Origin of the sequence: Staphylococcus sp. HMSC62D11, from assembly GCF_001839145.1 — a bacterium.
In the GTDB taxonomy this organism is placed as follows: Bacteria; Bacillota; Bacilli; order Staphylococcales; family Staphylococcaceae; genus Staphylococcus; species Staphylococcus lugdunensis.
The window spans coordinates 17,223-74,893 of record NZ_KV840176.1; the positions used below are offsets into that span (position 1 = coordinate 17,223).

50 protein-coding genes, 3 pseudogenes and 1 riboswitch (1 of these 54 only partly in view) are annotated in these 57,671 nt (G+C 33.6%); of the genes and pseudogenes, 26 read left to right on the forward strand and 27 right to left on the reverse strand.

Annotated elements, in window-relative coordinates:
• Positions 1 to 196: 196 nt before the first annotated feature.
• From HMPREF3267_RS00455 to HMPREF3267_RS00485, 7 genes are read right to left on the reverse strand one after another with little or no spacing between them, the layout of a single operon-like run.
• Positions 197 to 1,054, reverse strand: a complete 858-nt coding sequence (locus HMPREF3267_RS00455; RefSeq protein WP_002478723.1) for an urease accessory protein UreD — start codon at positions 1,052 to 1,054, stop codon at positions 197 to 199.
• Entirely contained in the window at positions 1,054 to 1,668 is a 615-nt protein-coding gene (gene ureG / locus HMPREF3267_RS00460) for an urease accessory protein UreG (protein ID WP_002478724.1), read from the reverse strand. Before ureG ends, HMPREF3267_RS00455 begins: the two co-directional genes overlap by 1 nt.
• 13 nt (positions 1,669 to 1,681) lie before the next feature.
• The gene (locus HMPREF3267_RS00465; protein ID WP_062078021.1) at positions 1,682 to 2,371 is read right to left on the reverse strand and encodes an urease accessory protein UreF; all 690 of its coding nucleotides are present in this window, start codon (positions 2,369 to 2,371) and stop codon (positions 1,682 to 1,684) included.
• Positions 2,364 to 2,816 (reverse strand): urease accessory protein UreE, encoded by a 453-nt coding sequence (ureE, locus tag HMPREF3267_RS00470; RefSeq protein ID WP_002460241.1) that lies wholly within the window; start codon positions 2,814 to 2,816, stop codon positions 2,364 to 2,366. The genes HMPREF3267_RS00465 and ureE overlap by 8 nt, the downstream gene beginning before the upstream one ends.
• 12 nt (positions 2,817 to 2,828) lie before the next feature.
• The gene (gene ureC, locus HMPREF3267_RS00475) at positions 2,829 to 4,544 is read right to left on the reverse strand and encodes an urease subunit alpha (RefSeq protein WP_070823816.1); all 1,716 of its coding nucleotides are present in this window, start codon (positions 4,542 to 4,544) and stop codon (positions 2,829 to 2,831) included.
• Positions 4,544 to 4,951 carry an urease subunit beta gene (locus HMPREF3267_RS00480; protein WP_002478727.1) on the reverse strand — a complete coding sequence of 136 codons (408 nt, stop codon included), beginning with the start codon at positions 4,949 to 4,951 and terminating at the stop codon, positions 4,544 to 4,546. Before HMPREF3267_RS00480 ends, ureC begins: the two co-directional genes overlap by 1 nt.
• A 12-nt stretch (positions 4,952 to 4,963) precedes the next feature.
• Positions 4,964 to 5,266 carry an urease subunit gamma gene (locus HMPREF3267_RS00485; protein ID WP_002492818.1) on the reverse strand — a complete coding sequence of 101 codons (303 nt, stop codon included), beginning with the start codon at positions 5,264 to 5,266 and terminating at the stop codon, positions 4,964 to 4,966.
• Positions 5,267 to 5,474: 208 nt separating this feature from the next.
• Here HMPREF3267_RS00485 and yut point away from each other — a divergent pair, with 208 nt between their 5' ends.
• Complete coding sequence (yut, locus tag HMPREF3267_RS00490; protein WP_062078017.1) at positions 5,475 to 6,371, forward strand: urea transporter; 897 nt, start codon at positions 5,475 to 5,477, stop codon at positions 6,369 to 6,371.
• 219 nt (positions 6,372 to 6,590) lie between these two features.
• Here yut and HMPREF3267_RS00495 read toward each other — a convergent pair whose 3' ends face one another.
• The gene (locus tag HMPREF3267_RS00495) at positions 6,591 to 7,178 is read right to left on the reverse strand and encodes a TetR/AcrR family transcriptional regulator (RefSeq protein ID WP_002478730.1); all 588 of its coding nucleotides are present in this window, start codon (positions 7,176 to 7,178) and stop codon (positions 6,591 to 6,593) included.
• A gap of 203 nt (positions 7,179 to 7,381) precedes the next feature.
• Here HMPREF3267_RS00495 and HMPREF3267_RS00500 point away from each other — a divergent pair, with 203 nt between their 5' ends.
• From HMPREF3267_RS00500 to abc-f, 6 genes are all read left to right on the forward strand, one after another.
• Entirely contained in the window at positions 7,382 to 9,157 is a 1,776-nt protein-coding gene (locus tag HMPREF3267_RS00500; protein WP_062078015.1) for an oleate hydratase, read from the forward strand.
• Between the two features lie 304 nt (positions 9,158 to 9,461).
• Positions 9,462 to 9,563: riboswitch (TPP riboswitch) on the forward strand.
• A gap of 311 nt (positions 9,564 to 9,874) precedes the next feature.
• The gene (gene thiC, locus HMPREF3267_RS00505) at positions 9,875 to 11,611 is read left to right on the forward strand and encodes a phosphomethylpyrimidine synthase ThiC (RefSeq protein WP_002460231.1); all 1,737 of its coding nucleotides are present in this window, start codon (positions 9,875 to 9,877) and stop codon (positions 11,609 to 11,611) included.
• A gap of 554 nt (positions 11,612 to 12,165) precedes the next feature.
• Positions 12,166 to 13,071, forward strand: coding sequence for an EamA family transporter RarD (gene rarD, locus HMPREF3267_RS00515; RefSeq protein WP_002478732.1), 906 nt, complete (start codon positions 12,166 to 12,168; stop codon positions 13,069 to 13,071).
• A gap of 230 nt (positions 13,072 to 13,301) precedes the next feature.
• Positions 13,302 to 13,946, forward strand: coding sequence for a DUF443 domain-containing protein (locus tag HMPREF3267_RS00520; RefSeq protein WP_002478733.1), 645 nt, complete (start codon positions 13,302 to 13,304; stop codon positions 13,944 to 13,946).
• Positions 13,947 to 14,411: 465 nt separating this feature from the next.
• The gene (locus HMPREF3267_RS00525; protein WP_081095646.1) at positions 14,412 to 15,044 is read left to right on the forward strand and encodes a stage II sporulation protein M; all 633 of its coding nucleotides are present in this window, start codon (positions 14,412 to 14,414) and stop codon (positions 15,042 to 15,044) included.
• Between the two features lie 327 nt (positions 15,045 to 15,371).
• Positions 15,372 to 16,985, forward strand: a complete 1,614-nt coding sequence (gene abc-f, locus HMPREF3267_RS00530) for a ribosomal protection-like ABC-F family protein (protein WP_070823815.1) — start codon at positions 15,372 to 15,374, stop codon at positions 16,983 to 16,985.
• Positions 16,986 to 17,185: 200 nt separating this feature from the next.
• On the opposite strand, the gene HMPREF3267_RS00535 is transcribed toward abc-f, so the two are convergent.
• Positions 17,186 to 17,563 (reverse strand): hypothetical protein, encoded by a 378-nt coding sequence (locus tag HMPREF3267_RS00535; protein WP_002492831.1) that lies wholly within the window; start codon positions 17,561 to 17,563, stop codon positions 17,186 to 17,188.
• 17 nt (positions 17,564 to 17,580) lie between these two features.
• Complete coding sequence (locus HMPREF3267_RS00540; RefSeq protein ID WP_002478737.1) at positions 17,581 to 17,793, reverse strand: hypothetical protein; 213 nt, start codon at positions 17,791 to 17,793, stop codon at positions 17,581 to 17,583.
• A gap of 982 nt (positions 17,794 to 18,775) precedes the next feature.
• Here HMPREF3267_RS00540 and HMPREF3267_RS00545 point away from each other — a divergent pair.
• Both HMPREF3267_RS00545 and HMPREF3267_RS00550 read left to right on the forward strand, forming a co-directional pair.
• Positions 18,776 to 19,410, forward strand: a pseudogene (locus HMPREF3267_RS00545) (DUF443 family protein).
• Between the two features lies 1 nt (position 19,411).
• Positions 19,412 to 19,528 (forward strand): annotated as a pseudogene (locus HMPREF3267_RS00550) (DUF4176 domain-containing protein); the annotation flags it as partial.
• A gap of 89 nt (positions 19,529 to 19,617) precedes the next feature.
• Here HMPREF3267_RS00550 and HMPREF3267_RS00555 read toward each other — a convergent pair.
• Entirely contained in the window at positions 19,618 to 20,763 is a 1,146-nt protein-coding gene (locus HMPREF3267_RS00555; protein WP_062078008.1) for an MFS transporter, read from the reverse strand.
• A 142-nt stretch (positions 20,764 to 20,905) separates the two neighbouring features.
• Between HMPREF3267_RS00555 and HMPREF3267_RS00560 the strand changes: the two genes are divergently transcribed.
• The gene (locus tag HMPREF3267_RS00560; RefSeq protein WP_062078006.1) at positions 20,906 to 21,757 is read left to right on the forward strand and encodes a LysR family transcriptional regulator; all 852 of its coding nucleotides are present in this window, start codon (positions 20,906 to 20,908) and stop codon (positions 21,755 to 21,757) included.
• A gap of 49 nt (positions 21,758 to 21,806) precedes the next feature.
• Positions 21,807 to 22,337 carry a GNAT family N-acetyltransferase gene (locus tag HMPREF3267_RS00565; protein ID WP_062078004.1) on the forward strand — a complete coding sequence of 177 codons (531 nt, stop codon included), beginning with the start codon at positions 21,807 to 21,809 and terminating at the stop codon, positions 22,335 to 22,337.
• Between the two features lie 426 nt (positions 22,338 to 22,763).
• On the opposite strand, the gene HMPREF3267_RS00570 is transcribed toward HMPREF3267_RS00565, so the two are convergent.
• Entirely contained in the window at positions 22,764 to 23,375 is a 612-nt protein-coding gene (locus HMPREF3267_RS00570) for a helix-turn-helix domain-containing protein (protein ID WP_062078002.1), read from the reverse strand.
• Between the two features lie 366 nt (positions 23,376 to 23,741).
• On the opposite strand from HMPREF3267_RS00570, the pseudogene HMPREF3267_RS12185 reads away from it, so the two are divergent.
• Positions 23,742 to 24,058, forward strand: a pseudogene (locus HMPREF3267_RS12185) (helix-turn-helix domain-containing protein); the annotation flags it as partial.
• A 152-nt stretch (positions 24,059 to 24,210) separates the two neighbouring features.
• Here the strand turns inward: HMPREF3267_RS12185 and HMPREF3267_RS00575 are convergent.
• From HMPREF3267_RS00575 to HMPREF3267_RS00600, 5 genes are all read right to left on the reverse strand, one after another.
• On the reverse strand, positions 24,211 to 24,996 hold the full coding sequence (locus HMPREF3267_RS00575; protein WP_062078001.1) for a hypothetical protein: 786 nt from the start codon (positions 24,994 to 24,996) through the stop codon (positions 24,211 to 24,213).
• 300 nt (positions 24,997 to 25,296) lie between these two features.
• A complete protein-coding gene (locus HMPREF3267_RS00580) occupies positions 25,297 to 26,109 on the reverse strand; it encodes a CPBP family intramembrane glutamic endopeptidase (protein ID WP_002478744.1) in 813 nt (270 codons plus the stop codon).
• A 755-nt stretch (positions 26,110 to 26,864) separates the two neighbouring features.
• Positions 26,865 to 28,049, reverse strand: coding sequence for a restriction endonuclease subunit S (locus tag HMPREF3267_RS00590; RefSeq protein WP_062077999.1), 1,185 nt, complete (start codon positions 28,047 to 28,049; stop codon positions 26,865 to 26,867).
• Positions 28,042 to 29,598: a type I restriction-modification system subunit M gene (locus HMPREF3267_RS00595; protein WP_062077997.1), complete on the reverse strand. Its 1,557-nt coding sequence runs from the start codon at positions 29,596 to 29,598 to the stop codon at positions 28,042 to 28,044. Before HMPREF3267_RS00595 ends, HMPREF3267_RS00590 begins: the two co-directional genes overlap by 8 nt.
• 98 nt (positions 29,599 to 29,696) lie before the next feature.
• Positions 29,697 to 32,483 (reverse strand): type I restriction endonuclease subunit R, encoded by a 2,787-nt coding sequence (locus tag HMPREF3267_RS00600; protein ID WP_062077995.1) that lies wholly within the window; start codon positions 32,481 to 32,483, stop codon positions 29,697 to 29,699.
• A 464-nt stretch (positions 32,484 to 32,947) separates the two neighbouring features.
• Between HMPREF3267_RS00600 and HMPREF3267_RS00605 the strand changes: the two genes are divergently transcribed.
• The 5 genes from HMPREF3267_RS00605 (at position 32,948) to HMPREF3267_RS00625 (ending at position 36,463) form a co-directional block, all read left to right on the forward strand.
• Complete coding sequence (locus HMPREF3267_RS00605; RefSeq protein WP_062077993.1) at positions 32,948 to 33,286, forward strand: helix-turn-helix domain-containing protein; 339 nt, start codon at positions 32,948 to 32,950, stop codon at positions 33,284 to 33,286.
• Between the two features lie 37 nt (positions 33,287 to 33,323).
• A complete protein-coding gene (locus tag HMPREF3267_RS00610) occupies positions 33,324 to 34,148 on the forward strand; it encodes a CPBP family intramembrane glutamic endopeptidase (protein ID WP_002492283.1) in 825 nt (274 codons plus the stop codon).
• A 145-nt stretch (positions 34,149 to 34,293) separates the two neighbouring features.
• Positions 34,294 to 34,698, forward strand: coding sequence for an NINE protein (locus HMPREF3267_RS12195; protein ID WP_002492278.1), 405 nt, complete (start codon positions 34,294 to 34,296; stop codon positions 34,696 to 34,698).
• A 312-nt stretch (positions 34,699 to 35,010) separates the two neighbouring features.
• Complete coding sequence (locus tag HMPREF3267_RS00620; protein ID WP_002478752.1) at positions 35,011 to 36,042, forward strand: NAD(P)/FAD-dependent oxidoreductase; 1,032 nt, start codon at positions 35,011 to 35,013, stop codon at positions 36,040 to 36,042.
• Between the two features lie 19 nt (positions 36,043 to 36,061).
• Positions 36,062 to 36,463 (forward strand): GNAT family N-acetyltransferase, encoded by a 402-nt coding sequence (locus HMPREF3267_RS00625; protein WP_002460201.1) that lies wholly within the window; start codon positions 36,062 to 36,064, stop codon positions 36,461 to 36,463.
• Between the two features lie 296 nt (positions 36,464 to 36,759).
• Here HMPREF3267_RS00625 and HMPREF3267_RS00630 read toward each other — a convergent pair whose 3' ends face one another.
• Positions 36,760 to 37,752: an acrylyl-CoA reductase family protein gene (locus tag HMPREF3267_RS00630; RefSeq protein ID WP_062077991.1), complete on the reverse strand. Its 993-nt coding sequence runs from the start codon at positions 37,750 to 37,752 to the stop codon at positions 36,760 to 36,762.
• Between the two features lie 342 nt (positions 37,753 to 38,094).
• Between HMPREF3267_RS00630 and efeO the strand changes: the two genes are divergently transcribed.
• The 3 genes from efeO to HMPREF3267_RS00645 are packed head-to-tail and all read left to right on the forward strand — an operon-like array spanning position 38,095 to position 41,886.
• Entirely contained in the window at positions 38,095 to 38,949 is an 855-nt protein-coding gene (gene efeO / locus HMPREF3267_RS00635) for an iron uptake system protein EfeO (RefSeq protein WP_002478755.1), read from the forward strand.
• A complete protein-coding gene (gene efeB / locus HMPREF3267_RS00640; protein ID WP_037545176.1) occupies positions 38,946 to 40,175 on the forward strand; it encodes an iron uptake transporter deferrochelatase/peroxidase subunit in 1,230 nt (409 codons plus the stop codon). The genes efeO and efeB overlap by 4 nt, the downstream gene beginning before the upstream one ends.
• Complete coding sequence (locus HMPREF3267_RS00645) at positions 40,156 to 41,886, forward strand: FTR1 family protein (protein ID WP_062077989.1); 1,731 nt, start codon at positions 40,156 to 40,158, stop codon at positions 41,884 to 41,886. The genes efeB and HMPREF3267_RS00645 overlap by 20 nt, the downstream gene beginning before the upstream one ends.
• Before the next feature lie 297 nt (positions 41,887 to 42,183).
• Here HMPREF3267_RS00645 and tatC read toward each other — a convergent pair whose 3' ends face one another.
• On the reverse strand, positions 42,184 to 42,870 hold the full coding sequence (tatC, locus tag HMPREF3267_RS00650) for a twin-arginine translocase subunit TatC (protein WP_172952959.1): 687 nt from the start codon (positions 42,868 to 42,870) through the stop codon (positions 42,184 to 42,186).
• 10 nt (positions 42,871 to 42,880) lie between these two features.
• Positions 42,881 to 43,105 carry a twin-arginine translocase TatA/TatE family subunit gene (gene tatA / locus HMPREF3267_RS00655; RefSeq protein WP_002460193.1) on the reverse strand — a complete coding sequence of 75 codons (225 nt, stop codon included), beginning with the start codon at positions 43,103 to 43,105 and terminating at the stop codon, positions 42,881 to 42,883.
• A 143-nt stretch (positions 43,106 to 43,248) separates the two neighbouring features.
• Here tatA and HMPREF3267_RS00660 point away from each other — a divergent pair, with 143 nt between their 5' ends.
• Together HMPREF3267_RS00660 and HMPREF3267_RS00665 are read left to right on the forward strand one after the other, a co-directional pair.
• Positions 43,249 to 43,776 (forward strand): GNAT family N-acetyltransferase, encoded by a 528-nt coding sequence (locus HMPREF3267_RS00660; RefSeq protein WP_002460192.1) that lies wholly within the window; start codon positions 43,249 to 43,251, stop codon positions 43,774 to 43,776.
• Positions 43,777 to 44,068: 292 nt separating this feature from the next.
• A complete protein-coding gene (locus HMPREF3267_RS00665; protein WP_002478761.1) occupies positions 44,069 to 44,710 on the forward strand; it encodes a hypothetical protein in 642 nt (213 codons plus the stop codon).
• A 44-nt stretch (positions 44,711 to 44,754) separates the two neighbouring features.
• Here HMPREF3267_RS00665 and HMPREF3267_RS00670 read toward each other — a convergent pair whose 3' ends face one another.
• Positions 44,755 to 46,455 carry a CDP-glycerol glycerophosphotransferase family protein gene (locus HMPREF3267_RS00670; protein WP_062077985.1) on the reverse strand — a complete coding sequence of 567 codons (1,701 nt, stop codon included), beginning with the start codon at positions 46,453 to 46,455 and terminating at the stop codon, positions 44,755 to 44,757.
• Positions 46,456 to 46,747: 292 nt separating this feature from the next.
• Here HMPREF3267_RS00670 and HMPREF3267_RS00675 point away from each other — a divergent pair, with 292 nt between their 5' ends.
• The gene (locus tag HMPREF3267_RS00675; protein ID WP_002478763.1) at positions 46,748 to 48,349 is read left to right on the forward strand and encodes an L-lactate permease; all 1,602 of its coding nucleotides are present in this window, start codon (positions 46,748 to 46,750) and stop codon (positions 48,347 to 48,349) included.
• A 207-nt stretch (positions 48,350 to 48,556) separates the two neighbouring features.
• Here HMPREF3267_RS00675 and HMPREF3267_RS00680 read toward each other — a convergent pair whose 3' ends face one another.
• On the reverse strand, positions 48,557 to 49,705 hold the full coding sequence (locus HMPREF3267_RS00680; RefSeq protein ID WP_002478764.1) for a glycosyltransferase family 4 protein: 1,149 nt from the start codon (positions 49,703 to 49,705) through the stop codon (positions 48,557 to 48,559).
• A gap of 299 nt (positions 49,706 to 50,004) precedes the next feature.
• On the opposite strand from HMPREF3267_RS00680, the gene mqo reads away from it, so the two are divergent.
• On the forward strand, positions 50,005 to 51,483 hold the full coding sequence (gene mqo, locus HMPREF3267_RS00685) for a malate dehydrogenase (quinone) (RefSeq protein ID WP_002460186.1): 1,479 nt from the start codon (positions 50,005 to 50,007) through the stop codon (positions 51,481 to 51,483).
• A 96-nt stretch (positions 51,484 to 51,579) separates the two neighbouring features.
• Here mqo and HMPREF3267_RS00690 read toward each other — a convergent pair whose 3' ends face one another.
• The 4 genes from HMPREF3267_RS00690 to HMPREF3267_RS00705 form a co-directional block, all read right to left on the reverse strand.
• On the reverse strand, positions 51,580 to 52,038 hold the full coding sequence (locus HMPREF3267_RS00690) for a DUF3021 domain-containing protein (RefSeq protein ID WP_062077983.1): 459 nt from the start codon (positions 52,036 to 52,038) through the stop codon (positions 51,580 to 51,582).
• On the reverse strand, positions 52,035 to 52,475 hold the full coding sequence (locus HMPREF3267_RS00695; RefSeq protein WP_002460182.1) for a LytTR family DNA-binding domain-containing protein: 441 nt from the start codon (positions 52,473 to 52,475) through the stop codon (positions 52,035 to 52,037). Before HMPREF3267_RS00695 ends, HMPREF3267_RS00690 begins: the two co-directional genes overlap by 4 nt.
• Positions 52,476 to 52,762: 287 nt before the next feature.
• Positions 52,763 to 54,133 carry a sensor histidine kinase gene (locus HMPREF3267_RS00700; RefSeq protein WP_062077981.1) on the reverse strand — a complete coding sequence of 457 codons (1,371 nt, stop codon included), beginning with the start codon at positions 54,131 to 54,133 and terminating at the stop codon, positions 52,763 to 52,765.
• Positions 54,126 to 54,800: a response regulator transcription factor gene (locus HMPREF3267_RS00705; RefSeq protein WP_002460180.1), complete on the reverse strand. Its 675-nt coding sequence runs from the start codon at positions 54,798 to 54,800 to the stop codon at positions 54,126 to 54,128. Before HMPREF3267_RS00705 ends, HMPREF3267_RS00700 begins: the two co-directional genes overlap by 8 nt.
• Before the next feature lie 130 nt (positions 54,801 to 54,930).
• Here HMPREF3267_RS00705 and HMPREF3267_RS00710 point away from each other — a divergent pair, with 130 nt between their 5' ends.
• Both HMPREF3267_RS00710 and HMPREF3267_RS00715 read left to right on the forward strand, forming a co-directional pair.
• Positions 54,931 to 55,989, forward strand: coding sequence for an ABC transporter permease (locus tag HMPREF3267_RS00710; protein WP_062078791.1), 1,059 nt, complete (start codon positions 54,931 to 54,933; stop codon positions 55,987 to 55,989).
• The gene (locus tag HMPREF3267_RS00715; RefSeq protein ID WP_002492256.1) at positions 55,986 to 56,654 is read left to right on the forward strand and encodes an ABC transporter ATP-binding protein; all 669 of its coding nucleotides are present in this window, start codon (positions 55,986 to 55,988) and stop codon (positions 56,652 to 56,654) included. The genes HMPREF3267_RS00710 and HMPREF3267_RS00715 overlap by 4 nt, the downstream gene beginning before the upstream one ends.
• Positions 56,655 to 56,744: 90 nt before the next feature.
• Here HMPREF3267_RS00715 and HMPREF3267_RS00720 read toward each other — a convergent pair whose 3' ends face one another.
• A protein-coding gene (locus HMPREF3267_RS00720) for a YdcF family protein (RefSeq protein ID WP_002460176.1) crosses the window boundary here: on the reverse strand, positions 56,745 to 57,671 show its 3' portion. Its footprint extends 27 nt past the window's final position; only the last 927 of its 954 coding nucleotides appear in the window; the start codon falls outside the window, past its right edge — the gene reads right to left on this strand; its stop codon occupies positions 56,745 to 56,747.

The following is a 57,671-nucleotide window of genomic DNA, read 5'->3' on the forward strand; positions in this document are numbered from 1 at the left end:
GCGTATTTTCAATCCAGTCAACTACTGCCAATATCAGAGTCTAAAATATAATGATGTCCTAGACTCACGCTTATTTTAAATTGTTAAAAAGTTTATATCGCAAACATAAGCTGAAAATTATAAATCATCGCCATTCATAAAATCAAGCACCTTATTGTTAGAAATAATATCAACGATAAGGTGCTTGTTCTTGAGTTTAATATTTTCTTAAGAAATCTAGCTTACGATGATATAATTTATCTGCGATATAAGCTTGAACGTTATATAGAATTGTCTCAATGTCTTGAGTCATGTTTGAGAGCACGCGAACGGTAAAACCGTGTGTTGGCAATTGTGTAATACCAAGTCGACAATCATACGTTTGTGTAAAATCTTTAATCTGGGCATAGACCTCATCGATAAGCTTTTGTGTTATATTCGGGTGAATACAATAAGCTGACCCTATATGCGTATAGTGCTCCATATAACCAATTGAATTCATATTGGTTTTGTTTGGATCCATGAGTAAATTATCATAAGTGACTAATGCTTCATCTATATAGATTTCATTAATTAAATGCATATAATGATACGTAAAGTTCTTGTCAGTTGTTGAATAACCAGGTGTTAATATATCTGTATAAAACATAGAGGCATTATCTTTTAAGTTAAATACGTTATGTTGGAAAAACTTCGCATTTTCATAAGCGATAATAGGATCTGCAACGTATTCCATGTAGCCATCTTGCGCAATGTTAAACGTTTGATACTGTTCAACGCGATCGCTTAATGTTTTATATATTTTCGTGGCACCTTGTGATGTAAGCGTGACTGCTGCCCCGTTATCAATATTAATATTCATACGATAGCGATCGCCATCTAGATAGCCGCCACCCACATTAACAATATAGAACGTGGGAATTTTAGATTGATTTAAATAGACAGGGCGCATCACTTTTAATGCCTTTTCAAAGAAGATATTGCGTGCAACCGAACGCTTGCCATTATGAAAGACAGTTAAATCGAGCTGACCTGTCCAAGATGGTTCGATGTCTTGCTTTGCTTTATCAGCCATCAAGCTAATCCTTTAAGTAATACATCACGTTCAATCCATTCAATCACATCATCTAAACCATTATCGGTTTTAAGATTTGTAAAGGTAAAAGGTCGATTACCACGAAATGTTTTTGTATCTTCGGCCATTTGATCTAAAGACGCACCAACAAATTCAGCTAAATCTGTTTTATTAATTACAAAGTAGTCAGATTTAATCATACCTTGTCCACCTTTACGTGGAATCTTTTCACCTTGGGCCACATCAATAATGTAAATAGAAAAATCAACGAGTTCAGGACTAAATGTTGCTGCTAAATTATCGCCGCCAGATTCGATGAAGATTAGCTCGATATCCTCATTGCGTTCTAACAACTCATCAATGGCTGCAAAGTTCATTGAAGCATCTTCACGGATGGCTGTATGTGGACAACCGCCTGTTTCAACACCAATAATTCTATCTTCAGCTAATACGCCAGTATTCACTAATATTTTTTGGTCTTCTTTCGTATAAATGTCATTAGTAATAACCCCGATACTTAAATCTTTAGACAGGCGGCGCACTATTTTTTCAACTAATTGTGTTTTACCTGCACCAACAGGACCGCCAATACCAATTTTAATTGGATTTGCCATAACTTATAACCTCCTAAGAAATAAAAATTCTCACATTAACATTTTCATGCTCCATTTGGTTCAACTCTAGACCCGGTGCTGTAATACCGAAATCTTCCTCATTTAATGTGAAAATATGTTGTCGCGTATGTTCGATATAAGGAATCAAGTCTTTCACAACTTGTTGACCCGTTGTTTGGCCAAGTGGAATGGCACGGACTGCATTTTGAGTCAAACTGGAAACATTTTGATAAAGATAATAATCAATAATTGTTTCGATATTTACACCTAAATAATGTCCTAATATGGTGAAACAGATAGCTGGATGCAACTTAGCTTGCTTCTCAGCCATTTGCTTAAGATACCAAGCCATCCATTCACTGTCATAAAGCTCATTGGCTAATTTCGCCATGCGCGTACCCATTTGTTTGGCGCCTACGCGTGTTTCGCGAGGGAGACTTTGTACAAAGATTAAGCGATCGACTTTTAATAGTTTCTCGGTATCTCCATCTTCCAAAGCTTGATAAACGAGGCGCATAGCTAAGCCATCTGAATAAGTCAATTGTTCATCTAAGAATAATTGTAACCATGCTTTAAATGTTGCAGCATCTTTAACTGCATCGCGTTGAATATAAGTTTCAAGCCCAAATGAATGACTGAACGCACCTGTTGGAAACTGTGAATCACAAAACTGGAATAGTCTTAAATGTGAATGATCAATCATGCGAATGTCCTATATGTCTAAATGCTTTATTTACTTTTCGATCTTCATGACTATAGGGGATACCTAATGTTTTAAGTAAGTCTTCTACTAAATAGTCATATTGGACAAGCATTTCAGTTTCAGTAAATTGTGCTGGTAGGTGACGATTACCGAGTTGATGCGCAATGTCTCCCATTTCTTGTAATGTGCGTGGTTGAATAACAAGTAAGTCTTCCGAGTTAACATCTACGACAATCATATTCGTCTCATCTTGATATAAAATATCGCCATATTGTAGATCGATAGGCTGTCTTAAACGAATACCAAGTTCAGTGCCATGATCTGTTGTCACGCGTTGAATACGTTTAACCAAGTCTGAATTTTCAAGGTACACTTTTTCAATATGTTTACTTTTTTCTTCTGCAGTAAGATTAGCAATATTGCCTTGTATTTCTTCAATAATCATTAACATATCCTCCTAGAATAAGAAGTATCTTTGAGTTAGTGGTAATTCAGTCGCAGCTTCACTTGTAATTTTTTCACCGTCAACAAATACTTCGTATGTTTGTGGATCTACGTCTAATTTTGGTGTTGCGTGGTTATGCTTCATATCTTTTTTGGATAAGTTACGTATACCATGTACTGGACGTACCATACGTTTCAAGTTAAGCAGATTATAAATACCATTTTCATAAGCCGTGGTAGAAACAAATGTAATGGCTGTATGTTGCATGTTTGTACCATATTGGCCATACATTTTACGATATTTTTGAGGTTCTGATGTTGGTATAGAACCATTGGCATCACCGTTGACAGCAGAATTGATTAAACCACCTTTAACTACAAGCTCAGGTTTAACGCCAAAGAAGATAGGATCCCACATGACTAAATCAGCTAATTTTCCACTTTCGATTGAACCCACATAATCAGAAATACCATGTGTAATGGCAGGGTTAATTGTGTATTTTGCGATATAACGTTTAATACGATGATTGTCGTTATATTCTGTATCGCCTTCTAAAACACCGCGTTGTTCTTTCATACGATGTGCGACTTGCCAAGTTCGTATAATCACTTCGCCCACACGTCCCATCGCTTGAGAATCAGAGCTAATCATACTGAAGACACCCATGTCTTGAAGGACATCTTCGGCAGCAATGGTTTCTTTTCTAATACGGGAATCAGCAAATGCAATGTCTTCTGGAATTGAAGCGTTCAAATGATGTGTAATCATGACCATGTCTAAATGTTCATCAACTGTATTTTGTGTATATGGTAATGTAGGATTCGTAGAGGACGGTAAAATATTTGGATATGATGCGGATTTGATTAAGTCGGGTGCATGTCCACCACCAGCGCCTTCAGTATGGTACATATGAAGTACACGATCTTTTACGGCTGCCATTGTATCTTCCATGAAGCCAGCTTCATTTAAGGTGTCAGCATGTAAAGCAATTTGTACATCAAATTCATCTGCAACATCTAATGCGTGACGCAATGCTGAAGGTGTTGCTCCCCAGTCTTCATGTACTTTGAGGCCAATGGCACCAGCATGTATTTGTTCAATTAAAGCTGTATGATTGACTGCTTGACCTTTGCCAGTGAACCCGACATTAATTGGTAGCGCTTCAGCTACTTCTAACATGCGATGGATATGCCAAGGACCTGGTGTCACTGTTGTTGCTTTCGTTCCTTCAGAAGCACCTGTGCCACCACCAATGTGTGTTGTAATACCACTTTCAAGTGCAACTTCAGCTTGTTCAGGATTAATAAAGTGCACGTGTGTATCAATGCCACCTGCAGTTACGATTTTACCTTCAGCAGCGATGATATCTGTGGTTGCACCAATAATAATGTCTACATTGTCCATAATATCAGGGTTACCGGCTTTACCAATACCCATAATATAGCCATTTTTAACGCCAATATCTGCTTTTACAACTTTATCGTAATCAATGATAAGGGCGTTCGTTAGCACTAAATCAGCCACTTTGCGATCATCTCGAGTGACGTTTGGGTTTTGTGCCATGCCATCACGGATAGATTTACCGCCACCAAATGTCGCTTCATCACCATAATTGGCATAATCTTTTTCAACTTGTGCAAATAAATTAGTATCACCAAGTCGTACTGAGTCACCTACAGTTGGTCCGTACAAGCTTGTATATTGAGATTGCGTCATTTTAAAGCTCATTAATCTTGTCCTCCTTTTTTATTAAGGTTTTCTTCACCTTGGTCATTGAAGACACCAGCATAGCTATCATGCTCACCAGTAGGGCGATAGACGCGTGTTTCATCAATTTTGCCATTGACCATACCTCTGAAACCATAGATATTACGATGACCAGCATATTCAACAAGTTGTACTTTTTTTTCGTCACCTGGTTCAAACCGAACGGCTGCACCTGCTGGAATGTCTAAATGTTTGCCATAAGCTTTTTCACGTTCAAATTTTAAAGCTTTATTTGCTTCATAAAAGTGAAAGTGAGAACCAACTTGGATAGGACGATCACCAGTATTTTTAACTGTAAGAACAGTTTCTGGATGACCTTGATTAATTTCTATATCAGTGTTTTTGACTTTAATTTCTCCAGGAATCATAAATTTGCCTCCTTATACAATAGGGTGATGGACAGTGATAAGTTTCGTGCCGTCTGGGAACGTCGCTTCTATTTCAAGCTCAGTTATCATACTTGCTACGCCATCCATAACATCCTCTTCATTTAGAATTGTTTTACCATAACTCATAAGCTCAGCTACTGTTTTGCCATCCCGAGCCCCTTCTAATAATTCATCACTAATCAGGGCAAGTGCTTCAGGGTGATTAAGCTTCAAGCCTCGTGCTTTACGGCGTCTTGCTACTTCTGCGGCAACAACTATCATTAATTTATCTTGCTCACGCTGTGTAAAGTGCAAATCAATTCCTTCTTTCTAAATTTAAATTTAAGTGCATAAACCATATTAGAACTACTAAAGGAGTTTAACAAGTATTTTACTATTTTTAATAAATTTTTATACATCAAATTGCTGTTATAAAATTATAACTAATACAAAAATATTTTTTTCACAGCATTAAAATGCTAAAATTTGTATTATCTCAAAAATTTATAAATAAGGTGAGTTTGTGGAAAAAATAGATGTGTTTTTGAAGAACATTGCTCAAGTAGTCTTGATTAATAGTAAATGGACTGGATTATTTATTTTGATTGGATTATTTGTGGCGGATTGGGAATTGGGTTTAGCTGCAGTATTAGGCAGTGCATTGTCAGTTTTGTTGGCACCATATTTTAATTATAGTGCCGAGGAAATTCACAATGGATTAGCAGGTTATAACTCAGTACTAACAGCGATTGGACTGGCGTTATTCTTACAATCAACCACTATCGCTTGGATTGTTTTAGTTATTAGTGTTATTTTAACGTTGCCAGTAGGTGCTGCTACACGTGAATTTTTAAAGTCTTATGGCGTTCCTATGTTAACCTTTCCATTTGTCTTAATGACTTGGTTAATCCTAGCAATGACGACTCAGTTTTCAACATTAAGTGTTACTGTTGATATTTTACCCCTACATGTTAAACATCCAGTGATTAGCCACCATCATATAAGTTGGTTAAGTGGCATAACGACGAATTTTAGTGAAATTTTCTTAGTGACATCTATTGGTGGTAGTGTGTTGATATTGATTGGTATCTTTTTAGGTTCAATTAAGGGTGGAGTATATGCGCTAATTTCAAGTATATTTGCAGTTGCATGTATTGCATTATTAGGTGGAGATTATCCAACCATCGCAAATGGTTTATATGGATATAATGCTGTCCTTACAGGGATTGCTTTAGGTGCAACATTCATGACTAAATTGAATAAGTATATTGCAGTTATCACAGGATTGCTGTTAACGATTGTGATGCATGGTGCCCTAGCAACGTTGCTTACGCCAGTTGGATTACCTATATTAACGGCACCATTTATTTTTGCCACGTGGCTCGTGTTGTTTGCGGGAAAAATGTCAAATGAAAATTAAGTGATGCAAAAACATGCAAGAAGCGTAAAGTGAATGTTCAAAAAACGCACGCTTATACCAGAAATGAATTAACCGACTATGGAAGCCGACAAAAAATGATTCATAAATTAACCTTTAAAAATAAAACATGTTATTCATAATGAAATGGTTATAATGTATCCCCAATAAAGACAAATTCTACTGAGTCTGTCTCTATTGGGGATTAAAAATTTTTTTACGTTATTTCAATTTCTTCAAATGGATTTCTCTAGCACCACAAATAATTGTTACAATTTCATTTACTACTTTATCGATAGGTTGTTGTTGACCATGTTGAATCCAATTTGTAATAACACTTAAAATACCACCCGTTAAAAACTCACTATAAATCGTGACGTCTACATAAAATTGACCATTTTGTTTATCAAAATCGATTTGCTTCTTTACTGCTGCGTAGATTTGATCATAAAAAATGTTATAAACTTCTCCGTAAAAATTTAAAGTAATAACGCTACGAACCGTATCTTTATGATGATGAATAAATGTTAAAATATCAGTCATAAGCTTTTCAAAAAATTGTCTTGGGTTATCTGGATTAATTTCAGGTAAGTACAGTTCTCTGAAATGGTCAATCAAAATCCCGACGACATGATTAAGTAAATGGTATTTATCATTAAAGTGGCGATAAAAGGTTGACCGTCTAATATTTGCTTTATGACATAAATCCTGAATCGTGATTTGTTCAAAAGTCTTTGTTTTTAGCAGTTGATGAAAAGCTGTCATGAGTGCTTGATGTGTTTTTTGCACACGTAAATCTTGTTTATTCATTATATTCACTCCCAATACGATATAGGACAATTTTTCGTAAATGTCGCTTAAGTTACAGACACATATAAATGCCTCACAATAATAGACCTTCATCTATTTATAATATAAGAGAAGGGTAGATTTATTTTCTGAATAATTACTTATAGTTTACTACTTTTCATCTTTAAAATTAAAAAATATGACAAATTTTGGAAGTGATATCAATGTACTATAGTAATGGAAATTATGAAGCGTTTGCGCGACCAAAAAAACCTGAAAACGTAGAACAAAAGTCAGCTTATTTAATTGGATCAGGATTAGCATCTTTAGCAGCTGCATGTTTCTTAGTTAGAGACGGGCAAATGGATGGGGCAAAAATCCATGTGTTAGAAGAATTAGCTAAACCTGGTGGAAGTTTAGATGGAGATGAACTTCCTATGAAAGGCTATGTCGTACGTGGCGGAAGAGAAATGGAGAATCATTTCGAATGTCTATGGGATTTATTTAGATCTATTCCATCACTTGAAGTAGAGGGGGCTTCTGTATTAGATGAGTTTTATTGGTTAAATAAAGAAGATCCCAATTACTCAAGATGCCGTGTGATTGAAAAAAGAGGTCATCAGTTACCAACGGATGGTGACTTCACTTTAACGAAACAAGCAATCAAAGAAATGATAGATTTATGCTTGATGACAGAAGAAGATTTAAATGATGTGATGATTTCTGAGGTCTTTTCAAAAGATTTTATGAATTCGAACTTTTGGATTTATTGGAAGACGATGTTCGCCTTTGAACCATGGCATTCTGCGATGGAAATGCGCCGCTATTTAATGCGCTTTGTGCATCACATTGGTGGATTAGCAGATTTCAGTGCCCTTAAGTTTACAAAATATAATCAATATGAATCACTAGTATTGCCTATGATTGCCTATCTAGAATCCCATGGTGTACAGTTTGAATATGATGTTCAAGTACTTGATATTAAAGTAGATGTTACAACGACAGAGAAGGTTGCTCGCGAAATGAAACTTAAACGTCAAGGCAAAGAGGAGACAATGCTATTGACGCCGAATGACCTCGTCTTTGTGACAAATGGTAGTATTACTGAAAGCTCAACTTATGGAGATAATGAAACCCCAGCACCTCCTACGAAAGTCACAGGAGGCAGTTGGAACTTATGGCGTAATCTTGCTAAACAAAGCCCTGAGTTTGGTCACCCTGAAAAGTTCTATCAAGATTTACCTGAAAAAAGTTGGTTTGTGTCAGCAACTGCAACGACAAATAATAAGAGAATCATTGATACTATCGAAAGCATATGCAAGAGAGATCCCCTTGCCGGCAAGACGGTAACTGGAGGTATTATTACGGTTAATGATTCGGCATGGCAAATGAGTTTTACTGTTAATCGCCAACAACAATTTAAAGCACAACCTAAAGATGAGGTGAGTGTATGGATTTATGCACTCTATTCTAATGTCAAAGGGGATTATATCAACAAGCCGATTGTGGAATGTAGTGGTAACGAAATTTGCCAGGAATGGTTATATCATATGGGTGTGCCTACCAATCAAATTAAGGATCTTGCTCAAAACCAATGTAATAGCATACCAGTTTATATGCCTTATATTTGCTCATATTTTATGCCAAGAGCTATAGGTGATAGACCACTTGTTGTGCCACATCAATCACGCAATTTAGCATTTATTGGTAATTTTGCAGAAACAGAGAGAGATACGGTCTTTACTACAGAATATTCAGTAAGAACTGCTATGGAAGCCGTATATAAATTGTTGAACATAGATCGAGGTGTCCCAGAAGTTGTTGCGACAGAATTTGATTTACGTGTCTTAATGGACGCGATGTACGAACTCAATGACGGTAAAGGCTTGGTTGAACTGGTCGAGCAAAAGAAACTAAAACAAGTTGCCCTTAATGCTTTCTTGAAAAAAATAAAAGGCACATATATAGAGCAATTATTGAAACAACATAAGTTGCTGTAGGTGCAAGAGATGTTTCATTTTGAAAAAGAACCCCCGCTTAGCAAAGTAGAAGTGGGGCTTCTTTTTATTTAGAATGAATTGATTTCTGATGATTACAAATTGTCTATCTAAATAGTTATCAAGGCAATGATACGAATGCTTTCAAACAATAGATAATAAAATTATCACATTGACAGATTGAGGGATACGACGACATTGATGACCATAGAATCACTATCAACTTAATAATCTAAGATAAATGTGCTATTTTATAGCGGTTTGAAGGAAAATGACACGTTTGGTATAATTATACCTGCAACATAATATCATCTGCTAGGGGTGCTTTGATTTGCTGAAAGGAGAATTTCTCCAACCCTTTTAACCTGATCTAGATAATACTAGCGTAGGGAAGCAAGTGAGCCATTTATACTAAAGAATGAAAACATCATCATGTTTATCAGTTTATTTAAGCATGTGTTTCACTCGTAGTCTGTTGCTTACTTTTTGCCAGAACAGATTGTACAGTAAACACGAGAGTTAGTTATAGATATAGGGCATATCGTTAACTCAAGTTAAAATACCAATATTTTAAAGATATTGGCTATTATCTGATACATATATGTTTTTTGTATAAATTCGCTTATTTTCTTATGCATTCAGTATTAGGCTGAATGCTTTTTTGTGTGGATTTCTCTCAAAGTAATATTAAACACGTCTAGCATCTAGGAGGCTGTTTATATGAAACAAGAAATGATTCGTTTTAAAAAGAATTTTCCGGCAAGCAAACGTATTTTTAAAAAGGGAAGTGATGACGATATTGCAGTGCCATTTCGTCAAATTGAATTATCGGATACGCAATTAGAGAACGATGCATTTCACAACGATCCTATTACCGTCTATGACACTGCTGGACCTTATCATGACGATAACTATGATGTGAACATTGACAGTGGTATTCCTCAGCTTAGAAAGTCATGGATTGATGCACGACAAGATGTTGAAAGCTATAAAGGACGAAAAATACAATCTATCGATAACGGTTTTAAAAAGGAAGGCCATAAAAATTATGTGGCACATCCTTTTCAATATCAACCGAAGCGTGCCAAACAAGGTGGAAATGTGACACAAATGCATTATGCGAAACAAGGCATCATCACGAAAGAAATGAAATTTGTTGCGGTTCGTGAACAGGTAGAACCCGAATTTGTCAGAGATGAAATCGCTAGAGGACGTGCAATTATTCCTAATAATGTTAATCATCCAGAATCAGAACCGATGATTATCGGGAAAAACTTTGCCGTTAAAGTCAATGCCAATATCGGTAATTCGGTCGTGTCATCATCGATAGAAGCAGAAATTGAAAAGCTCGTTTGGGCAATTCATTGGGGGACAGATACGATGATGGATTTATCAACCGGTAAAAATATACATTCAACACGGGAATATTTGATTCGTAATTCACCAGTTCCGGTTGGGACTGTACCCATTTATCAAGCTCTAGAAAAAGTGAATGGCGTGGCGGAAGATTTAACTTGGGAAGTATATCGCGATACACTTATTGAACAAGCGGAGCAAGGTGTTGATTACTTTACCATTCATGCTGGCTTGCTATTACACTATATTCCGTTAACTGTCGATCGCTTAACCGGCATTGTCTCACGCGGCGGTTCAATCATTGCACAATGGTGTCTGGCACATCACGAAGAAAGCTTCTTATACACGCATTTTGAAGATATTTGTAAAATTTTAAATCAATATGATGTGGCAATTTCACTCGGAGATGGTTTGCGCCCAGGTTCCATTTATGATGCCAATGATGAAAGTCAAATTTCAGAGTTAAAAACATTAGGAGAGCTAACTGAAATTGCATGGAAACATGATGTTCAAGTTATGATTGAAGGTCCCGGACATATTCCAATGCATAAGATTAAAGAGAACCAAGACTTAGCAGATTTCTATTGTAAGGAAGCACCGTTCTACACATTAGGACCATTAGTTACAGATATCGCGCCAGCGTATGACCATATTACATCGGCAATTGGTGCGGCTCAAATCGCAAGTCATGGCACAGCAATGTTATGTTACGTTACACCGAAAGAGCATCTTGGCTTACCAAATAAAGATGATGTGAGAGACGGTGTAGTTACTTATAAAATAGCAGCCCATGCCGCAGATTTAGCAAAAGGGTTACCAGGTGCTACTGTGCGTGATGATGCAATTAGTAAAGCGCGATTCGAATTTCGTTGGATAGACCAATTCAATTTGTCATTAGATCCAGATCGCGCAAGAGAATTCCATGATGAAACGTTGCCATCAGAATCTGCGAAAATTGCACACTTCTGTAGTATGTGTGGTCCTAAATTCTGTTCAATGAAATTATCACATGATATTCGTGATTCATACAAAGAACAGCTAGCAGGTATGAAAGAAAAAGCGAAAGAATTCCAAGCAGCCGGCAATAAAATTTATCATTAGGATACATGATTTATTATAGGCTAGAACATAAATATCAAAATAATAGCACAAAGATGATTTGACATTAAAAATCGTCTTTGTGCTTCCTTTATAATTCAATGCTTATGATGATTGGTTCGCTTGCTTAAGGGCTGGTTTGCGTTGCTAGAAAAAACTGGTTTAGCCAATTTTTCTGTGCTTGTGGAATTTCTTATTGAAAGCCTCTTTGTTGAGGCCCCCCCAACTTGCGTTGTATGTTGGCTTTTTTTCGAAAGCCTCTTTGTTGGGGCCCCACCCCAACTTGCTGTGCTTGTGGAATTTCTTATTGAAATTCTTTTTGTTGAGGCCCCAGGGCTTGTTCTATCTAGTGTGTTGCTAAAATATTGAATATTTATATGTCATTGATTGACCATACGATTTTAATGTCAGTATAAAGATGACATGACCTAATCATAGTTGTATAGTATGACAAATTTTAATTTTTTGAGCAGGAAGTATACTAAAATGTCATAACTATTGATAACATAATATTATTGAGACTTATTTCCAGGGGAATTGTGTTAGGAGGTTTAGTTATGAATTCCAATATTGAATTTAAAAAAGGCGTACTGTTTGCGTTAGGTGCGCATTTATTATGGGGAATTTTACCTATTTATTGGAGGCTCATTGGCAATATCAGCGCTTTTGAAATTCTAGCGTATCGAATTATCTTATCAATGATCTTTATGATTATCATGATTTACATACTCAAACAAAGTACGGCATTTAAACGTGATTTAACACACTTATTTGCGACACCGATACAGCTTATTGCCATTATTGTCGCTGGTTATGTTATTACGCTTAATTGGGGGACATTTATTTGGGCTGTGTCAAATGGACATGTGCTACAAACCAGTTTAGGTTATTATATCAACCCACTCGTAAGTATTTTATTGGCATTTATTTTTCTAAAAGAAAGGTTTAATAAATTTGAGTCATTAGCCATTGTATTTGCCGCAATTGGTGTGCTTTATATGACCATTCGAGTAGGGGAATTTCCAATGATTTCACTCATGTTGGCTTTCTCATTTGGCATTTACGGCTTATTGAAAAAATTAGTTCGTGTAGATGCTATGACGGGTATTGCCATTGAATGTATTGTGACAGCACCAGCAGGACTCATTTATATCATTTACTTATGGCAAATACACCATACTTCAGTAGGTATCAATATGGCATCATTCTGGTTGCTATTCTCAGGTGCGGTAACAGCAGTGCCATTAATCTTGTTCTCAGCAGGTGCGCGTCGCATACCATTATCGTTAACAGGATTTATTCAGTATGTTAGCCCAACTATTATTTTCTTACTGGGCATCTTTGTCTTCAAAGAACCATTTGATATTCATCAATTTATTACATTTATCTTTATCTGGATTGGCATTGCATTATACAGTATTTCTCAATACGTGAAAATGAAGCGCAACGTTCGACCAGAATAAATACGGAGAAGCCAAATGACTATCGTCTATGTATACATAAGACGGTGTTCATTTGGTTTTTTTAATGTGAGCTATGCATGAAAAGCTTAAAATTTTACAAAAAAATCAATTTATATGATAAATATTAGGGAAATTATTATATAATATGAAATGACTATGAATTGAAAAGTTTAAAATACTTGCAAGACTGATGATACAAACGTAATTCAATGGAAAGGGAATGATTCGTTATGAAGCATGTAACCATCGATTCAATTAAAAATAATAGCAAATATAAAATTATTCATGATGGAGAAAAGCACTATGTCATTGATCTTAATCGAAATAAATTAACTTACATTTTTCCATTATTGAATTACCTTCTCCCGCATCGTTTAATGGAAATCAGTGATGACGCATACTTTAGTTTAACAACAGTACAACAATCGGTGGAAAGCAAAGTCAAAAATATGATGATAACATTAATTGGCATCGTGATATTGTTCATTTACTATAGAGCCAATGTGGTCGACAATTTTTTTCTAAAACATTATCCTCCGCTTATTATCATTGCATTGATGGTTTTAATATTTATTATAAAATGGCTAATAGATAAGCGAAAAAGAAAAAGATTAAACATTGAACAAATAGAAACTGAGAAACGTGCTTATATCTTTCCAGAGATATTCACAATGGTGATAAGTATTATTTTATATGTTATTGCAGTTGTGAGTTTCGTATTCTTAAGCTTCAAAATTTTTGGTTCAATGGGGGAGCCCCATCTCAATTCTAATGTATTGATTATCATGTTAGCTATTATTTTATCATTTGATCAACTACTCTATAGTAATTCAGAAACTTCCGGTAAAATGAGTCATATTAAAGTAAAGGCTTAAATCAAATGAGCACAGGCTGGGATATTAATCCTAGAAAAATGAGCCAGTAGATGCGTTTTTGTAAATGCATTTACTGGCTTTTTTGTTTATAGTACTTCGTATGATATGGTTTCGTGTGTCTATGATACTGTCTTAGTCACCCCAACTTGCTTTGTTTGGTGAATTTCTTATCGAAATTCTCTTTGTTGGGGCCCCACCCCAACTTGCTTTGTCCGTTGCCTTTCTTTTGGAAAGCCTTTTTGTTGGGGCCCCACTCCAATTTGCTTGGCTTGTTGTAATGTTTTGAAAATAAGGGCTTTTATAGAATAAGTTATATGTTGTTGATTAATTTCGTTCAATAATCGATAAACTTAATTTGCTTAACACATGCAATTAAAAAAGCAGGATAATGACATTAATCAACGTTACAATATTTTACTTTGTTTTGGTTTTTAAATAGTTTAAAATTTTAGAGTGTTTGATAATATGATAAATATAGGAGGAGATACTTTGATAAAATCAATAGATAAAAATGTATATAAACATGCACTGAAAGTATTCGCTTTAGCTACAATTATATTGATGATAACGACAGTCATTACGTATTTCTGTCATCCTGCAATTAATGATGTCAAACATTTAGGGAATTCATCTACGAATATAAGTAGTAACCCCCAAGGGCTAAATAAAGTTTGGCATTTTATAGTAAATAATGGTTGTTTCGTGCCAGTTCAAATGTTTATATTAGCACTTATACCGATACCATTTCTTTATATGTTAAACATTGTTATCTCAGTTATTATACCAGGAATCATGTTTGGAATTTTTCTTAATTTTGATTTACACAAAGCATTTACCGCAATCATTGCATACATACCACACTATACGCTTGAAATCATGGCATATTGTATTCTTGCAAGTGGCTTATATATGTTAAACAAAGCCATTGTAAGAAAAGTAACCAATCTGTTTAGAAAAAAGAAGAAAGATAATTATCCTTTTAAAAAGAGTCTATTTAAAGTTATTAAAATATATTTTATTTTCACCTTACCATTAATTATACTTGCTGCATTTACAGAAACTTATGTCGCAGATTGGATATATCAATTGATGAACTAAGGTAATAAAGCTGATTAATATTTAATTAATGATATTTTCCTTAAAAAATATTGAAAAGAAATCTTCGAAATAAGCATACTAATAATCATGCTCTGCATACGCTTTAAGTGAATCCTTTTTTATTGTAAAATGTTTATAAATTACATTTGAGGAGGTGTCTAAATGTTTCTTATAGTTCATTGTTGCAGATATTTACAAATCATACGCAACAAATTTTCGATCTTAATTACAAAATTGGCGGAGTCTGTCTATTTTGAAGTTAATGACCAATCTATAAGGAACTGACACAATATATTTCTTCCTTATAGATAAATTGGAGGAAGAAAAATGAATATACTAAATGCATCGAATATTTCTAAAAAATATACGGAAGATATATTATTCAATCATATTAAAATAACACTTAATTCAGGTGATACTTTAGGATTAGTAGGTCGTAATGGTGAAGGGAAGACCACTTTATTAAAACTACTTTCTGGCATGGAAAGACCTTCGACTGGTGTGATTAGTTGGAAGAAGGATATTAAGATAGGTTACTTAAATCAAATACCTGATTATGAAAAAAGTGAAAGTGTTTATCAATGTATAAAATCTGTATTTAAAGAATTAGATACGATATCAAAACAGCTGGAAACAATTGAAACTAAAATGATTGAAGAAAGAGAAAATATAAATTCATTAGTGGCGCGCTATGGTGAATTGCAGACATATTATGAAGAAAATGGCGGGTATGAGATAGATGCTAAAATACGTAAAGTTACTCACGGTTTAAATATCGCGCATTTACTTAAAGCAAAGTGGGGAGATTTATCAGGGGGAGAACGTACTAAAGTAGGTATAGCACAGATGTTAATTAAGCCTATGGATTTGCTTCTTTTAGATGAGCCAACAAATCACCTCGATGTTAAATCTATAGAATGGTTGGCTAGCTATATAAAAAATAATGATAGTGCTACGGTGATCGTGTCACATGATCGTTACTTTTTAGATGAAACAGTTAATCAAATTATAGAAATAGATCAAAAAAAGCTTCATTTTTATAATGGAAATTATTCATATTTTGTTGAAGAAAGAGACAAAAGATTGTTGATTGAATTCGAAGCCTATAAAACGCAACAAAAGAAAATAAAGAAAATGAAAGAATCAATCAAACAATTAAGAACATGGGCTAGTCAAGCGAAGCCACCTAATGCTGCAATGTTTCGCCGAGCTAAAAGTATGGAAAAAGCTTTAAATCGCATTCAACGCTTAGAAAAACCGCTTTTAGATTCAAAAAAGATGCATATAACACTAGAAGAAGGCATGAACGTCTCGAATAGAGTGATTGAAATGGAAAATGTTACTAAAGCATATGATGATGTATTATTTAGAAACGTAAATATGTTAATCAGAAGAGGCGAACATGTTGCTATTATAGGAGATAATAGTACTGGAAAAACAACATTATTAAAAATAATTTTAGGGCTGACTTCAATAGATAAAGGTTCAATTAAAACGGCAAGTAATTTAAAAATTGGTTATCTTTCACAGCATGAATTTGAAAGGGATGGCAATGATACTTTGTTACACACATTTCGTAAAAAAGTCAATGTATCAGAAGACCAAGCGAGACATATTTTAGCTCATTTTATGTTTTATGGTAAAGATGTATTTAAAAAAGTTAATGAGTTAAGCGGAGGAGAAAAAATAAGATTAAGATGGGCACAACTCGTAAACACGGATTATAATTTACTTGTTTTAGACGAACCAACAAACCATTTGGATATAGACGCCAAAGAAATCATAGAAGATGCTTTATTAGACTTCAATGGAACCATCATTACAGTTTCACATGATAGATATTTCCTTAATAAGTTATTTAATACAACTTACTTATTAAAAAATAAAACATTAGAAAAATTTGAAGGTAACTATGATTACATTAAAGAAAAGATGCTATAAATAATTGATATAGAGAAATGCTGGTCAATAAATTAAAAAATATACAACAATGACCATTGTAAATACGCTTAAGGAAATCGGATTTATGGAATGCCGATTTCCTTTTGTTTATCTTCTTAAATCGGATTTCAACTTTATATGCTGTTTATGTGAGGCTTAATAAGTATAAAACGATGCGTTTTTGAGTTCTTATGAAAAATTTATTGTGTGATAAATAACTTTTTAATTTCCTTACTTAACAAAAACACAGTTATTGCGATAATAAAAATTATTTCTTCTCCAATTACTAGGCTAATTATCGCACCTGCACCATCAAATATTTTATAATAATCTGCAGACTTCAAGAAATCGATAAATATTTTAGCAAGTCCCCATGAAATAATAAATCTGCATACTTTCATTGATAATATGAGCCAAAAGTCTTTTTCCCATTTAAAACAGAAAGTAAGAATAACAGGTAATATGAGTGCAGGTATGTAAACATAAAGCAACCCTACTTGGAAATGGTAGTCTAGTGCAATAGTGATGAAATCAATGGGGAGCAAAAAGATTAAACATAAAAATATGCGTTTTTTCATTGCTATCTCTCCTTTTCTTATACAAATAATTGACCGGTATCAACCATCGCTCCAATTTCAAGTATCGCTATTATAAATAAGAAAACTAAGAATATCGAGACAAAAAAAGCGACCATGGTTATTAATATTTTTTTAGGTGCATGTTTTATTTTAGATACATAGTAAAAAATCGCATCAATACACACAATCATTAGTATTGTAATTATTACAATAACAAAATTAGAAGACACGAGCGATTCCTCCTCCTTTTTCTATAATTTTATTTTGCAAAAGTGTCAGAGAAAAATATCAACTCCAAATTTATTGATTATAATCACTTTCAAATTACTATACTTATTAAAATTATGCCAATTTTTTACGATTTTAATTTATTTCAATTTTGCAAAAATTTCATAATTTTGGTATGTTAAAACTGAAATTTATTAATATTTTTAAGGTATTTTAATGTTAAATGCTTCAAGACTAATTACAGTTATAGGGAGTTTTTTAGGTATCACATCCAGCAGTAATAAATGGAAATTTTGCGTATACTGTTGCTACAATAAGAGCGATGATAGCTCTAGGTGTTAGTGGTCCCATTGAATGAGGTATTAGGACACTTTATGCTGGAGGATCTATAGCTTGTAATCACTCGTAGATGAAAATATGGATATTCACAAAGTGTTTAAGAAAAACTTATTAAAATAATACGGTTAAGGGGACATTTAAATGAATACGTTTAATTGATTTATATTATTTATGCTTAGTGCAGTTTTAGGTTCTTTGACAACAAGTATTTTAGACAATATTATGCAAAACATATGGATACCAAGAATATGTGGCATGCTAGTCGCTGGCCTAGTAGGTTTAATTTTATATGTTTTTTTAAATAATAAAAAAGGATCTAATCCCAATCTGGTTGGTAAGTCCGAACGGAAAGAGCCTAGGACATAATTATGTTTTAAGCTATGAACTAAATATTTTGGCAGTAGCTGACTGGATTGAAAATACGCTTATACCAAGCTTTATTCAATCCTAGTCAACCTTGTCGGGGCGGGACGACGAATTCATAATGAATGCTGTTCCGCTCCCTCTTTTTTTATGTTGGAGTGAATTATCTTGAATTTAGAATTATTTTATTGCACAAATGATCATGGTGTCGATGGTTCTGTTGCAAAGTTGAATGTGTAGTATGATATAAACAAAAAAGGTGTATGGAATTGCTAAGAATAAATGGAAAATGTATATACGATATATAAAAATCCTAGATATAAAATCATTCAAAAAGATAATAGATATTTAATGATCGATTTAGAACAAAATTGGTATTCATATTTATGCCCTATGTTGAATTGGTTTATACCTATTAAATATACAGAACTGAGTTACAAAGAGTTTAATAATTTAAACATATTCAATAACCAAAATCAGAGCAATCAAGGTTTAATAGCTGCTGGAATTGGTGTTACTATCAGTGTATTATTAAGAAGTTTTATTGGCTTAATGAATATTAATATTAGTCAAATATGGATGTTTGTGCTATTTTTAATTGGATTTGTCGGTGTGATAGCACTACGTTTATCTATAAGAAAGAAGTTGAATCATCCAGCATTTAATAAAAATAGCACACAAAAAGTAATGTTGATTCCATCATTCAAAAATATGGTACTGGTGGTGTTTTGTTATTTGATTTCTATATATTTAATAGTTGGGCTATTTTATATGATGGTTATTGAGAATATACAAAATATATGGATTTATATATGTTGGTTAGGTATTTTTTTGTATTTTCATTTATGAACATGGCTTCAATTTCTGATAGAAAAGTTCATGCCAAAATTAAAAATATAGAAAGACAGGTGAAATAAAGTGAAAACAATAGGAAGTATCATATATCTAAGAGAAGGTTCCCAAAAATTAATGATTATTAATCGAGGTCCCATTGTAGATATAGATAATCAAAAGTATATTTTTGATTACTCAGCAAGAGCCCGATAACTATTCACACTAGTTATCGGGCTCGGTCTTGATCATGTTCATACACTATTTAAAACATAATAGTAAAAAATACCAAATTAATTATTTTTTCTATCCATTGTAATATTCATTATCTGTAACATGATACCAATAACAGTAATGATAATAGCGCTATAAATAAGCATATTTGTATTAATAAATTTAAGTAGAATTATCCCACCTAGAGCTGAACCCAATGCACTACCTAAATAGTTGATGGAGCTATTTAGTGCAACGGCGGCACCACCATGATTAGCATGATTTTGTAATAATATATGTTGTTGAGGCGCCTGTGTTGCCCAACCCATAGCACCCCATAAAATAAAAGGTATAAAATTTAAAAAAGGTACTTGAATTGTAACGTTAAGTAATGCGAAGCTTAAAGCTAACGCAAATAAAATAATAAGCATTAAGACGGCAGGATTTTTAAATTTATCAATTAAAAATCCGATTCCAAAACTTCCTATTAATCCACCTACACCCCATGCAGTTAAGTAGCATGTAAGATATTCTGTGTTACCACTTTCTTTGATTATATCAGCTAAATAAGTATACAATCCCAAACTCGCAATAGCAGCGCATAATGTTACGAATACAACGCTTAATACATGTTTATCTAAAAATAATTTGAAGCGTGATTTTAAATTAGGTGGTGCTTGTACTTTAAATCTTGGCAGGTATTTTAATATACTCATTAAGCCAATTAGACCGATAAGTACTATTATTAATATGGAAAAGCGCCAATTCGTATATTTTGAAACTTCTAGACCTAATGGCACTCCCACGACTGTTCCTACACTCATTCCACCAACTGTAAATGCGATGGCTTTTCCTTTATGCTTTTTGGATACTAGATGGCTACTTGAGCTAACCGCAATAGGTGAAAAGATACCTGCGCCCAATCCAGCTATTGCTCTTGAAATGATATAAATCGCATAGTTAGGAGCTAACGCAGTAATTAAATTTGCTAAAGAGAAGACACTGATAGCTAATATTAATATATTTTTCACTTCATTTTTTGCTAATAAAGTAGAAAAAATGGGTGCTGAAATAGCAAAGAATAAAGTAAATACTGTAACACCTTGTCCAACTTCAGCACTATTTTTATTAAAATTATCGCCTATGGCAGGAATTAATCCTGCTACAATATATGCATCCATGCCTAAAGCAAACATACCAATGGTTAAAACCCATACTTTTTTCATCATCATTCCACCCTATAAAAGTTAATATTTATAACACGAAATATTGTTTTCTGATATAAAGATAAAACACCTGGAAGTATGTGTGAATAAGTAATCATTTAAAGGGGTATTAACTAATAGTTAATACTAAAAGGAGAAGCTAATGAACTTTGAATATATACAAGATTTTATTAGAGTAGCTGAATATAATAGTATAAATAAAGCATCACAAGAGTTAAATATTAGTACGCCAGCGCTTAGTAAGAGAATTAAAAGCGTTGAAGCATATTTTAACTGTCATTTATTTTATAGAACTTCAAAAGGTATTTTCTTAAATGAAGAGGGGAAACTGGTATTTAATACATTTAGAGAGATGCAACATTCTATTGCTGATTTAGAGAAACAGTTGAATATTTCTTTTGATTCTAAATGGAAAATAGGTGTTATTCCTAGTTTTTCTTTAACGAATAAATATAAAAATAGAGGTTTTGATGAGATAGCTAACTTAATCATTGAAGATAGCACTTCTATTTTAATAGAAGAATTGTCTAAAGGTAATATAGATTTACTTATTGGGGATGTATCAAAGCTAAATAATCGTGATATATATCGCAAAAGATTATATAGTGAAGATTTTATGGTTATTTATAATGATGACAATAAATTTACTGAGAGTTCAAAAATTGAGATAAATGAATTATTAAGTGAGAAAATTTATATACAAAATCCACCCTGCGATACGTATGATTTTATTAAAAATAGATCAATGGAAGACAAATTAAATTTAAACTATAATAAACATTTTGAATCTGTAATAGCGAACATTAAAGCTGGAAATGGTATTACATTAATGCCGGTGTCATTAACATCAAGAATAGCAAACATGAATTTATTTCAAAAAGCTTTGAGCGGATACAAAAGAGATATAGGCATCGCTTCGTATGATCAAAGGAAGATAATAAAAATATATGATTTTTTATTAAAAAATTTAGAAGAAGAGAGAAATCAAAAATAGTGTCATTAGAAAGCATATTTAACTTATATAATTAAGATAAGGTGAGAACATGGATTTTACGATTAGAACAGAGGAAAAAGAAGATTATAAGTTTACAGAGGAAGTTGTGAAAAACGCATTTGCTAATGAATCATATAGTGATCAGAGTGAACATAGATTAGTTGCGAATTTGAGAAATTCCGATGCGTTTGTTCCAGATTTATCATTAGTTGCTATGGATAAAAACAAAATGATTGGTCATATATTATTAACTAAGATTGTTATTGTTAATGATGAGAAAAATACAGAATCATTAGCTTTAGCACCAGTTTCTGTATTGCCCGATTATCAAAACAAAGGTGTAGGACGAAGTTTAATACAAAAATCTTTAGAAATAGCAAAGAAACTTAATTTCGGGTCAGTTATAGTAATGGGACATTCAGAATACTATCCTAAATTCGGATTTAAACAAGCTTCTAATTGGGGCATTCAAGCACCGTTTGACGTACCAGATGAATTATTGATGGCGATAGAATTAAAGAAAAATGCTTTAGATGAAGCTTCTGGTATAATTCAGTATTCAAGCGCTTTTTTTGAGTGACAAAATAGTTTTTTTAGTTTTGAGTCTGGGACATAATGATGTTTTAGTCTATGAACTATATATTGGCAGCAGTTGACTGGATTGAAAATACGCTGGATACCAAGTTATTTCAATCCTAATCAACCATGCGGGGCGACAGGACTACGAATTCATTATGAATTCTGTCCCGCTGCCTGATTAGCTCAACTAAAATTACAAATAGGAGCAAAAGCAATACCAAAAAGGGTCTGGGACATAAATCTCAGAAAAATACAGTTCGGGACATAAACATATCGGATTAAAGAAAATGGTAATTTCTATCTTGTTTCACTAGAAATTACCATTTTCTCTTTAGTCCAGGAACTTTATGTTCCAGACCCACTTGAATTTGTATGAATTATTAAGTAAATCACTTCAAAAACGCTTTTATTTTGTCTTAACTTGTTATTATTTTCCTAATAATTGAGGAATGAGCCAACTTAAAAATCCGCCAATTGGAAAAATCATCCACCAATTTCTTGATAAAAAATCCCAGCCATTTGAAGCAGATTCATTTCTTCTATGAGACCTTTTATTGTTCATTCCTAAAGTCATAGGATATTTTTCATCTAATTTTTTTGAGATAAATACATTTAAGAAATAATGTGCTATAGCTAAACTTAAAAATAAAGTGAACAGCCAAATAATTCCAAAAATCTCTTGTTTTAGGCCGTTTAGCTCACTTATAAAGATGGCAAAAAAAGCTAAAAGTAGAAATATAACCCCAAATATTATTAATCTTATAGTAAATATTTCATTTTGGCGGTATTTAAACTGTTTTTGCTGCTCTTTAGATATCTCCATTATTTCTGCCTCCTTATCCGGTGAATCAATTGATTCAAATAATTCATTAATTGTTACATCTAAAGCATTTGAAATACTTTTTAATGTTTTACTGCTAACCTCCTCTCCTGCTTCAATTCTTTGAATAGTTCTCACTGTTACACAGGCCTTTTCTGCTAAATTCTCTTGTGTCATCGATTTACTTTTTCTGATTTTTGCAACTCTTGATTTGTCCATGTTAATAAGTTACTCCTTTTTCATAAATATAACCACGAAAAATTGCCGACAATTAGACGATAATAACACGACAATAGCACGACAGACACTCTAATTATACGTTTTAGACGGTTTAAACTATAGGTAGTGGTTCATATAAAATAATATAATAATAAAAGCGTTTCAGAAATAAATAATGGTTACCAGAGGGATTTGAAATGATTTTTAGTTGTTTACTTAACTTTTTAACTTGATGTATTTATTTGGCTTATATTTACATATTTTGATTGGAGACATTTTTAAGCATAAATCTCTATAAACAAGTTCTAAATCTTAAAAAACTATTTAATATTCAAAATAGAGATATTTAAAATGATTACAAGCTAGCCTATGATGAATGAAGTTATTGGGAATCCGTTATTAGATAAGTTTATGAAAGATTTAATCGTTCAAATTTTAGCAATAGTTTCAGAACAGGAGAGAAATAAAAGTAAACGTCGACAAGCTTGAGGCATTCAAGTTGTGAAAGACCAAGGGATACCTAAAGGGCGTACTTTACTTTATTCACTAAATGCGAAGATCCTAAAAAATGTGTTATCTATCATCATATTGCAGAAGTGTTAGAAGAAGGCAAAGTAATTAGTCAGATAGCGAAAGAGGTTAATATTACAAGACAGATAGTTTATAGAATCAAGCACGATAAGGAGAACTATCTTGATAAATTGATGTTCAATGTAAATGAGAGGTTCTCACAGTCTCTCAAATCTCATATTATATTATTGAATTGAGATTTTAATAATTATACAAGAAAAAGGAGTGCGAATTCACACTCTTTTTTTCTAAACTAAGCATTTTTCTATTGTTCCTTTTGCTTATTTATCATTACTTGGATGTATAAAGTAATCCAAAGTTCGGGAGGATATGGTATTTGGGTATCATTTGATTCGATTTCTATATTGTGGTTTTCTCCTCTACGTCGAGTTACTAGATTTTTACCTAAATCAAAAAATGAACGTTGCGCTGTTAATATTTTATTGTTTTCTTTTCCTATTATCACCGTTTTAGTTGAAAAATAAGGGTTATTAAACTTATATGTGTAATTAATGTCTAGAAAAACATAAGGAGTTTGTTGTTTTATTCCTCCTTTTACCAACTTTATCATCTGTAATATGCCGACTTCTGATCCATCAATACAGACTCTATAATGTGGTCTTAAAGACCATAATTTAATTTTTTTTAAAATGATATCGTGATCTGATGACGTAAGCTTGACACCATAGGTCGGAAAAATATCCAATATACTTAGCCACTTTTGAAGATTATTATTAAAATAAGGAGTCCATACAGTATCAGTCATACCATGAATTTTAATATATATGTCATCGAATAAATACAATGGAGCTTGATAAAAAAATTCATTCTCCTGTAAGTTAGGACTTTTTTCATATAAAGTAAGTTCTCTTTTATATTTTTGTTTATAATAGCGTCTTATCATAACAGTTCCCAATAAAATAACAATACTTGCCGCCCAAAAAATTATTAACATCCATGGGGGAATAGAGTTATTGAAAAACCCCATCATACTTCCAATTATTAATATTGTTACTAAAATAGTTCCAATAAATAATAATAAAACACGCAATTTTATAACTCCTTTCAAAAATATAGAGTTCCTCATTATAAATCCATCGCAATATTTTTATTTGGAAGAATGAAGGAATATTACCACCTAATGTTTCAGATTTAACAGCATATTTATCTATTAGTTTTGCATTGCTATTATCATTTAAATTTAGATTATTTTTTCATCACTGATCTATTTATAAATAAAAATTTATATATAATAACCGCTAAGTTTAAACAAAGAAAAGAGCTGAATTATTAAAGCAGTCAAACTCATCTGACTGGCTATCAAAACAACAAATAAGCCGTAATTTTAAAATCAAGATTTTCTGTCGATATTATCTATTTTCAAAATCAAAATTAATGCGAAAATACTTAAAACTATTATTCCAATAACTCCTGTTGGACCATAAATTAATGAGTTAAACTCACTTCTTTTAAGAGCAAACATATAGACAGTAGTTGAAAATTGATTAAAAATACCATGTAAAACAGCAGGCATAAAGACACTTTTAGTTTTTAAGTACGTGTAATAAAGAATAATACCTAATGGTATACACATAGCTACCATCAAAAAAACACCTAAACTAGGATTATTTGGATAATTATGTCCTTGTAAAATGAGGGGTAAATGCCAAAACCCCCATATAATTCCACCACTAAGTAAACCTTTCTTTGTACCTAATTTATCTATTAATATAGGATACATAAAAGCTCGCCAACCTAATTCTTCACCTAAATATGCTACCAGACTAACTAATACACCAACAGTTATATTTACTACTAGAGGAATAAGTAATTTATGCATTATATCAAAAATATCTAAAAACTGATTAGGGTTTACAACATAAGAAATTAAATAAATTAAGGTTATAATAATTATCATAGTGAATGGATAGATAGCCCAATATTTGAGTTTACCAATACGTAAGGAAAAAAATTCTGTAAATTTTTGATGTTTATAAAAATAAATCCAAACAATAATTGCAGATATTGCAGGGAAAAGCATTATTAAGTTAGATAATATAATTTTATTATTTACAAAATACAATACTCCTCCAAAAATATAAGTAAGTCCAAAAACAATCATTATAAATATCATAAGTGGTTTTGTTTTGTATTTAGTCTCCATAAAAAAACTCCTTAATATATTATAGTTTTCAATAACCTAATTAACTAAAATAGTAATAATATGATTTTATCATAGTAATTTAAAAATTAATATTAAGCTCAGAAAATTGATTTATAATTATATTTCAAATCATTCTTTAAAAACTCAAACGAAACTATGGTAGTTTTTAATAAAGGAACAAAAAATAAACCGATAATAAAGAAAAATATAGTTGAACTTAATTGGAAAAACACTAAAAATCAACGGACTAATAAAATTATTAAAAAGACAGACAACGTGAATTCAATCAAAACCATTCGTTTGACGGGTGGTTTTTTCTTAATACTATATTGGAAGGTGGCTGGGAAGAATAAAAAAAGTTGACTGCAATGTAGTCAACTTTTCATCGTTAGATATACTTTGTATTGTAAATCATTGAAGTTATACCAAATCCTACTAACGTGAATATAATAATATATATACTGATATTGTCAGACTTTAAATAAAAATGAAATAGTAAAAAAGTAAGAAATGCCACGAAAAAATAAAGAGGTATAACACTTTTACTCCATAATATAGAATGTTTTATCATATATCACACTCATTTTTTAATCGAAGTAGTTTGATGCTTTCCTAATCTTAATATTACTAGGCAAACGTTTTATAAAATTAAACGTAACAACGAATAATCTCTATGAATATATTACCGCTGCAAATAAGCACACTATGCGGCATTGTGTCATAACTTTTTCATTTACATAATGCCTTTATCAGAATCAAATGAACATTTTCTGTAATAACCCTTGTTTACGTTGTTTTAAAAATTCAACTTTTGATGATTGTTTTTCTATGTAGTCATCAAGTTTTTTTAAGGAGGTTCCTATTTTCTTTTGTTCGTCACTACTTGATGGTATTTTTAATTTTTCTTTAGAATAATCTTTATAATATAAATGTGGTATCGTACTACCAATTATATACTTTTTAAATTCAAGTAATTTCATGCGATAATATAAAAATTGAATGTCTATATATTTAGGAAGTAAATATCCCATTGTACCTATAACAGAGGACTTACCTGCTCTTAAATTTAAACGCCCAACACCAGCACCATCTTTTAATATTGAAATATAAGGTTCTTCCATATCGTATTGAGAATCTTTTGCAATTTCTTGGATAGCATCATAAACTGGATAACTTCCTAATGTATTATTTTCAATATATTGATTGGAACTTTTTTTAGAACTGATATATTTCGTTACTTCTTCAATAGTTTTTTCTATCCATTCAGGATAATCATTTCCATTTTCATCTTTAAATTTTATTTCTTGTGAGAATATCTTTTGCATATATCCTTTCTTTTGTTGTTTTAGGAGTTCGAGTTTTTGTTCTTCTAATTCAATTTGACGGTCGAGTTTGCTAAAAAAATTACCTATTTTTTCTTGTTCGCTTTTAAAAGGTAAATTTACAATGTATTTTGATAAATTATTTTTAGATATTCCTAAGACTGAGATGCCATTACCTTGTCTATGAATAAATTTAAGATAGTTCTTTGTTTTAGTATTAAATAAGAGAAACTTTGGTATCACTAAATTATTTGGTCTAAATAAATGTGTATGTAGTCCAGATATAACTTTAGAAATATTAAAATTAATCAATACTGCTTTTCCTAAATCTTTATAATCTTCAGACGCATCTGCAAATATTAAATCATTTTGTTGCACTTCTTGAAATTCTTTGGATTCTTTAATATTTGGAATTAAATTTTTATTATTTAGAACAGAAGGGAATTTAGAGTGAATATCACCATAATGTATATATCCATAATCTCCATTACCTTCATATGATCTAGAAAATGAGTAACTTTTTTTAAATTCTCCTAATCTAGATAATGGTACAGCTTTTAACTCCTCTTCAAACTCTGGAAATCGTAGTTCTGGGACATTTTTTTGTTCATTAGTCATGGTTGACCACTCCTAATTCTTTGAGATAGTCTTTGATTTCTGCTTCGACTTCAGCAATTTCTTTATCGATGTCTTTGAGTTGTTGTTGAACTTGGACTAAATCAATCGGTTCTTCTTCTTCAAAGGTATCCACGTATCTCGGAATGTTTAAGTTATAGTCATTCTCTCTAATTTCATCTAATGACGCTACATAGCTGTATTTATCAATGGTTTCTCTTTGACGATAGGTATCTACAATTTTATTGACGTCGTCGTCGGTAAGGTGATTTTGGTTTTTACCTTTTTCAAAGGATTGAGAAGCGTCAATAAATAACACATCGTCGCTTTCTTCACGACATTTCTTGAAAACTAGAATGCAGGTTGGGATATTTGTGCCAAAGAATAGATTAGCAGGTAAGCCAATCACTGCATCAATGTAATTCTTGTCTTCAATTAAATATTTACGAATTGTGCCTTCTGCATTTCCACGAAATAATACACCGTGTGGTAATACAACAGCCATAGTACCATGATCATCTAAGTGATAAATCATATGTTGAATAAAAGCATAATCTGCTGTTTTTTTAGGTGCTAATTTGCCATAGTTACTGAACCGTTCATCTTCTAAGAAGGATGGGTCTGCACTCCAATGTGCACTATATGGCGGGTTTGCGACAACTGCATCAAAGCGTTCGTCATGTATGGCAGGGCTTTCTAACGTATCGTCATTTTCAATTTGGAATTGTTTATAATTGACGTCATGGAGTAACATGTTCATGCGTGCTAAGTTGTATGTTGTACTGTTATATTCTTGTCCATAATATTGACGTACACGAGCTTCTGAACCAACACGAAGTAATAGGGAACCAGAGCCACAAGTAGGGTCATAGACGCTACGTAAATCATTTCTACCTGTTGTTACAATTTTAGCTAAGATTGTTGATACTTGTTGCGGTGTATAGAATTCTCCGGCTTTTTTACCTGCAGAAGCAGCGAATTGGCCGATTAAATATTCATACGCATCGCCTAACATATCGATTTCAAGATCACTATGGACGAATGGTAGGGTAGCAATTTGAACCATCACTTTAGAGATAAGTTGGGTACGTTTAGCATTGGTATTACCTAAACGACTTGATGTTAAATCCATGTCGTCAAAGAGGTGAATGAAGTCATCTTCACTGTCATGGCCTCGTGTAGAGTTTTCGACATTTTTAACCGCGTTGCTTAAGTCTTCAATTTGGAACGTTTGGGCCTCAATTTTGTTTATAAGATTGCTGAAAAGAAATTGAGGTTCAATCACAAAGCCAATACGTGCAATGAGTTCCTTTTCCACAATGGGTTTATATGTATCGTTATTCATGGCTTCTTCATATGAAATATCGTCTTCTTTAAGTAAGCCCGCTGCGATGTCTTCATTCTTCTCACTTAAGAAGCGATAAAAGATTAAACCTAAGATATAGTTTTTAAATTCATTGGCATCCATATTGCCGCGTAAATCATTGGCAATAGACCATAGTTTCTTTTGTAAGTCAGCAAGTTGTTGACGTTGCTTTTCTGTTGTAGACACGGTTGTATCCTCCTCTGTTCATCGTTTGTATCAAAGTGTATATATGTTATTTTAAAGCACAAAGCAAAATAAGTTAAGCGGTATGCCGCCTAACTTATTTAATTTGCTGCACCATATTTTTCTGCTGTTTCTTGAACGAATGATTTAACGTTTTCAATTTTTTGTGTGCGGACGAGTAAACCACCTGTAATACCTTGTTCGACAAAGTTATTATCAAGTTGCCCGCTAAATTCATACTCATTAATGACTTCTTTAAGTAAGTCGATAGGGTATGCTTTGTCATTAGCAAATTCTTGAATTTCCTGTTCTTTCACTTCTTCTTCAAAGTTAAAATAAGCATCTTCAATTACGGTATCTTTATCTAGGTGAGGGATAACTTTATCCAAGAATTCACGAATCAGTTCTGCTTTTAGACGTAATTTGTCATCATCTGCCTTGCTTAATAACTGTTTGATTTGTTTACGCACGCGTTCGGTTTGAGCTTTATCCGTTAAATCAATATTGTTTAGTAAATCAAGAATGTATTGAACATTAATCATATCATTTCTTAAAATTTCAATTTTGAAATCAATATCATCTAACACGGATGTTTTTTCACTTTGACGTTGACCTTTGACTTTGTCATAAATGGCATAATATTTACCTTGGTAATCTTCAAATGTCTGTTGACTAATGCCAAGAAGGTCAGAAGTAAATTCAAATTCATCAAAGGTCTTTAACCTTTGCAGCAAGCTCGCTACGGCACGATATGCGAGTACAAAGTCGAGTTGATCGTCTTCTCGCTCTAGGTTATCTACATCGTCAGGCGTAGGAACGACGTTAAATAATTGGGTAAGTACATGCTTGAAATCAGATAATAAGACATCGAATGACGGGCTTAATACTGTATCTGTATCATTAGTTTGAGAAAAGAGTTCTATGGCTTTATCCGTATTATCTTTAAGATTGCGATAACATACAATATTGCCGTAGGGTTTTGTCTCCTTTTCAACACGGTTTGTACGTGAATAGGCTTGAATTAAGCCGTGATATTTTAAATTACGATCAACGTACAGCGTGTTTAACTTTTTACTATCGAAACCAGTTAAGAACATATCAACGACAATTAATATGTCTAGGCGTTCAGCCGGATTACCTTGTTTCACACGTTTTGAAATATCATTAAAGAAACCGTCAAACGTGTCTAGACTAAAGTTTTTATCAAACATTTGATTATAATCACACATCACTTGTTCAAGTTCTTCTTTAGTATGTACTTTATCGATTTGTTCTTGTGTATCTTCATTTGCAGCATAAGTAAAGATGGTTGAGACATTTAGATGATGTTGACCTGCGTCTTTAAGTTGCTTGAAAATTTTATAATATTTAATAGCCATCGGAATACTTTGAACTGTCAAGATAGACGTGTACATTTGATTACGCGTCTTTTTATGATGATTGGCCACCAAATGCTTAGCAATCATGTTTAGTCGGTCATCAGCCATCCAGAGTTCATTTTCATCAATGCTAGATACGTAAGATTCATCCATGTCATGGATTGCATTGGCAAATGTACTGATATATTCTACAGAGAAACCTAACACGTTACCATCACGAATAGCATCCTTAATTAAATACGTATGTAAACATTTTTCAAAAATGTCTGCCGTAGCCCGACCATCTTGACTGGCATTTTCTTCAAAGCGGGGCGTACCAGTAAATCCAAAATATTGCGCTTGCTTAAAGTGTTGTCTAATTAAGCGATGCATTTCTCCAAATTGGGTACGATGGCATTCGTCAATGATAAAGATGACTTTATCTTGCTGATATTTATCCATAATGTTAGCACCCGATTTAACAGCATTCGCCATCTTTTGAATAGTTGTAACAATAAGCTTTTGGAATGGGTCATCGAGTTGTTTCAGCAATTTATGTGTATTATCTGTTAAATCAACAGAATCCATTTGGAATTTATTAAATTCTGCAAGTGTTTGACTATCCAAATCTTTACGGTCGACTAGGAAAATAACTTTTTTAATACTTAGATCTTTGGACAGTATTTGGCTTGTTTTAAAGGAAGTCAGTGTTTTACCACTACCAGTTGTATGCCAAATATAACCATTATTATTGGTTTCAGTGGCACGATTAAGTAATGCTTCAACTGCATAGACTTGATAAGGACGCAATGCCATAAGCAATTTATCTGTTTCATTCGTTATCATATAGCGACTAATCATCTTAGCAATGCGACAACGATCAAGAAATTCTTGAATAAATTCTTTCAAATTATTAATACGGCGGTTATCTTTGTCACTCCAATAGAACATTAAACTCTTGAATATCTCTTTATCACTATTGGCATAATAACGTGTTTCTTTTTTATTACTTACTACAAAGAGCTGTATGAAGCGGAACAAGCCACGATAATTATGTTTGCGATAACGTTCAATTTGATTAAATGCTTGACTAATTGCGATACCACTGCGCTTCAATTCAATTTGAACTAAAGGCAACCCATTGATTAATAGCGTTACGTCATAACGTGCTTTATATTTATCGTCCACAGTCACTTGGTTCGTTACTTGGAATTTATTCTGACACCAGTGTTCTGTATCTAAGAAGTATAGATAAACTTTAGATTCATCATCGCGTTCTAATGTGTAACTGTCACGTAACTGCATCGCACTATCAAAGACACTTTTATCGCTAATATCTGTCATTAAGCGTGCAAACTCGGTATCAGAAAGTGGTCTATTTTTTAAGTTTTCTTTATTACGTTCATTTAAGATTTGGCGGAAATTTTCTACAAGCTGTTCATGATTTCTTAATATGATTCTTTCATAGCCTTGAGATTCCAACTGCTTGATAACATCATTTTCTAATGCTAATTCTCCTTGATAACTCATCAAATCACCCAAAAATTAGTAGTTTCTTTAAATATAGCACAATATTTAGAAGGAAAGTTCTATAATTTTAATTTCAGAGTGTTTAAATAAAATTTTGTAGTGAGACGATACGTTTTAACTGTGTGTAATAGTACATATTCATATATAGAGTAAGTTTTCTTGATATAGTTCTTTAAATTTGGATTTAGATTATTCAATAGAGGGAAAAGATTTTTATCTACAAAATTGTATAAAACTGACAAACTTCATTTGCCTTAGAATTTAAAATAATAAAGATAGTGATTTGATTTGTTTTTTTAGTAAAATGAAATATAAGTTCAATCAAAACAACATAAAGATGTACTGATAACATGATATGCTAAATTTTGGAGACAGAATGTAATGAATTGGTGCGCGAATGCGTCAATTTGAATACAGATAATTACAGATAAACTTGCTAAGTTTAAAGAGAGGTGACCAATCATATGAAACTTGCGGAACAAATTAAGAAGTATCGAAAAGAGCAAGGTTTAACCCAAGATCAACTTGCTGCTGAATTACATACAACGAGACAAACGGTTTCTAAATGGGAACAGGGCTCAATTGAACCTAATGCGCAAATGATTGTTAATTTGGCACAAATGTTTGATATTACGACAGATGAATTACTTACTGGAGAAAATATGAGTAATTTCACTAAGGAGTTAAATGAGACGGGTACGGATCATTTAAATTTTTGGGACTTCTTGTCACAGAAATGGTGGTTTGTCTTAGCTATCGTTGTTATAGTTTGTGGTACTTTATCTCAAATATTCGCAGGTTAATCATTTAGGTTTCCTACACAAATTTAGGAGGAAACACATGAATATTTTAATAAAGTCAGCAAAAATATTTGGAATTATTATACTTACTTTTGTGATTACAGTTGTGGCACAAAACGTTGCAATTCTATGGCATTTGCTAGACTTAAAGTCGGTTGAAACAATACTCCATGGACTCACATATGCTGTTATCACATTTTTACTTATCAAATGGTTCATTCAGAAAGGTTTGAAACAAGAACTCAGGGATTATCGATTGACCAGATTTAAGTTATCACTCGATGTTATAGTCATAGGTTTAAGTATCCCTGTTATAGTGATTCTTATATGCATCATATTTATCCCAGGAAGTTTTGTTGTTACAAGAATAGCTAATCCAATTGACTATTGTAATATGCTGTTTGAAATTGTCTTTCTTGGGGGTATTTTCAGTCCGATTGCCGAGGAAATATTAGTTAGAGGTTTACTCATGGGCTATATTGAAAAGCAAACAAATATTACCACTGCAATCATGATTTCCTCTGTATTATTCGCAGTGGTACATTTATTTAATGGCGGGATGTCTGGGGTAAGTCTAATATTACTTTTAACAAGTGGCACGATTGCTGGTATGCTTTACGGCCTAATTGCTTATAAGTATCAATCAATTTGGGCGAGTGCCTGTCTGCATATTTGCTGGAACTTATCAGATTTGTGTCATATTTCAACAAATAATGAGCAATACGGTATTGTTCAATATATTGTAGAAACTAAAAACATCTGGATAACGGGTGGTGCCTATGGTAATAGTGCGTCAGTGATTTCAATGTTAATATTTTTAATGGCAATCTTTTTGATTTTAAAAAAGAAAGCAATTAAATATTAGTCATTCTTGTTAATGCGGGTAGTCTTGAAGTGGATAATTATCTATTTCTTAAATATTTAAGCAGAAAAATGTGATTTGTTCATAATTTTCGCTAGAGTAAAATATAATTTAGCCCTATGATGAGTGCGTAAAGGAGCGGATTGATTTGAAATTTAGTCATGTAGGAGAACGAATTAGAATATTAAGGAAGTCTAAAAGGATGTCTCAAGAGAAATTAGCAGAATACCTTAATGTTTCTCGTCATTCTATTTCAAATTGGGAAAGAGAAGTAAATTTACCAGATATACATTCTTTAGTGGAAATGACTAAACTTTTCAACGTTTCTTTAAACTTTTTGGTTAAAGGAGAAGAGATGATTGTGAACAAATATGTTTATGCAGCACTAGCATTTTTCTTAGGTAGTTTTGGGGCACATCGATTTTATAGAAAGCAAAATGGTAAGGCGGTTTTATATTTATTATTTTGTTGGACTGGAATACCAGGTGTGATTGGAATATATGAAGGCATTATCGCATTTATTAAAACTGTTGATAAACAAGGACATATTTAAAGACATTGTAAGGCACGGGACAGCATTCATTATGAATTCGTAGTTCCGCCCTGGCAAGGTTGACTAGGATTGAAAAAAGCTTGGTATAAGCGCATTTTCAATCCAGCCAGCTACTGCCAACATAGAGTTCAGAGCTTAAAACATAATGATGCCCCAGATGCTACGCTTATATAGCCGCCAATACATTTGTCCAGAAACTTAAGCGCTTTCTTTTCAACATGTTTTCTAACTGTAGTATAATTGTCCTCATATAATGATAATGTTTATCAATTAAAAGATATCATGTTTTAAATATATGAGGAGGATTCGTGTATGGAGGATGTAATCGTTATTGGGGGCGGTCCTGCTGGTTTATTTGCAAGTTTTTATTCTGGATTAAGAGGCATGTCGGTCAGAATCATTGATGTACAAGATAAGCTGGGTGGTAAGATGCAGCTTTACCCCGAAAAAATCATTTGGGACATTGGTGGTATTGCGCCGAAGCCATGCTATCAAATTATTGAAGATATGATTGCGCAAGGTTTATATTTTAATCCACTTGTTAATTTGCAAACACGTGTTGTTGATATTCGCAAACGTGCTGAACGTCATTTTGAGGTAGAAACGGCGACTGGGGATGTATTTGAGTCTAAGGCAGTTATTTTTGCGATTGGTGGCGGAATTATTAATCCTAAACCACTAGAAATTAGTGGAGCAGAGCGTTATCAATTAACGAATTTGCATTACGTTGTTCAATCTTTAAGTAAATTTAAAGACAAAGAGATTCTTATCTCTGGCGGCGGTAATACTGCATTAGATTGGGCACGTGATTTAGCGCCGATTGCGAAGCGTGTGACAGTGGTTTATCGTAAAATGGAAACGTCGGGTTATGAAGTGATGCATTCCGTTTTAACAGAGCGTGGTGTAACACTGATGCCACGGACGCAAATTAAGCAATTGATTGGTGATGACAAGAATCAGCGTATCCATAAAGTGTGTTTGGAACATTTAGATTCAGGAGATACTGAAACACATCGTTTTGATGATGTCATTATTAGTCATGGTTTTGACCATGAAAATCCACTGTTAACAGATTGTACTTCAAAGCTAGAACGGTATGACGATTATCGTGTTAAAGGCTTTGGTAATACAACGACAAATATTCCTGGTATTTTTGCGTGTGGCGATATTGTTCATCATGATGCGAAAGTGCATTTAATTGCCAGTGCGTTTAGTGATGCGGGTAATGCTGCGAATTTAGCTAAAACATATATTGAACCTGAAGCAAGTGATGAAGGTTATGTGTCTAGTCATAATGACATTTTTAAAGCAGCGAATCAGTCTATTCTTGCACAATATTTATAATTAGGAAAAGGGTGGAACCATGGTTAGAGTAAGTTATGAATCTCCATCAGTACAAGACTATTGCGCACTACGTGTCGAGGCGGGAATGAGCCCAAAATCTGAAGCTGCAGCTCAAAAAGGATTACCTCATGCTTGTTTTAATGTAACATTGTATGATGAAGCGACGCTTGTCGGCATGGGACGTGTGATTGGTGATGGTGGCACTGCATTGCAAATAGTTGATATTGCAGTGCGACCTTCATATCAAGGACAAGGCTTTGGTAAATGTATTTTACAAGAAATTATGTCTTATATAGATCGTATTGCTGAACAAGGTACTTATGTTAGTTTAATTGCTGATTATCCGGCAGACCAATTGTATGCGCAATTTGGTTTTACTTCAACTGAACCGAAGTCTGGTGGCATGTATAAGGTTTATTGATACAACAGCAAGGGCAAACGGAATGCATTTTTAAATTCGTATGCCAGACTACTCAACTACTGACAATATAATAGTTAAGAAAGTCCATGGCATAAATGTCTGAGGCAAGTGGAAGAAAGCAGTTTCAATTGAAATTGCCTTCTTCCTTATTTTTACCCTAATTACTACTAAGACAAAGCGCAGTGCTTTTAACTACTATATATTGAATAAAAAAACGCATAAAGACGATTTTTAATTTCAAATCGGCTTTATGCTTTTATTTGTGAATTTATGTTAAGGACTGTTTAGTATTTTGTTTATTTATTAAAGTCGATTACAACACGTCCTGCTTGTCGATGGTTAATAATCTTGTCTAAATATGTCGGTAGGTCCTTAAAGGCAATGCTTGTTTTAATATCATGCAATTGGTCTGGTCTTAAATCAGTGGCTAATCGACGCCATACGCGTTCTCTGACTTTCATAGGTGTGAAGACAGAATCGATACCTAGTATATTCGCGCCACGTAAAATAAATGGGAAAACGGTACTGTCGAAATGATGACCACCTGTTAGGCCAATTAGGGCGAGACTACCTCCATAATCTAAGCGTTTGAGTACGTAAGATAGGCCTTCGCCACCAATTGGATCCACAGCTGCTTGCCAAGTGCGACTGGCAAGTGGCTTTTGGTCGTCCTGTTCTATACGGTCAATGATTTTTGTGGCACCTAACTGTGTTAATCGTTCTTTAGATTCATGATTTCCTGTACTGGCAATGACCTGATAGCCAAGTGTGCTAAGCATCATGACAGCGAGTGAGCCAACGCCACCTGAAGCACCTCTTACAAGTACCTCTTTGCCTTCAATAGTCATGCCTTGATTTTCTAGGCGTTCGATGGCTAATCCGGCAGTATAACCAGCAGTACCATAAATCATGGTTTCTTCCAATGTAAGATGTTCGGGTAGCGGTACAATCCAGTCTGAATTCACTCGAGCATATTCACTAAATCCTCCAAAGTGACTAACACCTAAATCGTAGCTTGTGACAATCACTTCTTGACCTTTTGAATAACGTGGGTCATCGCTATGTTCGATGGTGCCAGCTAAATCGATCCCTGGTACCATTGGATATTTTTTAATTACTCCGTTATTGTCTTGTGTGGCAAGGGCATCTTTGTAATTAATGCTTGAGTATTGCACTTTGATTAATACGTCACCTTCTGGTAGGTCGTCGCTAGTTAACTGTATAAAGTCACCTTGAACCTTACCGTCATCATCTTGAGTTACTTGGAAAGCGTTAAATTGTTGCGTCATCTGTATGTTTGCCTCCTTAGATTGTTGTACAACGTCATTATCATTATTTACCCTAATTCAATTTTTCTTATACAAATAGCAATACATCAAATATTTTTGATGATTAAAATAATAAAAAAATATTTCAATATATCACTATTATTATGGGCATTGACATGAATTCATGGGCAATCTATAATTAGTTTGATAATGATTATCAATTGTGTGCATACATTTTATTTTCTAGTGAGAAATACTACTATAACAATTATTAAATAAGCAAATCTTAGCATTAGTTATTCTCATTTAGAACGGTTGTACAATGGTTTGATGATTGTTCATAACATACTTGAGGTGATTATTTTGAAAAAACTACCAACAATATTATTAGCTTCGTCATTACTATTAGCAGCATGTGGTAGCCAAGATGGCGGACAGGATTCACATTCTAAAAATAAGAGTAGCAAAAGCAATAACACAGCAGAGTTGAAAAAAGCTACTAAAGAATATGAAAAGTATACAGATAAACAATTAGATAAGTTTTTAAAAGGGACAACAGATTTTGTTAATGCAGTGAAGAATGATGATATGGAAAAAGCAAAATCGCTATATCCTAAAGTACGTATGTATTATGAACGTTCAGAACCTGTAGCAGAAGCTTTTGGTGATTTAGATCCGAAAATCGATGCACGTCTCGCTGATATGAAAGAAGAGAAAAAAGAAGATAAATGGACGGGTTATCATAAGATTGAAAGATCGTTATACCAAGATAATAAAATTGATGCAACAACGAAAAAAGATGCTGATCAATTGTTGAAAGATGCCAAAGAGTTAGATGCCAAAGCAGACACATTAAAAATCACGCCTAAATTAATGTTACAAGGATCTGTGGATTTACTTAATGAAGTATCAACATCTAAAATCACTGGTGAAGAAGAAATTTATTCTCATACTGACTTATATGACTTCAAAGCCAACATTGAAGGTGCACAAAAAATTTATACACTATTTAAACCAGAATTAAATAAAAAAGATAAAAAGTTATCAGCAGATATTCAAAAGAACTTTGATAAAGTGAACAAACTGTTAGACAAATATAAAGACGGTGACGGCTATAAACCATATGGTGATGTTTCTAAAGCAGATAGAAAAGCGTTAGCAGATGCAGTGAATGCATTAGGGGAACCGTTGAGTAAAATGGCCGTGATTACAGAATGAGTAATCAAGACGAACAACAAAAAGGACAAGTCTCAAGACGTTCCTTCTTAAAAATGTTAGGAATTGGTGGCGCGGGTGTCGTCATCGGCGCAAGTGGTGCAGGTAGTGTATTTTCATTTAAGTCAATGTTTGATACGCCAGAAGATAAAGAGAAAGATGCTTTTGAATTCTATGGCAAGGTTCAAGCTGGTATAACAACGCCAACACAAAAGACATGTAATTTTGTAGCATTGGAACTTAAATCTCGTGATAAAGCAGAAATTAAGAAAATGTTTCAAAAATGGACGGATATGACGGTAAGTCTAACTGAAGGCGAACCAGTTGAAAAGGATAGAAGTCATAATACGTTGTTACCTCCAGCAGATACAGGTGAATCGATTGGCTTAGGTGCAAGTAAGTTAACAATCACGTACGGTGTTAGTAAATCATTTTTAAAGAAAGTAGGTCTATCATCTAAGATACCTAAAGACTTTAAAGATTTACCTCATTTTGCAAATGATCAATTGGAAGATGAGTATAGTGATGGTGATATCATGATTCAAGCTTGCTCTAATGATTCACAAGTGACATTCCATGCGGTACATAATCTAATTCGTCCGTTTAGAGACTTAGTTAAAGTGAAATGGTCACAAACTGGTTTTGTTTCCGGAAAATTAGATGAAACACCAAGAAACTTAATGGCATTTAAAGATGGTACAGTCAATCCACGTAAAAGTGATGAATATAAAAACTATGTCTTTATTGATGATGGTTGGGCAAAGCATGGAACTTATTGCATTATTCGCCGTATTCAAATTCACATTGAAACATGGGACCGTACAGCTTTAGAAGAACAAGAAGCGACATTTGGTCGTAAACGTAGTTCAGGTGCACCATTAACTGGGAAAAAAGAATTTGATGAGCTTGATTTAGACGCAAAAGATAGTTCAGGTGAGTATGTGATTCCTAAAGATGCACATGCACGTTTGGCACATGAAGCTAAGACGTCCATCAAACGTCGTGCATATAATTATTTAGGCGGTACGAATGAAAAAACAGGTGCATTAGAAACAGGTTTAATGTTTATATGTTTCCAAAAATCACCACAACAGTTTATTGATATTCAAAACCATTTAGGTCATCAGGATAAGCTAAATGAGTATATTACACATCGAGGATCGGCTACATTTTTAGTGTTGCCTGGTGTGAAAAAAGGAGGCTACCTTGGTGAAACGTTATTTAATTAAGGTTGTTATTCTTTTAGCTATACTCACAATGGCTTTCCGGATGGCGCCTATGCCTTCAGCGGCTGCAGATAAGCCATCGATTAGTGATGTCTATGTTTCTATTACGGATGCTAAATCAATTTTAGAAGACAAATCAAAAAGCGATAAAGATAAAAAGCAAGCGATTAAAGATATTGATAAACAGCTAGATACATTAAAAATTAAAAATACGAAACAGGGGAAAGATGTTAAGCAGCAATGGCAAGCAGTTAAGAAAACATCATCAACTGAGTCACAAGCAGCAAAATTATCTGAAGTCACAAAATCATTAATTGCTTATGAGAATGCTGAATCTTCTGGAGATGCATCGAAAAAAATTAAAGAATTACAACAACAAGTAGATGCCAAAGACAGTCAGATGCAACAAGCAATTAAGGATAAAGATGAGACAAAGTTACAATCTATAAATAATAGTTTGAATCAGATTTGGACAAGTCATGAAACGGTTATCCGTAACTATGATGATTCAAAATATGGTCAAATCGAAGTGAACTTGATGCAGTTACGTGTGGCAGTTCAAAAAGAACCTTTAGATATCAATAAAGTTAAAAATGCTTGGACAACATTTAAAACAAGCATTGACCAAGTTGATCAAAAACAATCAAATCAAAGTTCAGATAAGTATAATGTGACACAATTAAATGATGAATTGGATAAAGCCATTAAAGGTATTGAAAATAATCAATTGAAACAAACAGATGATGCTTTAAGTAAATTTATTCAAATTTGGCCTTACGTTGAAGGTAAAATTCAAACGAAAAATGCGTCACTCTATACAACGATAGAAGATAAGATTCCTTATTATCAAAGTATATTAGATGATAGTAATAAAGACCGTGTTAAAGAAGGTCTACAAGATATTAATTCAGACATCAAAGATACGGTCGGCAAAGATAGTTATTCCTTTGTTGATGTCATGATTATTTTCTTGCGTGAAGGTCTTGAAGTATTACTTATCATTATGACATTGACAACAATGACACGTAATGTGAAAGATACGAAAGGTACAGCAAGTGTTCTAGGTGGTGCGATGCTTGGTTTAATTCTAAGTCTTGCCTTAGCCGTTGTCTTTATTCAAACTTTAGGTAATAATGGTTTGTTACGTGAAGGCATGGAAGCGACGTTAGGCATTATTGCCGTCGTCTTGATGTATATTGTAGGTATTTGGATGCATCGCCGTTCAAGTGCAAAACGTTGGAATGACTTAATTCAGTCCATGTATCAAAATGCAATTAGCAACGGTAACCTAGTATTGTTAGGTACGATTGGTTTAATTTCAGTGCTTAGAGAAGGTGTAGAAGTTATTATCTTCTATATGGGTATGATAGGCAGTATTCAGACAATAGACTTTGTGATTGGCATTGCCTTAGCCATTGTAATCCTTATTATCTTCGCATTGTTATTTAGATTTATTGTTAAACTGATACCAATTTATTACATTTTCAGAGTGCTTTCTATATTTATCTTCTTAATGGCGTTCAAAATGTTAGGTGTTAGTATTCAAAAACTTCAATTACTTGGTACATTACCACAACATAGTATTGAGGGCTTACCAACTATAAGCGTAATCGGATTCTATCCAAGCTTTGAAACGATTGGCGCGCAAATCATTTACATTATTTTAGTCATTGTGTTTATGAGAACACAACGTCAGCAAACGCAAACGACATAAATAAAACATATTAAGATGAGCTGTGAAGAAGATCTATAACAATCGGTTTCTTCACAGCTATTTTTATAGATAGAAAGGCATGGCTATAGTTATAACAGATTAAAGTTTAAAGTACTGGTAGGGTTTCCGCTATATCATTGATATGGTAAGAAACATCATTTAAAGGTATTAAAACTGAAGAGGCTGAAGCTGTTTCCTTAGCCAAAGAGATAATCATACGAAAAGAAGCACAAAGACGATTTTTAAATTCAAATCATCTTTGTGCTAATATTTTGGGATTGTTGTCCCAATCTATTTTTAATTGCTATGTGTGATTTTAGCAATAAACATACTAAATTCAAACAATAGAATGATAGGTAATGTCAATAATAAATTAAGTGTGATATCTGGAGGTGCGATAATACTTGCGGCAATAAAACAACCGAAATAAATATATTTGCGATATTTGCCCAATTGATGTACATCAATTAAATCAAAACGTGCCAGTCCCATAAATAACGTCGGTAACTGAAAGAGGATACCAAAGACAAACAACCAACGAATGAGTTCGCCTAAATATGACTTAAAGCCGATAGTTGGGTCAATATGTAGCATTTCCGATAAATTCAGTGAAAAATTAATAACTAAAGGAAATCCGATATAGAATGCGAATAATACGCCTAGAATAAACAACCCTGCACACCATATACTATAGCGATAAATAAATCGACGTTCATTTTGATGTAATCCTGGCGCAATAAATGCCCATAGTTGATAAAAAACGAATGGCACTATTAGGCATAGTGCCACAAAGAAGATAATCATGACATAAATTTGTATCATTTCAGTAAATGAGAAGGCGTGTAACGTTACATTTGCGCGCTTGATATAGTTGATAAATGGATTTATCCACCAATGTGATGATGCGTATACAATGATGGTAGATACCAAAAATGCAATGATTATCTTGACGAAGCGTCTGCGCAATTCATCAATGTGTTCCAGCAGGGTATAATTACTTAGGTTGCTCTCGTTGTGATTTGGACTCTTTACTGGGAGTATCAAGTGAATGATCTTCATCTAAGTGTTCGGCTGCTGACTTAAATTCTCGTAATGTACTGCCAATAGCTTTACCGAACTGGGGTAATTTCTTAGGACCGAAAATAATTAATGCGATTATACTAATAATAACTAAACTTGTAGGACCGGTAATACCTACTGCAAAAATGTTTGGTAACATAGTTAAAACCTCACTCCAAATGGATTATTCATTTCAATTATAACTTTATACTCATTGATAAAGATTATCAATGATAAATTTGTGTTATCTTAAATTTAATGGTCTTATGTGGGAGAATCTAACCATTTTAAAGGGAGTTGATCATGATGACAAAGGAAACTATCACTGCAGTACAAGCTTCAGAAATTGAAGATTTACAAGCAATTGCGCAACGCACATTTCATGCTACATTTGAAGGGTCTTATTCAGAAGCTGATTTTTCACAATTTTTTGCAGAGAATTACAATTTAGATATTTTAACGACAGAATTTCACAACCCCGAATCATTTCATTACTTTTATAAAGTCAAAGGACAAATTGTGGGATATTTAAAATTAAATATCGATGCTGCCCAAACGGAAGCTAAGGGTCCAGCATATTTAGAAATACAACGCATTTACTTTGATAAAGCATATCAAGGTGGAGGTAGAGGGAAAAAGTTTATTCAACTGGCTCTCAATAAGGCGTTGGAATATCAAAAGACAAAGGTATGGCTAGGCGTATGGGAACATAATCCTCAAGCCTTAGCATTTTATAAGACATGTGGTTTTAAAGTAACTGGACAACATGAATTTAAGACGGGAGATGTCATTGATATCGATTTAATTATGGAACGCAGCGTGGCGGATTAATTTTTAAAGGTTTAGTAGCGTCTAGTGCATCATCATATTTAAAGCTATGAACTAAATATTGGCAGTAGTTGACAGCATTGAAAATACGTTGATACCAAGCTGTTTTTCAATTCTAGTCAATTGTGCCGGAACGGGACTACAAATTCATAATGAATTCTGTCACTTTCTTTAATTTGTACGAAATTTGTAAATAAAAAACTTAAAAATTAACATAAAATTAGTATTTTTAATGTATAGTATAAGTATCAAGCATGTCATAATGCTTAGACGATAAGATAATGGAGGAGTTATAATGAAAAGATTATTAGCAAGTATATTGATTCTATCTTTATCTTTAGCGGCCTGTTCGCATGATGATGGCAACAGTAATAAGGAAGATACTAACAAATCAGAACAACATGATAGCCAAAAAACAGATAAAAACAAACAAAAAGATAAGAAAGATAAGAAATCAAATGTTCAAAAAGATGACGATGAGCAAGCAACGAATGACTCAAAAGACAACAGCTCAGAGAAAAACAGCAACAAGCAAAATAATGCTTCTCAATCGCAGTCTGGTGCTCAACAAGGTCAAGCAACAAATCAGAACAACCAAGCTAATAATAACAAAGGACAATCTCATTATGTTAAGCCATATCAAAGTCCCAATGCAGCTTATGTCTCAAGACAGCTAACAATATTTAACGGTAATGAAAATACAGCTTTAAAACAATTGCCTAACTTCAAAAACGCTTTAACAAAAGCGAATCAAGAAGTAAATAAAATTCACCAAATGCAATGTCAATATAATGATTATGCCATTCAATCTCATAATGGACGCTATGAGTATCTGTTTAGTTTTAAAAATCCTAAACAACAAGGAACTTATACCATTGTATCAGTGAATGGACAAGGTCAACCAAGTATTATTGAACCAGCATATCAACCTAAATAACAGATTACAGCCGACGTTAATAAGAGCGTCGGCTGTAATCTTTTTTAGTTATCAGCGTGTTTCTTATGGAGTTCTTTTAAAATCACGTCCGTAATCTCTGCTAATGCATGATTTGATTTATTGACAAAAGGATGATTGATGGATGGAATGCGCTGTTCAATTAAATCCTCATGTAACAATGCCTCGTCTTTATACCATACGGGTCGAAGTGCGGACAAGACATGTTCATAAATACCACGTTCTTGTTGGTACGTTTCGTGTTGTGGTGTAAATAGACATACCTTTTTATCTATGGTCAATGCGTCAAAGATGATAGAGGAATAATCTGTAACAATGATATCGGCGATTAATATTAAATCTTGTGTCTCAATATCTTTAGGCGCACGAATCACACGCTCTGGTAAACTGTAATCTTGTTGTGCTTCAACATGACCTTTGAATATAATATGGTACTGTTGCAATAAATCATCTGTAATTGTCAAATGTTGTTGTACCGTGTCTTTATGCCATGTTGGCGCATATAGAAGTACAGGCTTATCATCAGTGATATGAAGTTTCTTGCTGATGTGTTTGACTTGGGCACGGTCATGACGATGCTGTAGTAAATAGTCTACACGTGGATAACCCACAGGCAAGACGTTAGTCTCTTGATTTGGAAAAGCTGAATTGAAATATGGTACTACAGATGTGGCATCAACGACAAGATAATCTTGTTGAAGCCATTTATTATATTTACGTGCACGATAATTATAGATATTGCTATTTTCATATGGTTCAGCACTATCTAAAAATAAGCGTTTAATGGGTGAACCGTGCCAGAGTTGGATAATTGTACCATTTGGATGATATGTATCTGGCATATAACTTTCAATCACCACAACTTTGGCACTTTCAATCAGTTCTTGTTTGTTTTCTGCAGAAGTAGAAATAAAATTTGGACCTTTACGTTCATCTGTAATGAAATACGTATCCACCATAGGATTGCGCTTTATAAAATGATTGAATAAGTATTTTGAATTACCACGATAACCATGATCAAAGCCTAAGAAAACAACGTGATCTTTAACCTTTGATGTATCCTTTTGATAAAGATAGCTTAGTTTTTTGTGATTATTGACAGCATGTTGGTGCATCATGTTATATAGCCATTTAGGTAATTTGAATTTTGTCGTTACTAACCAGCTATCGGCAAAGCGCATTTTACTACTATCATCTTTATATTGCGGTTGTGGGAACGGGATAGCTTGGTATTGCTGATACGCTAATTTGTTTAATTCAAAATAATTCGTTGAGTTAATTTGCTGATCAGCTAACCAAGTCCAAAATGTCTCGCTTGCCTGTATTGGTTGAGTAAAATCATATGCCACGTGACCATCGACTACGACATCATCAAATAATAATGTCATAAGCGCTAAGTCAAAAATGTTATGAACGACATCCGTGGATAAATGATGCAAAGCGGTTGGAATATGGTAAACAAGGTTAGGATAATGATTAATATTTTGTGACCATGTTTTAAAGTCAACTTGAGCTTGACCAAAATATCGACAATCATTTAAATATTCTCCGTTGATTGTATAATCAACGACGATTGGATGAGGGTGTAAAGTGACAGACTTCAGCATGTCTTGGTGAATTTTAATTTCGTTCGCATAAGGAGCAAAGTGCGTATAGCCGTCAGCTAATGCACTTTCTAGTTGACTCGTTAATTGTTCCATATGAGAAATGTTAATTTGTTTCAGCATGATTTAACCTTCTATCTGTTAGCGATTTTCATTTATTTTACCATGTCAGATTAGATAATTCACTGATATGCGGCTTACAATCCAATAAAACGATAGTTACATATTTCTCGTAAAAAATACAATGCTAATTTTTGGTTTTAAATGCTTATTTTTGTATAGAATTCATTAGAAATAGTATTGTATTATAGGTATAAAGGTGTTATATTTTTATTGTGAAAAACTTCACAAAGGCTAACTGATGAATGCACACGTTGTGTTCATTGTAAATAAACTACAGAAAGAGGAGTCATGTATGTTAGTTCAATCTTTTAATCCTTTTGATAACTTATTGTTATCAAGCATTGTTGCAGCTATTCCAATTATCTTATTCTTATTATGTCTTACAGTTTTTAAAATGAAAGGGATTTATGCTGCAATCACTACTTTAGTTGTCACTTTGCTTATCGCCATTCCATTCTTTAAACTTCCTGGTGGCATTGCTACTGGTGCCGTAGTAGAAGGTTTCTACCAAGGTATTATTCCAATTGGCTATATTGTAATGATGGCCGTGTTACTTTATAAAATTACACAAGAATCTGGTCAATTCCAAACAATTCAAGATAGCATTACAAGCATTTCACAAGACCAACGTATTCAATTATTATTGATTGGTTTTTCATTTAATGCCTTTTTAGAAGGGGCAGCAGGCTTTGGTGTACCAATTGCAATTTGTGCCTTATTACTTACTCAATTAGGTTTCAGACCTTTACAAGCTGCGATGTTGTGTTTGGTAGCCAATGCAGCGTCTGGTGCATTTGGTGCCATCGGAATTCCAGTAGGTATTGTTGATACATTACACTTGCCTGGACATGTTACAGCTATGGGTGTATCTCAAACATCTACGTTAACTTTAGCCATCATTAACTTCTTTATTCCATTCTTATTAATTGCAATTATCGATGGCTTCAAAGGTATTAAAGAAACTTTACCAGCTATATTAGTAGTATCTATTACGTATACAGTCTTACAAGGTTTACTTACTGTATTCAACGGTCCAGAATTAGCTGACATTGTACCACCATTAGCATCAATGGGGGCATTAGCTTTATTCTCTAGAAAATTCCAACCTAAAAATATCTTTAGAGTTCAAAAAGATGTTAAACCTGAACCAACAAAACATCTTACAGCAAAACAAGTATTATATGCTTGGAGTCCTTTCATTATCTTAACTGTGATTGTGATGGTTTGGAGTTCACCTTCATTTAAAGGATTATTCTTGCCAAAAGGTAAACTCTCATCACTCGTGTTAAACTTCAGTTTACCTGGTACGTTTAGTGATATTGCACACAAACCAATCATGTTATCATTTAACTTCATTGGACAAACTGGTACCGCTATTTTAATCACTATTCTGATTACTGTGTTAATGGCTAAAAAAGTTAGCTTTGGTGATGCTGGTCGATTATTTGGTGTAACGTTTAAAGAACTTTGGTTACCTATTTTAACTATATGTTTCATCTTAGCCATTTCTAAAATCACAACATACGGTGGTTTAAGTAGTGCCATGGGTCAAGGTATTGCAAAAGCAGGTAATGTCTTCCCAGTATTATCTCCAATTCTAGGATGGATTGGTGTATTTATGACTGGTTCAGTTGTAAACAACAACTCGCTATTTGCTCCAATTCAAGCATCTGTAGCACAACAAATTGGCACAAGTGGTTCACTCTTAGTTGCTTCAAATACAGTTGGTGGGGTAGCTGCAAAATTGATTTCTCCTCAATCAATAGCTATTGCTACAGCTGCTGTTAAACAAGTTGGTAAAGAATCTGACTTATTAAAAATGACACTTAAATATAGTATTGGATTATTAATCTTCGTATGTATTTGGACATTCATACTTTCATTAATATTCTAGAAAAGAACTTAATAAATCAGTACTTAATCGTTTCTCTGTAAACGATTAAGTACGGCAACCATGACGGAACGGGACAACGAATTCATTGTGAATTCGCTGTCCCGCTCTCATTTTCTTTGATTATATACAGAATCCATTTTGCTAGTTAATATGATTGCATCTATATATGAATATTTACGCTGTCATAAGCTGTCCTTCAAATACAACTTATCCTTTGAAAATAGCCATAAACGCAGCATACACATGGTCAGCAGTATATTGCTTTAACGTTTGTTGGCCTGCTTCAATCATTGGGGTTAATTTTGTGTAATATTGTGTCGCAATATCAATGTATTTAGCCAATGATCCGGCATCTCCGTAGTCTGCCAAATAACCATTGGTTCCGGCATTGATAATATAAGATGGTCCTAAAGTGTCTTTAAAGCTAATCACAATATTATGCTGTGCCATGGCTTCAAGAATAACCATGCCAAAGCCCTCATTTCTTGATGGGACGACAGTTATTTTACTACGTGATAGTTTCTTATCTAAGTCTTTTGTGGCAGGAAACAATTTTATAATATCATTTAGGTTATACTGTTCTATCATATTGATTAATGCTGCCTTTTCTTTTCCTTCACCGTAGATGTGGATTTGATAACGAATTTGGCGCAAATCATCTTGTATGCGACGTGCAGCTTCTATGAGTAAGTCATATCCTTTTTCATAGTCTAAGCGACCAGCGCTAATAATGATGTTTTGTTTTTGGGCTCCAATGAAACGATGATTAATAATATTAGGAACTATGTAAACTGGCGTTTGGATGCGTTGTTGATAGGCGAATTGATCACTATCAGTTAATGTTGTTACGGCATCTAAACCTTGATAAGCACGTATTATTTGGTGCTGATAACGTGTTGGATGTGCGTCGAAGTTCATATGTTCCATTCCAATAGTAAAGACATCTTTAGGAGCGAATTGTGCCACGAGTATGTTATAACTGGCACGTGTTCCGACTAATACATCAGTTGCGGTTTGCTTAATGCTGGCAATGATTTTCTTTTCAATAAAACTAGATAATTGAGTAAGTCCTGGTTCATATTTAGATATTTTTTTAGGCTTTAGTAATGGCGTGAATTTACGGATACGATTTGCGATAATACCACTTATATTTTGTGGTTTGAGACGATAATCGACAAGGTCTATCACCTTAATGTTATTGTTCAACGCAAAATAAGGTGTGTCGGCTGCACGCAGAACTGAGACAATCGTAACGTCATGGCCGCGCTCTGCTAAAGTATTTGCCAATTGAGAAACTGCTTTAACTGTGCCACCTAAGGCATAAATATTGTGCATTAAAAAAGTAAAAGACTTCATAAAAATTGCCCTCTTTAGTGAAATAGTTTATAAAAATTATATCATGTCTAAACATATGCTGGAAATAACTTAGCAAGCACAATGCACAAAATATTATGAATAATTGAAAATATTTGAACAAATATACTTGTTTAAGCTTTTTTCATAGTTCATTTATGTATATAATTGAGTTAGTCATTATAATTAAGAAAAAGCACCTAAATAAGGTGAATTTTTTAACATTAATTAAGAAAGCGCTTTAAAACAAGCGTTTGTTTGTCAGTCTTAGTTGTGAAACGATAAAGGGGGAAGTGTTTGTTATGAATCAAGCACCTAGCAAGACAGATGTTATCTTAATTGGTGGAGGAATTATGAGTGCGACATTAGGTACGCTTATTACCGAGCTCTCACCAGATAAAGACGTTAAATTATTTGAGAAGTTAGCACAACCGGGGGAAGAAAGTTCAAATGTATGGAATAATGCTGGCACAGGGCACTCAGCATTATGTGAACTGAATTATACGAAAGAAGGACAAAACGGCGACATTGATTGTACGAAAGCAATCAAGATTAACGAACAGTTTCAAATATCTAAACAGTTTTGGGCTTACCTTGTGCGTACTGGCCATTTAACAGAGCCAGGAGACTTCATTCAAGCTGTACCACATATGAGCTTTGTCAAAGGCGTGAATAATGTGAGGTTTTTGAAAAATCGTGTTAAAGCGCTACAGAAGAACGTATTATTTGAAAAAATGGTTTATACAGAAGACAAAGAAAAAATTACCGAATGGGTACCGTTAATGATGGCAGGAAGAACATCTCATGTGCCTATTGCCTTAACACGAGATGAAACAGGTACGGATGTGAATTTTGGTACATTAACTAAGAAGTTGATTGCACAGTTGAAAACAAAAGATGTGGATGTTCATTATCAGCATGAAGTTCAAGATTTAGCACAATTAGATAATGGGGCTTGGCTGGTGACTATTAAAGATTTAGCAACAAATCATATTACAACGTATGAGTCACGTTTTGTCTTTATAGGCGCAGGTGGTGCCAGCTTGCCATTATTACAAAAGACTGGAATTAAGGCTTCTAAACATATAGGTGGCTTTCCAGTAAGTGGTCTCTTCTTAAGATGTACCAATCCAGATGTCATTCAACAGCATCATGCCAAAGTGTATGGTAAGGCAGAGATTGGTGCGCCACCTATGTCAGTACCTCATTTAGACACGCGTTTTGTTAATGGAGAACGCGCGCTATTATTTGGCCCATTTGCTGGATTTTCACCTAAATTTTTAAAAACAGGGTCAAATTTGGATTTAATTAAATCAGTTAAACCTAATAACTTAGTCACGATGTTATCAGCTGGTATTAAAGAAATAGGGTTAACAAAGTATTTAGTTTCGCAGTTAATGTTATCAAATGAAGCTCGTATGAATGATTTACGTGTCTTTGTACCGAATGCGCAAGACGAAGACTGGGAAGTCATTACGGCTGGGCAACGTGTACAAGTGATTAAAGATACTGAACAAAGTAAAGGAAATTTACAGTTTGGGACAGAAGTGATTACAAGTGATGATGGCACGTTAGCAGCATTACTTGGTGCATCTCCAGGGGCATCTACTGCAGTTGATATCATGTTTGATGTATTACAACGTTGCTATAGAGATGAGTTTGAAGATTGGATGCCTAAAATAAAAGAAATGGTACCATCATTTGGCTTAAAGTTATCAGAGCATGAAGATGTTTATCATGCAGTAAATAAAGAAATACAAAAACACCTGCATGTGCAATAATATAACCAAATAGGCTAGGACATCAATATCTTTGACAAGATGAAGCAGGCAATTTCCATTGAAACTTAATAGAAATTGCCTGCTTCATTATTTTTATTATTTCAAACGTTGTTGAAGCTGCTGATTGATTTCATTGACGTAACGTCTGTTTTTCAAAAATGATACGACCCAGATGATCATATAGATGATGATAAAGATAATCGTAAATTTAGTAATGTGTGATAAATCTAGGTTGAACCAGCCTGCAAATGTAGCTAAAGGGAGGAACCCAAGATAGCTACAGACGAAATGTGATGCTGTGGCAGTAGTAATACTCCAATCGGTATGCGTGAAAATAAAGTTTGTTGCAAAAAATACCATGCCGATCAGCAGCCAAATAATAATAGATAACAACATGACAGTAGGTCCATTGAAGTGTTGATAATAAAGCTGTCCGAATGTTGAATCTGGTGCTAACGGATAGTAGTGTTCACCATTTGACATCATGCTAAATATGATGGATAGTGATAGGCCAATAATAAGACTAATAAATAAGCTTTTAGAAAGTGATGTCATATTGATAATCGCTCCTTGATAGATTTTAAATAGCGCCGTGAAGAATAGGTATAATCACAGCCTTCTAAATACATGCGGATTAAGCCGTTGGGTTCTAATTGTAGTTTTATAATTTTATCGATATTCACAATTTCTGATTTTGAAATTCTGATAAAGTTTGAGGTTAACATGTTTTCTAGCTGATATAATCGTTCTTTCACAACATATGTTGTATGGTCTTTAACTGCTGTTACCGTTTTATGCTGAGTGCGAAATGTGGTGATATCTGTGATAGCCAGACGATAGATATCTTCATCATGACGAGCAGTGAGATATTTTGGTTGTGATAATTGGTTCACTGTGTCAATAACAGTTTGAGTGTCGTTATCTAATATAGGCGAATGCACAGCCACATATTGTTCAGTTTCCTTTGGACTAATAAATAATTTTAATTTCATGGCGACTCCTTTCTTTAGCTCTATTTAAGCATGAAATCATATTTGAAGAAATAGCTTATCGCTATGTGGTTATGATTCAGTGATAAGCGGTAAAATAGGGCTGATGATATATATTTAGGCACTATAAAATCACTTGAATCTGAAATATATTACATCATGCTTTAAAAATAAAAATGATACTTTCTATGGAAATAAAACTAGAAAGTACCATTTTTATTGTTTAACTAATATATGTTGCTAGCAGCAATTTTATTTTTAAAATATAACAATTGATCATAGAACATTGCTTACGGTTTGAAAGGGAGTATGACTGTAAATTGTGTTCCAATAAGATTGTTACTCTCTACTTCAATGTGACCATGGTGAAGCTGAACAATTGCTTGAGTAATTGATAATCCCAGTCCATTACTTGTGTCATTTGAATTTACTTTATAGAAGCGGTCGAAGATGTGCAACTGTGCTTCTTTAGTCATCGGCTGACCATCATTTTGTATCGTAAAATGAACGTGATTGTTTCGATGTTGAAGTTTGATATTAATTGCACCTTCATTATTAGTATATTTGATCGCATTGCGCAGTAAATTTTCAAAGGCTTGATGCAATAATCGCTCATTACCTAACAGGCTTGAAGGTAGTAATTCAGCGTATACGATAATATTTTTACGTTCAATTAAATATTGTTCATGGCGAATCAAGTCTTGGAGTAATAGATCTAACTGTATCGTTGAATTCAATTGAATATGACTTGCATTGTCAAGTTCTGAAAGTATTAACAACTCTCTAGTTAAGTCACTTAAGCGTGAAGTTATGGTGAATAAATCATTGATAATTGTTTGTTGTGTCGCTTTATCGTCGCTTGCTTGTAGTTGTGTTAATGCGTGATGAATGTGAGTTAAAGGTGTCTTCATCTCATGAGAGACATTTTGCACGAAGTGTTGACGCATCGCATCAACTTGCTTTAGTGATTGTCGCATCGTATCGAAACGATATTGCAAAATGCCAATTTCATCTGTTCGCGTTTGTTTAATAGGTGTATCAAAATCACCATGCATCAGTCGCTCTGTGGCATATTTTAATGACTGTATAGGTTTAATAATGGCGTATGTTGAAGCGATAATGAGTGAAATTGAAATGATGAGCAACAAAATGATCAGAAGTGCTAAAAAGATTCTAAATTCACTAAATGTTTGTCCAATGTCAGGACGCATAAATACTGCAACATATCCCTCTGAACTTTTAAATCTTACACCGACTGTATTATCTGTTTCATTGTCAAAAAAGCCTGTGACTAACAATTGAAAAGGCTGTTTCGCAATACCATGATAATCATGACCTTGTAGTACACGTTGAATATTGGTTGCTGAGAGGGTATCTTTGCGAAAATCGGCACCATAAAAATGTTTATGACCGTATTTGTCCACCGTCATAATTTGATAATTCATATCAGCGAGATGCTTGAAAAATGATGATGAAACTTGATGTTGTTGTGCAGCATCAAATTGTCTTGCATTCTTTAACGTTGTCATAATTTTTTGGTCATTTTTAGGCTTTAAATTGAAATGATAGTAGACATTTGATATGAAAAAGCTAAGGATGGCACTTAGTAAAATAACGGTAATGGTATAGATGGCGATTCTTGAATATAAAGATTTAAACATGGGCTTCCACCTTGTATCCTTGGCCACGGACGGTTGTGATTGTCACATTGGCTGCTAATTTTGATAAGCGTTGTCTCAAGCGTTTGATATGGACGTCTAAAGTTCGCTCATCTCCCTCATAATCAAATCCCCACACCTTTTCAATAAGCGTATCTCGTAAAAACACTTGTTTAGGATGACTCGTGAGCATATATAATAATTGGAATTCCTTTTTGGGTAAAGTCATCGTCTTATGATCTACTTGTACTTCCATGTAATTATCATTTAATGTCAGGTTGCCTAGTTGTATAATGTGTTCAGCATTGATTTGATAGCGGCGAAGTACAGCTTTAATTCGAAAAATAAGTTCCTTAATTTCAAACGGCTTCGTGACATAGTCATCTGTACCACTTAAAAAAGCGCGCTCTTTATCTGTAAGTGCATCACGTGCCGTTAACATAATGACTGGTAGATCAAAATCAAGTTTTATTTGCTGGCATAATTCAAACCCGTCCATACCAGCCATCATAATATCAACAATCGCGATATCGACAGTTTGCTGTTCTAAAAATTGTAAGGCCGCTGTACCACTCGGTTTAGTATAAGTATGATAGCCCTCATTGTTTAAATGGGAAGCTACATAATCTAAAATCGTTTGATCGTCATCCACAATAAGACAATTAACCACGCTACACGCTCCTTTTTTATTCTTTATTATACGGTGTTAAGTTATTTTGAACAAATGTCATCTAGTTCATATTCAGTTCACATTCCATAGCTATATTCAAACCATCAATTTGAAATGGAAGTGACAGATGATGAAACTTGCTTGGCGAGAAATTACATTTTACAAATTTCGCTATATATTAATTACGCTTATCATTATTTTGTTGGCCAGTATGGTGTTATTTATTACAGGGCTGGCACAAGGATTGGCACGCGAAAATATTTCATTCTTTGAACAACAACATGCACAACATTATGTGATGCAAAAGATGTCACAGCCTCAGTTGGAGAAATCTAATATTTCTGCTCAAGACACATCAAAAGTAAGAACAATATTACAGCAACAACCGACACGTTTAAAGCCACAAGTATTAACTGTTAATCAAGATTCACTTGATGTAATGACGGTTACTACTGATAAGACATTTAAACCACAATTGCAAGCTGGGACCTATCCTAAAAAAGCACACGATATAGCAATCAATAATAAATTGACTGCTAAAGGCATACAGATTGGTGATAAGGTCCATTTTAAAGGTCATTCAACCCACTATCATGTTACAGGTATTTTAGAGAATACGATGTATGCGCATAGCTCAATGTTATGGATGACTCAAGAAGGTTTCGAACAACTGAATAAACAAGCTGCGACTGTGTTCCCAGTGAAAGATTTAAATGAGGAACAACGTTCACAACTTGCAGATGATTCTAAGTTAGAGCTTGTTAAACCAGATACATTGCAAGCAAATATAGCCAGTTATCAGGCAGAACAAGCACCGTTAAATTTAATGGTCATGAGTTTATTTGTCATTACTGCCATTGTGCTAAGTGCGTTCTTTTACGTTATGACGATTCAAAAGATTTCCCAAATTGGTATATTAAAAGCCATTGGTATTAAGACACGTCATTTACTTATAGCACTCATAGGACAAATTATGTTGATTACTTTATTTGGAGTGAGTATTGCGGTTGGTCTGATATGGAGTTTAACATTTGTTATGCCAGTAACAATGCCGTTTTATATTCATTTGACTAACATTTTAGTGATTTTGGGTGGTTTTGTCCTTGTCGCTTTAATCGGTGCGTTATTATCAATGATAAAAGTATTAAAAGTGGATCCTATAGAAGCGATTGGAGGAGATGCATCATGACTTTAAAGGTAGCTAATCTTCGTAAAACATTTGGACAAGGTGAGGCAAAAACACAAGTATTAAAAGGGATAGATTTTGAAATTGCTGACGGTGAGTTCGTTATTTTGAACGGCGCCTCTGGTTCAGGTAAAACTACATTGCTAACAATGCTGGGTGGTTTGTTAACACCAACCGAGGGGACAATTGAAGTGAATGACAAACCATTATTTTCGACACAAAGTCATAATAGTGCATTAAGGTTAACCGATATAGGCTTTATTTTTCAAGCAGCTTATTTAATCCCATATTTAAGTGTCATAGAGCAATTGACATTAGTAGGTAAGGAGGCAGGACAATCTCATAATGATGCCCAACAACGTGCACGTACGTTATTAAGTGATATAGGCTTAGCACATCGGCTGGATGCTTATCCTCATATGCTATCTGGTGGAGAAAAGCAGCGTGTGGCCATTATGCGTGCTTTTATGAATCAACCGAAAATTATTTTAGCAGATGAACCCACAGCAAGTTTAGATGCTAAGCGTGCAGTACAAGTTGTTGATATGATTAAAACACAAATTAAAGGTAACCAAATGATGGGAATAATGATTACCCATGATGAACGCTTATTTGCATATGCTGATAGAGTAATTCAATTATATGACGGTCAAATTGTACCAGGTTAGTCTGAATAGGCTGGGGCATAAATGTTTCTGACATGTTGAAGCAGATCATTTCTATTAAAATTTACATAGAAATGATCTGCTTCTGTATTTTTATAAGTTCAAAAGTATGGCGCTAATAAACAATAATGCAAAGTATAATGTAAGCAACAATTTATATTGATGCATCAAACCAAGGAAATCTCGGATGAGCGAACGTGCTAATAAATGACAGGGTGTTGAACTTCCAATACCTTGAACCGGTAGCCCAAACTTCTGGGCAAAGCGTAAAGCTCTAAGTATATGAAATTGACTTGTTACTACAAGGAGCTTATTTGGTTTAGGTGTCATTGCATCGATAATTGATTTACTATAAAGAAAATTTTCAGCAGTGTTTGTAGAATGTGCTTCCATGATAATAGATTGTTCCGGTACACCGTGTGAAAGAAGATAGCGTTTCATTGCTAATGCTTCAGAAATTGGTTCATCTTTACCTTGACCGCCACTGACAATGATTGTACAGTGTGATTGTTGATTGTATATTGATAGTGCTCGGTTTAAACGACTAGCTAACAAAGGTGTGACAGCTTCAGTAAAAATACCTGCACCTAACACAATAATGCCATCAAAAGTACAATGGTTTGTCATTCTGCCAAAAGCTGATGAGAAACATAAATATAATGCAAATGTTGTTAGCGTACTGATAGCAATAAGACTAAACCATATAAATAAACCGTTGAACACGGGTACATGAATTAGGCTAATATAAGCACAAGCGCAACTAAATAATAAGAGGCGATAAATATATTTCATTAATTCTTGCAATAATTGTCGACCTTGTTGCTGCTTTATAAGATAAAAATGTTTAACAAATAACACAGTAACCAGTACAATAAATAAAGAAAAATAACATAAAACAAAACTTTGTTGCCATAAATTTATTAGTACAAATGAAAAAGCTAAGATAACAGAAATAAAATAGAGACGTAATGATACAAAGGTTTGACTATTAAAGAGCGTAGGTACGATACATATAAAGGT

Bases quoted from the DNA above. Each gene is read 5' to 3' on its own strand.
- HMPREF3267_RS00455 (WP_002478723.1), bottom strand. From the start codon at position 1,054: ATGGCTGATAAAGCAAAGCAAGACATCGAACCATCTTGGACAGGTCAG.
- ureG (WP_002478724.1), bottom strand. From the start codon at position 1,668: ATGGCAAATCCAATTAAAATTGGTATTGGCGGTCCTGTTGGTGCAGGT.
- HMPREF3267_RS00465 (WP_062078021.1), bottom strand. From the start codon at position 2,371: ATGATTGATCATTCACATTTAAGACTATTCCAGTTTTGTGATTCACAG.
- ureE (WP_002460241.1), bottom strand. From the start codon at position 2,816: ATGATTATTGAAGAAATACAAGGCAATATTGCTAATCTTACTGCAGAA.
- ureC (WP_070823816.1), bottom strand. From the start codon at position 4,544: ATGAGCTTTAAAATGACGCAATCTCAATATACAAGCTTGTACGGACCA.
- HMPREF3267_RS00480 (WP_002478727.1), bottom strand. From the start codon at position 4,951: ATGATTCCTGGAGAAATTAAAGTCAAAAACACTGATATAGAAATTAAT.
- HMPREF3267_RS00495 (WP_002478730.1), bottom strand. From the start codon at position 7,178: ATGAATAAACAAGATTTACGTGTGCAAAAAACACATCAAGCACTCATG.
- HMPREF3267_RS00500 (WP_062078015.1), top strand. From the start codon at position 7,382: ATGTACTATAGTAATGGAAATTATGAAGCGTTTGCGCGACCAAAAAAA.
- thiC (WP_002460231.1), top strand. From the start codon at position 9,875: ATGAAACAAGAAATGATTCGTTTTAAAAAGAATTTTCCGGCAAGCAAA.
- rarD (WP_002478732.1), top strand. From the start codon at position 12,166: ATGAATTCCAATATTGAATTTAAAAAAGGCGTACTGTTTGCGTTAGGT.
- HMPREF3267_RS00520 (WP_002478733.1), top strand. From the start codon at position 13,302: ATGAAGCATGTAACCATCGATTCAATTAAAAATAATAGCAAATATAAA.
- HMPREF3267_RS00525 (WP_081095646.1), top strand. From the start codon at position 14,412: ATGATAAATATAGGAGGAGATACTTTGATAAAATCAATAGATAAAAAT.
- abc-f (WP_070823815.1), top strand. From the start codon at position 15,372: ATGAATATACTAAATGCATCGAATATTTCTAAAAAATATACGGAAGAT.
- HMPREF3267_RS00535 (WP_002492831.1), bottom strand. From the start codon at position 17,563: ATGAAAAAACGCATATTTTTATGTTTAATCTTTTTGCTCCCCATTGAT.
- HMPREF3267_RS00555 (WP_062078008.1), bottom strand. From the start codon at position 20,763: ATGAAAAAAGTATGGGTTTTAACCATTGGTATGTTTGCTTTAGGCATG.
- HMPREF3267_RS00560 (WP_062078006.1), top strand. From the start codon at position 20,906: ATGAACTTTGAATATATACAAGATTTTATTAGAGTAGCTGAATATAAT.
- HMPREF3267_RS00565 (WP_062078004.1), top strand. From the start codon at position 21,807: ATGGATTTTACGATTAGAACAGAGGAAAAAGAAGATTATAAGTTTACA.
- HMPREF3267_RS00570 (WP_062078002.1), bottom strand. From the start codon at position 23,375: ATGGACAAATCAAGAGTTGCAAAAATCAGAAAAAGTAAATCGATGACA.
- HMPREF3267_RS00580 (WP_002478744.1), bottom strand. From the start codon at position 26,109: ATGGAGACTAAATACAAAACAAAACCACTTATGATATTTATAATGATT.
- HMPREF3267_RS00590 (WP_062077999.1), bottom strand. From the start codon at position 28,049: ATGACTAATGAACAAAAAAATGTCCCAGAACTACGATTTCCAGAGTTT.
- HMPREF3267_RS00600 (WP_062077995.1), bottom strand. From the start codon at position 32,483: ATGAGTTATCAAGGAGAATTAGCATTAGAAAATGATGTTATCAAGCAG.
- HMPREF3267_RS00605 (WP_062077993.1), top strand. From the start codon at position 32,948: ATGAAACTTGCGGAACAAATTAAGAAGTATCGAAAAGAGCAAGGTTTA.
- HMPREF3267_RS00610 (WP_002492283.1), top strand. From the start codon at position 33,324: ATGAATATTTTAATAAAGTCAGCAAAAATATTTGGAATTATTATACTT.
- HMPREF3267_RS00620 (WP_002478752.1), top strand. From the start codon at position 35,011: ATGGAGGATGTAATCGTTATTGGGGGCGGTCCTGCTGGTTTATTTGCA.
- HMPREF3267_RS00625 (WP_002460201.1), top strand. From the start codon at position 36,062: ATGGTTAGAGTAAGTTATGAATCTCCATCAGTACAAGACTATTGCGCA.
- HMPREF3267_RS00630 (WP_062077991.1), bottom strand. From the start codon at position 37,752: ATGACGCAACAATTTAACGCTTTCCAAGTAACTCAAGATGATGACGGT.
- efeB (WP_037545176.1), top strand. From the start codon at position 38,946: ATGAGTAATCAAGACGAACAACAAAAAGGACAAGTCTCAAGACGTTCC.
- tatA (WP_002460193.1), bottom strand. From the start codon at position 43,105: ATGTTACCAAACATTTTTGCAGTAGGTATTACCGGTCCTACAAGTTTA.
- HMPREF3267_RS00660 (WP_002460192.1), top strand. From the start codon at position 43,249: ATGATGACAAAGGAAACTATCACTGCAGTACAAGCTTCAGAAATTGAA.
- HMPREF3267_RS00665 (WP_002478761.1), top strand. From the start codon at position 44,069: ATGAAAAGATTATTAGCAAGTATATTGATTCTATCTTTATCTTTAGCG.
- HMPREF3267_RS00670 (WP_062077985.1), bottom strand. From the start codon at position 46,455: ATGCTGAAACAAATTAACATTTCTCATATGGAACAATTAACGAGTCAA.
- HMPREF3267_RS00675 (WP_002478763.1), top strand. From the start codon at position 46,748: ATGTTAGTTCAATCTTTTAATCCTTTTGATAACTTATTGTTATCAAGC.
- HMPREF3267_RS00680 (WP_002478764.1), bottom strand. From the start codon at position 49,705: ATGAAGTCTTTTACTTTTTTAATGCACAATATTTATGCCTTAGGTGGC.
- mqo (WP_002460186.1), top strand. From the start codon at position 50,005: ATGAATCAAGCACCTAGCAAGACAGATGTTATCTTAATTGGTGGAGGA.
- HMPREF3267_RS00690 (WP_062077983.1), bottom strand. From the start codon at position 52,038: ATGACATCACTTTCTAAAAGCTTATTTATTAGTCTTATTATTGGCCTA.
- HMPREF3267_RS00695 (WP_002460182.1), bottom strand. From the start codon at position 52,475: ATGAAATTAAAATTATTTATTAGTCCAAAGGAAACTGAACAATATGTG.
- HMPREF3267_RS00700 (WP_062077981.1), bottom strand. From the start codon at position 54,133: ATGTTTAAATCTTTATATTCAAGAATCGCCATCTATACCATTACCGTT.
- HMPREF3267_RS00710 (WP_062078791.1), top strand. From the start codon at position 54,931: ATGAAACTTGCTTGGCGAGAAATTACATTTTACAAATTTCGCTATATA.
- HMPREF3267_RS00715 (WP_002492256.1), top strand. From the start codon at position 55,986: ATGACTTTAAAGGTAGCTAATCTTCGTAAAACATTTGGACAAGGTGAG.